Raw genomic sequence first — 57,199 nt, 5'->3', positions numbered from 1 at the left:
GATGCAAACGCTAATTGACGGAAAGGAGGCGTGGCACGATAAAATCACTACATTGAACATCTGAATTTGATCTGACAGTCACTTCCGTCAAATCGGGTGTCTGTCAGATCGGGTCGCGACTACTACACCTAAGGCGAGTCCGCCCTGGCTGGTCTGTTTCAGGACGGGTTAGCGGCGATAAAAAAGCCGGGTCGCCCCGGCTTTTTTATCAATTTGTGACATGCAGTTCGTCCATGCACTGCAGTTCGTCAACGCACTAGAACGCAGGCTTGACCTCTGCCGCGTTGTAACGCTCCACACCTTCGATGATCTCTTTGCGCGCTTCTTCCAGACCGCCCCAGCCATTGATCTTGACCCACTTACCCTTGTCCAGATCCTTATAGTGTTCGAAAAAGTGCGCGATCATGTTAAGGCGCCATTCGGACACGTCCTGATAGGTTTTCAGGTGTCCGTACAGGCCACACACCTTGGGCACCGGTACAGCCAGCACCTTGGCGTCCAGACCGGCTTCATCTTCCATCAGCATCACGCCCAGCGGGCGGCAACGCACCACCACGCCTGGCAACAGGGGCACTGGGGTGAGCACCAGCACATCGACCGGGTCGCCATCGTCTGACAAGGTGTGCGGAATATAACCGTAGTTGGTGGGATACTGCATGGAAGTACCCATGAAGCGGTCAACAAAAATGGCACCGCTGTCCTTGTCTACTTCATATTTGACGGGATCACCCTGCATGGGGATCTCGATGATGACATTGAAGTCGTCAGGCAGCGAATTACCGGAAGAAACCAGATTGAGAGACATAGGGCGTAGCGTTCCAAAAAGTCAAAGATTATACGTGATTAGGTGAGGGCCTTATAGGTCAAGGTATCCTGGTCATAGTTGAGCATGGCGCCGTTCATGATGTCGAAATACCAGCCGTGCAATTTGATTTTGCCGCTGTCGAGACGCGACTTGATCCACGGGAAGGTGCGCAGGTTATCCAGCGACACGATGATGGCCGCCATTTCACACTGACACAGCTTGTCGGCCGCACTGAGATGGGGGAAATCTGCATTCACACGCTGCTCGGCGCGTCTGGCCATGTTGACCCAGGGGGTGATGAATTCACCCGGCAGACCTTCCGGGATGCCTTCGAACAGAGCCTTGATGCCACCGCATTGACGGTGACCGAGCACCACGATGTGCTCCACGCCTAGCGCGCACACCCCGAACTCCAGCGCGGCACTGACGCCGTGATATCCGCCGCCCTGCTCATAAGGGGGCACCAGGTTGGCTACGTTGCGCACCACGAACAGGTCGCCGGGTTTGCAATCCATGACGATGGCGGGATCGACGCGGGAGTCGGAGCAGGCGATCACCAGCGTGCTGGGTTTCTGCCCCTGACTCAGTTCAGCGAACAGCTGCTGCTCGTCGGCGATGAAATAGTTAGCGTGGAAACGACGGTAACCGTCGATGAGTTTTTCAAATTCTGTCATGTTGTTCTCTTTTTACTTGCTCGCGACAGATGATGATCACCTGTGATGGAATAAGCTTCAGTGCCAGATAAATCAGGCCCGGCACGATCAGCACCTCGTCCAGTTGCCCGATCACCGGGATGAAATCCGGGATCAGATCAAATGGTAATAACACATAGCCTATGGCCAGCCACAACAACAGGCGCGCCAGCCAGGGCGTTTGCGGGTGTTTGAGCACCCGCTGATACACACGCAGCTCGAATTTGAGCTGCTGTGCGATCTGCTTTAGCGCCTGTTTCAGCGGAAGGTTTTCCCGGTCAACCTGAAATAAGCCTCCCGGTATTTGTCGCCGGTCTTGCTGGCCACTTCATCCGGCAAGGCCGGGCCGGGAGGGGTCTTGTTCCAACCGGTGGATTCCAGCCAGTCCCGCACATACTGCTTGTCATAGCTGGGCGGGTTCTTGCCCGGCACGTACTGGTCTGCAGGCCAGAAGCGCGACGAATCCGGCGTCAGCGCTTCGTCGATCAGATACAACTGGCCGGCTTCATCCAGGCCGAATTCGAACTTGGTGTCAGCGATGATGATGCCACGCGTGAGCGCGTAAGCTGCCGCTTCGCTATACAGCTGGATACTCACCTGCGCCACTTTTTCGGCCAGCTCTTTGCCCAGCAGCTCTGCGGCACGGTCCAGCGTGATGTTCTCGTCATGGTCGCCCACGGCCGCCTTGCTGGATGGGGTGAAGAGTGGCTGCGGCAACTTGGCCGCTTCCTGCAGGCCGGCTGGCAAAGGGATGCCACATACCGTGCCGCTGGCCTTGTATTCCTTCCAGCCGGAACCGACCAGATAGCCACGCACGATGGCCTCGATCGGCAAGGGCTTGAGCTTTTTCACCAGCAGGGCGCGTGGTCCGAGCTGGGCTTTTTCAACCGGGTCGCTGACCACGCTCATGGGGTCGGCACCGGTCAAGTGGTTGGGGATGACATGGCCGAGCTTGTCGAACCAGAAATTGGCGATCTGCGTGAGGATGGCGCCCTTGTCCGGGATGGGCGTAGGCAATACCACATCGAACGCAGACAAGCGGTCCGTGGCGATCAGCAACATGGTGTTGGCGTCCACATCGTACAGGTCGCGCACCTTGCCACGGTGCAGCAGGCGCAAACTGGAGATGCTGCTTTGCAATAAAGGCGGGTTCACCGTAAATCCTCGAATTGAGTCAAGCTGGATTATACAACGGTGCAGCCATGTGCCAAAAACCGCGCATGCGCAGCAGCACGGTCATCAGTACACGTCCAGCAGTACACATAGTGCAAACACGTGCATCAGCGCACGCTGGCCATCAGCTCGCCGCTGCGGTAACGCAAGGCCATCGCATCGGTGCTGAGTGGCTGGATGCGCGCTGCCATGCCAGCCGAGCCGAAGGCTTCGTAACGTGCCTGGCAGATAGCCCGCATGGCGCTCACACCCGCCTGCAGGAATTTGCGTGGGTCGATCTCACGCGTGTTGCCCGGGGCCTGCATGAAGCGGCGCACCGCGCCGGTGAAGGCCATGCGCAGGTCGGTGTCGATGTTGACCTTGCGCACGCCATGGCGGATGCCTTCCACGATCTCGTCCACGGGCACGCCCCAGGTCGGCGGCAGGTCGCCACCATGCGCATTGATGATGTCGCGCCATTCCTGCGGCACCGAAGATGAGCCATGCATGACCAGATGCGTGTTCGGAATGCGCGCGTGGATGGCTTTGACGCGGTCTATGGACAAAATCTCGCCGGTAGGCGGGCGTGAGAACTTGTAGGCCCCGTGCGAAGTACCGATGGCGATGGCCAGTGCGTCCACCTGGGTTTGACGCACGAATTCGGCCGCCTCGTCCGGGTCGGTGAGCAACTGGCTGTGATCCAGCTTGCCTTCGGCACCATGACCGTCTTCCTTGCCTGCCAGCCGCGATTCCAGCGAACCCAGCACGCCGATCTCGCCTTCCACCGACACCCCCACCGCATGCGCCACCTCCACCACCCTGGCGGTCACCGCCACGTTGTAGTCGAAATCCGACGGGGTTTTCATGTCTTCGCGCAGCGAACCGTCCATCATCACACTGGTGAAACCGGAGCGGATCGCCTGCATGCAGATGGCCGGGCTGGCGCCATGGTCCTGATGCATGACGATGGGAATGTGCGGGTAGGCTTCCACCGCCGCCGCAACCAGATGGCGCAGGAAGGCTTCGCCCGCATAGTTACGCGCACCCACCGAGCCCTGCATGATGACCGGGCTGTTGCAGGCGTCAGCCGCCTGCAGGATGGCGTGCATCTGCTCCATATTGCTGACGTTGAAGGCTGGCACGCCATAGCCATGCTCGGCAGCGTGGTCCAGCAGTTGCCGCAAGGAGATCAGTGCCATAAGGTACTCCAACTCATCGCGTGCTCCGGCTCATAGCGTGCTCCAGTTCATGGGGTGCGGCCTTCCTGCCAGGCATGCTCACGCACGCGCACGATCTTCATGGTGTTGGTACCGCCCGCACGTCCGATAGGCTCGCCAAAGGTAAGCAGCACCAGATCGCCCTCCTGCACCACGCCGTTACGCAGCAACACCTGTTCCATCTCCAGCAACAGGTCATCGCGGTCCTTGCCAGCCTGATAGATGGGGAACGGATGTACACCACGGTAAAGGGTGAGTTTGCGGCGCGCGGTTTTTTCTGGTGACAGTGCGTAGATCGGCACCGAGGTATCGGCACGCGACAGCAACTGCGCGGCCGTGCCGGACTGTGTCAATGCGGCGATGGCCTTCACCTGCAAATGCTTGGCGGTGTACACGGCCGCCATGGCGATGGCTTCGTCGTTGCGCTGGAATTCAGGGTTGGCCTGATACGGCAAACGTTGTGCGTCGTATTCTTTCTCGGCCTCGATGCAGATCCTGTGCATGGCCGCAACGGTCTCCAGCGGATACTGCCCTACCGCGCTCTCTGCTGACAGCATCACCGCATCCGTGCCATCCAGCACCGCATTGGCCACATCCGACACCTCGGCGCGCGTCGGGATCGGGCTGCTGATCATGGATTCCATCATCTGCGTGGCGGTGATCACCACCTTGTTCTGCGCACGTGCCATGCGGATCATGCGTTTCTGCAGGCCGGGCACGGCGGCCTCGCCGACTTCCACGCCCAGGTCGCCACGCGCCACCATGATCACATCCGAGGCTTCGATGATCTCTTCCAGCGCGTCGATAGCTTCGGCGCGCTCGATCTTGGCCACGATGCTGGCCGTGCCGCCCGCTTTCTCGACCAGCGCACGCGCTTCACGCACATCATTGCCGTCACGCGGGAACGACAAGGCGATGAAATCCGCCTCCAGCGCCACGGCCGTCTTGATGTCGTCTTTATCCTTTTCGGTCAGTGCAGCAGCGGCCAGCCCACCGCCCTTGCGGTTGATGCCTTTGTTGCTGGACAGCACACCACCGTTGTTGACCTTGCAATGCACTTCTGCGCCCTGCACCGACTGCACCGTCATGACGATACGGCCATCATCAAGTAACAGCACGGTGCCAGCCGCCACTTCCTGCGGCAGGGTCTTGTAGTCCAGCCCGACACGCTGCTGGTCACCCAGCTTGCATCGGGCATCCAGAATGAAAGGATCACCCGCGGCCAGCAGGATATTGCCATGCTCGAATTTACCGATGCGTATCTTGGGGCCCTGCAGGTCACACAGCACACCCACCGGGCGGCCAAGTTTAAGGGCGATGCTACGCACCAGCGCCGCACGCTGGATATGGTCTTGCGCGCTGCCATGCGAGAAATTGAGTCGCACCACATCCACACCGGCCATGATCATGCGGGCCAGCATCTCTTCGCTGCTGGAAGCAGGCCCCAGCGTGGCGACGATCTTGGTTTTACGTAAGGTCAATTTTATCCTTCAATACCTTCAAATCAACAGGTCATCCAGCCAGACCGGCATGACGGGATTGCCAGTCATTGCAGCACATATTGGCAACGCATATTCAAGCGGCGACAAAAGCACTTGCGACAACACTAGGGTCTCAATACTAGGGCCTCAACAGTATGGCCTCAATACTGGGCCTCAAACACAAAAGGGCTCTTGCGAGCCCTTTCATCATACAAGGTACTCAGGCTGTTACATCACCCTTGGGCGCGTTGCTCCAGAATCTCCACCGCAGGCAAGGTCTTGCCTTCGAGGAACTCCAGGAACGCACCCCCTGCGGTCGAGATATACGATACCTGATCGTAGATGTCGTACTTCTGGATCGCAGCGATGGTGTCGCCGCCACCTGCCAAGGTAAAGGCCTTGGTGTTGGCAATAGCTTCGGCAATCGTCTTGGTGCCCGCACCGAACTGGTCGAACTCGAACACACCGACCGGGCCGTTCCACACCACTGTCGCAGCGTTCATGATGATGTCTGCCAATTCCTGAGCAGATTTCGGGCCAATGTCGAAGATCATGTCATCTTCAGCCACGGCACCCGCGTCCTTCAGCACGGCAGGCTCGTTGGCATCGAATTTCTTGCCACACACCACGTCCACCGCGATCGGCACGGCTGCACCACGTTGGGACATCTTGCTCATCAGTGCCTGCGCCGTGGGCACCAGATCATTCTCGCACAGCGACTTGCCTACTTCATGGCCTGCCGCCTTGAGGAAAGTATTGGCGATGCCACCGCCCACCACCATCTGGTCCACTTTTTCGGCCAGGCTTTCCAGCACGGTCAGCTTGGTGGACACCTTGGACCCACCAACGATGGCCACCATGGGGCGGGCCGGGTTCAGCAAGGCCTTGGTCAGTGCATCCAGCTCGCCCACCAGCAGGATGCCGGCCGCCGCGATGGGCGCGAACTTGGCCACGCCATGCGTGGACGCTTCAGCACGGTGCGCAGTACCAAAGGCATCCATGACAAAGATATCGCACAGTTTCGCGTATTTTTGTGACGTTTCATCCAGGCTCTTTTTCTCGCCCTTGTTGAAACGGCAATTCTCCAGCAGCACCAGCTCGCCATCGGCGACCTCGAAACCGCCGTCCACCCAGTCCTTGACCAGGCGCACCGGCTTACCCAGCTTGGCCGCGATCACATCCGCGACCGGCTTCAGCGAGTTCTCTTCGGAATACACGCCCTCTTCCGGGCGGCCCAGGTGCGAGGTCACCATGACCTTGGCACCGGCATTCAAGGCAAACTCGATGGTCGGCATGGACGCGGTGATGCGTGCATCGGAGGTGACCTTGCCGTCACTGACCGGCACGTTCAGGTCGGCACGGATGAACACGCGCTTGCCCTTGAGATCCAGGTCGGTCATTTTGATTACAGCCATGATTTCTACTCCCAGTTTTTCTGTTATAGCTTAGGTCATACGCCTCAGCCCATGCCACTCAAATCATGTGACGAGGCGGATGCAGGACAAGGCGCGCAGCGCGCAGCGACCGAGACCTACCTATCAGGCAGGCGAGGAAGCGAGCACTGCGCAACGCCGTCATGCGCCGCCGCAGGCCATGATCAAGAAATATGTTGCACTAAGCGCATGAGATTACAGGTATAGCCATATTCGTTGTCATACCAGGCCACCACCTTCACAAAGGTCGGATCCAGCTGGATACCGGCATCGGCATCGAACACGGATGGGCAAGTCTCGCCACGGAAGTCAGTGGAAACCACCTTGTCGTTGGTGTAACCCAGCACGCCCTTCAGCGGGCCTTCGGAGGCCGCTTTCATGACCGCGCAGATCTGCTCGTAGCTGGTTTCTTTTTCAAGCTCCACGGTCAGATCCACCACCGATACGTCAGAAGTCGGAATGCGGAACGCCATGCCGGTCAGCTTCTTGTTCAGGGACGGGATCACCTTGCCCACGGCCTTGGCAGCACCGGTGGAAGACGGGATGATGTTTTCCAGAATGCCACGGCCGCCGCGCCAATCCTTGTTGGATGGGCCATCCACGGTCTTTTGCGTGGCAGTTGCCGCGTGCACCGTGGTCATCAGGCCACGTTTGATACCGAAGTTGTCATGCAGTACCTTGGCCACTGGCGCCAGGCCGTTGGTAGTGCAGGAAGCCGCCGACACGATGGCCTCGCCCTTGTAGGATTCGTGGTTGACGCCGTACACGAACATGGGCGTGTCATCCTTGGAGGGTGCCGATTGCACCACTTTTTTGGCACCTGCGTCGATGTGCTTCTGGCAGGTTTCTTCGGTCAGGAAAAAGCCGGTACATTCGATCACGATGTCCACACCCGCTTCATTCCATTTCAGATTGGCGGGGTCTTTCTCGGCAGTCAGGCGTATGGTCTTGCCATTCACCACCAGATGGTTGCCCTCTACGGCCACCTCACCCTTGAAGCGGCCATGCACGGAGTCGTGCTTGAGCATGTACGCCAGATAATCCGGTTCCAGCAGGTCGTTGATCGCGACCACTTCGATCTCGGGAAAATCCTTGACCGCTGCACGGAACACCATACGGCCGATACGACCGAACCCATTGATACCTACTTTGATTGCCATCATTTTTCCTTCAATTTGATACGATCAGTTTGCCATGACGCATTAACCACACCCTGCATCAAAACAGGCGCAACAAACAAATAAGGCACCCCGAAAGGTGCCTTATGTTGAGCTACGTCGTCAATACGTCAATTACAGCACGGACTTAACAGTATTCACTACGTTTTCTACCGTGAAACCGAAGTGCTTCAGCAGTACGCCGCCAGGAGCGGATTCACCGAAGGTTTCGATACCCACGACTGCACCTTCCAGACCAACATACTTGCGCCAGAAGTCAGGGTGCGCCGCTTCAACCGCGACACGCTTCACGCCTGGAGTCAGCACGCTGTCTTTGTAAGCCTGGTCTTGACGGTCGAATACGTTAGTGGATGGCATGGAAACCACGCGCACTTTGGTACCAGCCGCGTTCAACTCAGCCGCAGCTTGCACGGCCAGATCCAACTCGGAACCGTTGGCGATGATGATGACATCGGCTTTACCGTCCACGTCAGAGAACACATAACCACCCTTGCGAATCAGGTCAAAGTGTTTGCTGTCGTGTTTGATGCCTGGCACTGCCTGACGGCTCAATACCAAGCTGGTTGGGCCTTCAGTACGCTCTACTGCAGCAACCCACGCAACGGTGGTTTCTGTAGAGTCAGCTGGACGCCATACATCCATACGAGGGATATAGCGCAGACCTGAAGTGTTTTCTACTGGTTGGTGAGTAGGACCGTCTTCACCCTGGCCGATGGAGTCATGGGTCAATACGTAAACGACGCGTTGATGCATCAACGCAGACATACGCATGCCGTTCTTCATGTAGTCAGAGAACATGTGGAAAGTACCGCCGTATGGCAACAAACCACCGTGCAATGCCATACCGTTCATGATCGCCGCCATACCGAACTCACGTACACCGTAAGAGATATAGTTGCCTGGCTCTTTACCACTGACGTGTTTGAACTCTTTAGCCGCTGTCAGGTTAGAACCTGTCAAGTCAGCAGAGCCGCCCAGGAACTCTGGCAAGATTGGAGCCAAGGCTGTAATTGCTTTTTGTGAAGCTTGACGAGTAGCCAGTTTTTCAGCTTTTTCGTTCGTTTCAGCGATGATTGCGTCAGTCAATGCTTTCCAGTTAGCTGGCAGTTCACCGGCCATGCGGCGCTTGAATTCAGCGGCTTCTGCAGGGAATGCAGCAGCGTAAGCAGCGAACTTGGCGTTCCAGGCCGCTTCAGCAGCAGCGCCCTTGGCCTTGGCGTCCCAACCAGCGTAAACGTCGGCAGGGATCACGAATGGCTCATGCGGCCAGCCGATAGCGGCACGCGTGGCGGCAACTTCAGCGTCACCCAGTGCGGAACCGTGGCAGTCATGGCTGCCGGACTTGTTCGGGGAGCCCTTGCCGATGATGGTCTTGCAGCAGATCAGGGATGGCTTGTCGGTGACCTTCTTGGCAGCGTCCACAGCGGCCTGGATCGCAGCGGCATCGTGACCGTCTACAGACTGAACGTGCCAGCCGTAGGATTCGAAACGACCAGCGGTGTCATCGGTGTACCAGCCTTCGATATGGCCGTCGATGGAAATGCCGTTGTCATCCCAGAATGCCACCAGCTTGCCCAGACCCCAGGTACCGGCCAGTGCACAGGCTTCGTGAGAAACGCCTTCCATCATGCAGCCGTCGCCCAGGAACACGTAGGTGTAGTGGTCAACGATGTCGTGGCCTGGCTTGTTGAACTGGTCAGCCAGCAGTTTTTCTGCCATGGCGAAACCGACGCCGTTGGCGATACCCTGGCCCAGAGGACCGGTGGTGGTTTCTACGCCTGGCGCGTAGTGGTATTCAGGGTGACCTGCACACTTGGAATGCAATTGACGGAAGGTCTTGATGTCGTCGATGCTGACGTCATAGCCGGTCAGGTGCAGCAGGGAGTAGATCAGCATGGAACCGTGGCCGTTGGACAGCACGAAACGGTCGCGGTTGGACCAGTTCGGGTTGGTCGGGTTGTGGCTCAGGTTGTGGTTCCATACTACTTCAGCGATTTCGGCCATGCCCATAGGCGCGCCTGGGTGGCCGGAATTGGCCTTCTGCACGGCATCCATCGACAGCGCGCGGATGGCATTGCACAGATCATTACGAGTTGCCATTTGAATCTCCCATTCTCATCAAACCGTGGTTGTAAAAAAGGCCGCCCCCGATGAGATTCGGAGCAGCGATCCTTTGAATTTCCTGGAATTCCCCTGTATGACAGACTTGCCAAGGCGGCTTGTTTACGACGATGTGCTGTCGCCAAGCGGCTTATTATTTTTGTTCACGCTTGATGCACGCACTTAATACTTATTTGCTAATCAGGGTTATACCCGAATTATTGCCCAGAAGCCGATTTTCGGCAACTGCAAGCCTGCGTTGCCCTAGCAAGCAGTAGATCAACCAGCCGCATCTTCCAGCCATTTGATCGAGCATCCGATGGAGGCGATCTGCTCGCGCGGCCCCTGTCCGGTTTCCGCCACCAGCTTCATGGCCTGGAACAGGTCACGCGAACTTGGCGCCGGGTTCAGCTCGCGACGCGCATCATCAAAACGGCCACGGTACTGCAACTCGAAACCAGCATTGAAGCCGAAGAAGTCCGGCGTGCACACCGCGCCATAGGCCTTGGCCACCTCTTGCGTGTCATCGATGAGGTAAGGAAAAGGGAAGCCATACTCACTGGCGATCCGCTTCATGTTGTCGTAGGAATCGTCCGGGTAATTGACCGTATCGTTGGAGGAGATCGCCACGGCATGGATACCAAGCGAGCGCAGCTCGCGGAAATCCGCCACCAGACGCTCGCGTATGGATTTCACATAAGGACAATGGTTGCAGATGAACATCACCACGGTACCGTTGGGGCCTGCCGCATCGGCCAGCGTCCATTGCCTGCCATCGACACCCAGCAAGTTGAAATCCGGGGCTTTCCAGCCAAAATCACAGACGGGAGGGTTGAGGCTTACCATCAGCAGAACTCCTTGATTTAGAATTGAGCTCTATTTTATCACCGACCGTCTGCAGACCCCATGTCACTGCCACGTTTTCATGTCCCGGAAAAACTCGCTCCCGGCAGCCAGCTGCGCCTGCCCGACAATGCCGCCACGCACGCCAGTCGCGCGCTGCGCATGCAGGTTGGCCATGAAGCCATTTTATTCAACGGCGACGGCAACGATTATCTGTGCACACTGACCAGCGTGGGCAAGCACGAGGTGAACGTCAAGATCAGCAGCGTGCTGGTCAATGAGCGTGAATCGCCTTTGCGCATCACCCTGGCGCAGGCCATCTCCACCGGTGACCGCATGGATTTCAGCATACAGAAATCGGTCGAGCTGGGCGTGACAGCGATCCAGCCCATCGCCAGCCAGCGCAGCATGGTCAAGCTTAGCGGCGAACGCGCCGAAAAACGCCGTGAACACTGGCAGAACGTGGTGATCTCCGCCTGCGAACAATCCGGCCGGGCCATCGTGCCCGAGGTCAGCGCACCACTGTCACTGAGTGACTGGCTGGTACGCAATACCGCTCCGCAATTGCGACTGACCCTGTCGCCCGTGGCGGAACAATGCCTGCATCAGCTCGCCAAACCGGAGACCGACATCTGCCTGCTGATCGGTGCCGAGGGCGGGCTCACGCAGGACGAGATCACGCTGGCCAGCCAGCATGGCTTCATTCCGGTACGTCTGGGGCAGCGCATCCTGCGCACGGAAACTGCGCCAATTGCAGCAATATCCGCAATACAAACCCTTTGGGGCGATTTTTCCGCCTGATTTTCAGCAAAAGTATTGCGCTTAACTATTATTTTCCAAATAATATGCGCTATATGCAAATTCAAGGTTTTTCCCCATGTCCATAGGCAACGCCCTGCGCAAACGGCGCAAAGCGCTAGACCTCACCCTGCAGGAACTGGCTGTACGTGTGGACGCCGACAGCGGCAACCTGTCGCGCATCGAACGTGGCACGCAAGGCGTGTCCGAAGCCATGCTGATGCGCTTGTGTGCCGCTCTGGACTGCACACCGGCCTACCTGTATGCGCAGACCGAAAGCGCCAGCGGTCTTTCTGCGTCCGCCAGCCCGCGCCTCAACCTGCTGCAGCCGCAGGAATTCGTGCGCTGGTTCCGCTCCGCAGCGCCTTATATCCACGCCTTCGGTGGCCGCACCTTTGTGATCGCTTTCGGTGGCGAGGTGGTCGATGACGGCCAGTTCGTGGCGCTGTCGCATGACCTCAACCTGCTGGCCAGCCTGGAAGTGCGGCTGGTGCTGGTGCATGGCGTGCGCCCGCAGATCGAGTCACGCCTGAAACGGGCGCACATCGAGACGCGGCTGGTGGACGGCCTGCGCGTCACCGACGACGATGCCATGCAGGCGGTGAAAGAAGCCAACGGCGCGGTGCGTGTGGAGATCGAAGCACTGCTGTCCATGGGGCTCATCAACTCGCCCATGGCGGGCGCGGATATCCGCGTCGCCAGCGGCAACTTCGTCACTGCCAAACCGCTGGGCGTGCGCAACGGCGTGGACCTGCAGCACACCGGCGAAGTCCGCAAAGTGGACGAGATCGGCATCCGCAAGCGCCTGGATGACGGCGAACTGGTGCTGCTGTCGCCACTGGGTTACTCCCCCACAGGCGAGGTGTTCAACCTGACACTGGAAGACGTGGCGGTGAGCGCCGCCATCGCGCTGGACGCGGACAAGCTGATCTTCCTCATGGATGCGCCCGGTGTGCATAACGCACGCGGCGAACTGCTGCGCGAGATGACCGCGCACAAGGCACGCAATCTGTTGCGCAATATCGATGACAAGACCGGCGCCGACCAAACACCGCAGAACTTCAGCGAAGACGAGGGCTATTACCTGCCGGCCGCCGTGCGCGCCTGTGATGGTGGCGTGGCACGCACGCATCTGATCAGCCGCCATGTGGATGGCGCCATCGTGCAGGAACTGTTCACGCACGACGGCATCGGCACCATGATCACCGAAGAGCCACTGGAAACCATGCGGCAGGCCGAGATCGGCGACGTGGGCGGCATCCTGCAACTGATAGAACCCATGGAAGCCGAGGGCATTCTGGTGCGGCGCGGACGCGAGCGGCTGGAGATGGAGATCAGCCACTTTTTCGTGATGGAGCATGATGGCGTCATCATCGCTTGTGCCGCGCTGTACCCGTTCCCGGACGACCGCAAGGCCGAGCTGGCCTGCGTGGCCGTGCATCGCAACTTCCGGCGCGGCGGCCGTGGTGACCGGCTGCTCAAATACAGCGAAGAACAGGCGCGCGAACGCGGCATCCGTGCCTTGTTCGTGCTCACCACACGCACTGAACACTGGTTCCTGGAACGCGGCTTTGTAGAAACCGATGTGAATGAACTGCCCCCGGCCAAACAGCAGCTGTATAACTTCCAGCGCCGCTCCAAGGTGTTCGTGAAAAAGATCTGACCAGCCTGAACAGGCGGGCAGTTCAGGCTGGTTGGGATGGCCCTGGCGCTAGCGCAAGTTGCACGAAAAAGGGGTTAGCCACTGTGCACGCCTTGAAATCCTGCCGCCCGGCCTCATGTTGATATCCGTGATCTGACACAGGCTGGCGTTGCCGGCGCGTGCATATCCTCTCTCTCCTCGTATCGCGGCCTTTGATGTGCACGTTTCCATCAGCACATCTGGGTCGCTCTTTTTTTGCCTGTGGCCATGTCGCTGCATGCCAGTGTCTTGCACACCATGACGCGGCAAGCCACCCACCACTCAGCGAATAAAGTTGATCATCAGAACAGGCCGACCACATGGCCTGCCGCGTCGATATCGATGCGCGTCGCACACGGCACTTTGGGCAGGCCGGGCATGGTCATGATGTCGTCGCATACCATCACGATGAACTCGGCCCCGGCACAGAGCCGCACTTCGCGTATGGTCACGCGGTGGCCACTGGGGGCACCACGCAGCGCAGCATCGGTGGAAAACGAATACTGGGTCTTGGCCACACACACCGGGTAATGCCCATAACCATCCTGCTGCAGCTTGTCGATCTGCTCGCGGATGCGGCGTGCCGCAAAGATATCCGCTGCGCCGTAGATGCGTGTGGCCAGCTTGTGCATCTTTTCCCACAGCGTGTCCGCGTCTTCGTAGGCGAACCTTAGCGGCGTGGGTGCTGCCTCGGTCAGGCGCACCACTTCTTCTGCCAGCGCCGCCGCCCCGGCCCCGCCTTTGGCCCAGTGCTCGGCCAGCACCACACGCACGCCCAGCGCGGCCATCTGCTCGGCCAGCAAGGCCAGTTCGGCGTCCGTGTCCTGAGTAAAGCGGTTGATGGCCACCACGCAAGGCAGGCCGAAGGTCTGCTGCAGGTTGTGCACATGACGTTGCAGATTGGCGATGCCCGCCAGCAAGGCAGGCAGGTTGAGCTGTGCCAGCGCGGTCAGGTCCACTCCACCATGGTATTTGAGCGCGCGCACGGTCGCCACGATGACGGCAGCAGCAGGCCGCAAGCCGGATTTACGGCACTTGATGTCGATGAACTTCTCGGCCCCCAGGTCGGCGCCAAAACCGGCTTCGGTCACCACATAATCGGCCAGCTTGAGCGCCAGCCGCGTGGCGATCACGGAATTGCAGCCGTGTGCGATATTGGCGAAAGGCCCGCCATGGATGAGTGCTGGCGTGTGTTCCAGGGTCTGCACCAGATTGGGTTTGATGGCGTTCTTGAGCAGCACCGCCATGGCACCATGCGCCTGCAGAGCGCTTGCGGTGATGGCCTGCCCGGCAAAGCCGTAACCGATGACGATATGGCCGAGGCGCTGTTTGAGGTCAGCCAGATCGTCACACAGACACAGGATGGCCATCACCTCGGACGCCACTACGATATCGAAGCCATCCTCGCGCGCCTGACCGTTGACCTTGCCACCCAAGCCCACCACGATCTGGCGCAGCGCACGGTCGTTCATGTCCATCACCCGCTTCCAGCTGACCTGACGCGGGTCTATGCCGAGCGCGTTACCGTGATGGATATGGTTGTCTATCATGGCCGACAGCAGGTTGTGCGCCAGCGCGACAGCGGCGAAATCACCGGTGAAATGCAGGTTGATGTCTTCCATGGGCACCACCTGCGCGTAACCGCCGCCCGCCGCGCCGCCCTTCATGCCGAACACCGGCCCCAGCGCAGGCTCACGCAAGCACACCATGGCACGCTTGCCGATATGGTTGAGTGCATCGCCCAGCCCCACCGTGGTGGTGGTCTTACCCTCCCCGGCTGGTGTGGGGCTGATGGCGGTGACCAGGATCAGCCTGCCATCAGCGCGCGCCTGCAATTGCGGGTTGAGTGCGGGCTCGATCTTGGCCTTGTAGTGGCCGTAAGGCTCGACCGAGGCTTCGTTCAACCCCAGCGCCTGCGCGATCTGACTGACCTTGTTCAACTGCGCTTGCTGGGCGATGGCGATGTCGGACGGCATGGTCAGAATTCCCTGAGGGTGTACCGGTATTAGAACACTGGCCGCGAGGACGATTCAAGGTAAAATATTGTCATCAAATACCCTTATCATGGCAGCGCGGCGCGGTGCTTTTTGACGCCCTGCTGATGCTGTATCTTTTTAACTGCTTCATCCTTTTTGACCGCATGACCATAGCCTGGAACTCACCCTTATGCTGAACGAAACCACCGCCGTGCAAAAAGCGCAGACCCTGGCAGAAGCCCTGCCCTACATCAAGCGCTTCTTCGACAAGACCATCGTGATCAAATACGGCGGTAACGCCATGACCGATGAACACCTCAAGCAATGCTTCGCGCAGGACGTGGTGCTGCTCAAGCTGGTGGGCATGAACCCGGTGGTGGTGCATGGCGGCGGCCCGCAGATCAACGACATGCTGGACAAGCTGGGTAAAAAGGGCGTGTTCATCCAGGGCATGCGTGTCACCGATGAAGAGACCATGGACATCGTGGAAATGGTGCTGGGCGGCCACGTCAATAAAGAGATCGTCAACCTGATCAACCGCAACGGCGGCAAGGCGGTGGGCCTTACCGGGCAGGACGGCAACTTCATCCACGCCGAGAAACTGCTCATCGCCGACAAGGACCAGCCGGGTCAGATGATCGATATCGGCAGCGTGGGCGACATCACCGCCATCGACCCCAGCATCATCAACTTTCTGGACAGCGGCGACTTCATCCCGGTGATCGCGCCCATAGGCGTGGGCCCGCAAGGCGAGACTTACAACATCAACGCTGACGTGGTGGCTGGCAAGCTGGCCGAGATCCTCGGTGCAGAAAAGCTCATCCTGCTGACCAACACGCCAGGCGTGCTGGACAAAGCCGGCACCCTGCTCACCGGCCTCACCCCCAAGCAGATCGACGACCTGGTGGCGGACGGCACGCTGTCGGGCGGCATGCTGCCCAAGATCAGCTCGGCACTGGACGCGGCGCGCAGCGGTGTGAAATCCGTGCACATCATCGATGGCCGCGTGGAACACGCGCTGCTGCTGGAAGTGCTAACCGACGAAGGGGTGGGTACGCTGATCAAGGCCAAGTAACCCAGGCCACTCACTCGAGGCCAGGCAACTTTTACACGCCTGTTTGACGCTGCACCTGGCTTCGGCTGTTGCGAACAGGCGGAAAACTCATGGTCAAGGTGATAACGACAGCGCTAGCCCCGCACAGGAACCAGACCGATGACACGCACCTGGATCTTTGATCTGGATGACACACTGCACGACGCATCGGCCCACATCTTCCCGGTGATGAACCAGGCCATGACGCAATACATCATGGACCATCTGGAACTCAACGAGGAAGATGCCCATGCGCTGCGCCGCCATTACTGGCGCATCTACGGCGCCACCATGCGCGGGTTGACCCGGCATCACGGCATCAAGCCCGCGCATTTTCTGCATGTCACGCATCAATTTCCGGATCTGGAACAGATGGTGATCCGCAGTCAGCGCCTGCGGCACTGCATCCAGCGCCTGCCCGGACGTAAGGTAGTATTCACTAACGCGCCCATGCGGTATGCTTTGCGCGTATTGAAGCTGATGGGGATAGACGGCCTGTTCGATCAGGTATGCAGCGTGGAATCGACGCGTTTCCACCCCAAGCCTTCGTTGCGCGGCTTCAGTGCCGTGTTGCGGCGCATCAAGGCCAGGCCGGCCGATTGCGTGATGATGGAAGACAACGCGCAAGCGCTGATGACCGCCAAACGGCTGGGCATGAAAACCGTGCTGATCTCCAGGCGCTTATGTAAACCCAGCTTTGTGGACGCGCGCCTGCGCAGCGTGCTCAAGCTCAACCGAATCAAGCTATAACAAGGAACCCACCATGGCTGGTGAACGCAAACAACAGATCCTCGAGATCCTCGCCAAGATGCTGGAAGCCCCCAAGCACGAGAAGATCACCACGGCCGCACTGGCCGCCAGGCTGGAGGTCAGCGAAGCCGCGCTGTACCGGCATTTCGCCAGCAAGGCGCAGATGTTCGAAGGCCTGATCGAATTCATCGAGCTCAGCCTGTTCGGCCTGCTTAACAAGATCAGCAGCGAGGAAGAAGAAGGCTTGAAGCAGGTAAGGCGCATGCTCACCGTGATGCTGCTGTTCGCGGAAAAGAACCCGGGCATGACACGTGTGCTGATCGGCGACGCGCTGGTGAATGAAGACGACCGCCTGCAGGCGCGCATCAACCAATTGTATGACCGCGTGGAATCCACGCTCAAGCAAAGCCTGCGCATCGCCGAAGCGCAGACCGGCCGCACGTTGGAACCGGAAGCCCAGGCCAACCTGCTACTGTGTTTTGTGATCGGGCGCTGGCAGCAGTTCGCCAAGAGCGGCTTCAAACGTAAACCCATGGAATTCATGCAGCAGCAGCTCAGCATGCTGATCAACGGCTGAAACCTCAGCGTGCAAGCGTGGGCTAGTCAGTAAGCGCTCGCTTAATCGCTGCTACCCGTGCAGCAAACACGGCATCCTTGATCTGCGCCACGTCATCCAGTTGACGCGCGATCTGCCCTGCATCCACAGCCTGCGCGGCCTGTAGCACCGTCAACAGTCTGTCGGCCTGCGGGTAAGCCGCCTGTTCAAAGCCGGTACGGCCACGTGCATCACATACACAGGCTAGCAGCATGGCCTTGAAGCGCTCGGGCTGACGCAGCGCATCGGTGTCCTGCAACAAGCGCATCAGGGTATCGGCGCGCATCTCTTCGGCACGGTGTACCTTGCCATGGAAACGCGCCACGATGTAGGCGAGATCACGGCAGTCATTGGGAACACGCAAGCGCTCACATACGGTTTTGAGCAACTCGGCACTGCGCTCTTCATGGCCGATATGGCGTGGCAGCATATCGGCTGGTGTGGTGCCTTTACCCAGATCATGGGTCAGTGCAGCGAAACGCACAGGCAGGTTGTGCTGCTGGCTGGCGGCATAGTCGACCACCAGCATCACGTGCACGCCGGTATCCACCTCGGGGTGGTATTTTTCGGGCTGCGGCACACCCCATAGGCGGTCCAACTCAGGCAGGATGCGCTGCAAGGCACCGCAGGCCCGCAGCGCCTCGAACATGCGTGAAGGTTTGGCTTCCATCAGGCCTTTGGCGAGCTCCTGCCACACCCGCTCCGGCACCAGCGCATCCACTTCACCCGCCTGCACCATGTCATGCATCAGCTGCATGGTCTCGTCGGCCACGGTGAAATCATGGAAACGCGCCGCAAAACGCGCCGCGCGCAGGATGCGTACCGGGTCTTCACTGAAGGCCGGGCTGACGTGGCGCAGCACGCGCGCCTGCAGGTCACGCTGGCCGTTGAACGGGTCGATGAGCTGGCCATGTTCATCCTCGGCGATGGCATTCACCGTCAGGTCACGGCGGGCCAGGTCCTGCTCCAGCGTGACCTCGGGTGCGGCATGCACCTGAAAGCCTTTGTAGCCCTTGGCGGTCTTGCGCTCGGTGCGCGCCAGGGCATATTCCTGATGGGTGTGCGGGTGCAGGAATACCGGGAAATCCTTGCCTACCGGCCGGTAACCCAATGCCACCATCTGTTCAGGCGTGGCACCCACCACCACGTAGTCGACATCCTTGACCGGCAGGCCAAGCAGGGCGTCGCGGACAGCGCCACCGACGCGGTAGCTCTTCATCGCCCCGCTTTGCTGCGGAACTGCTGGTAGCTGGTCTGCAGGTTCTGATCCGACAGGTAGCCGGGCGCGACCACTTCCAGCGCAGTCGGCTGGAAGTCGAACACGGCAGGGAAAGGCCCGCTGCAGACGCTGTCCACCTGCATGGAAGCCAGGTTGTCACGCGTCATCAGTTTGACCGGCAGCTTTTCCATCGCCCAGGCTTGCAGGTAGGACAGCTTGTCGTTGAGGCCCAGGATGACGCGGCGCTTGTCCAGCACGAACATCACGAACTCGATCAACTGGCGCAGCGTATACACGCGTGGCCCGCCCAGTTCGTAGATCTGGCCATGGGTAGCCACATCGTCCAGACTGAGCAGGAAAGCCTGCGCCACATCTTCCACCCATACCGGCTGAAAGCGTGCATCCGGCTTGGCCAGCACCACGGCAGGCAACAAGCGGACCAGGTTGGCGAACAGGCTTAAAAAGCTGTCGCCGCGCCCGAAGATCACCGAGGGGCGGAAGACGGTGACCTGCAGATCCTGGGCAGCCAGCACCTGCGCCTCGCCAGCCGCTTTGGAACGCAGATAGGCACTGGGCGCGTCTGCACTGACCTGCAGCGCACTCATATGCAACAGACGCGGCACCTGCCGCGAGCGGCACAGGGCGACCAGACGGCTTGGCAATTCGGCATGCAGGGCATCGAAACCGCCGTCTGCCTGATCGTGCAGGACGCCGATCAGATTGATGACGGCATCGGCGCCACGCAGGATAGCGCCCAGCACCACATCATCACGGATGTCGCCCTCGAACACCTGTACATTCGGTAACAGGATCAGGTGCTTGGCACGCTCGCGTCTGCGACTCAGTACACGCACCGCATGCCCGGCAGCACTCAGCCTGTGTACGATGGCGCTGCCGACAAACCCCGAACCTCCCAATACCACCACGTGCTTCATGATCCCAACGACCCTTTGCTAAGTTTTTGCTATGGTTGTGCGCCGCAAGGCGCTGATTATTCTGCTGGTACGCTTTCCACGGCGGGCGCGTCGCCACCAGGTGCCAGCGCCTGATTCCAGCCCGGAATGACCCCCATGCGCTGTTTCAATGTAGGGGTGGCCGCACCCAGACGCTGTGCGTAAAACACCGAGTTTGCCATGACTTTTTTGACATAGTCACGTGTTTCCGTGAACGGGATGTTCTCGGCATAGATAGTGCCATCCAGCGGCTGTTCAGCCAGCCAGCGTTTGGGCCGTCCCGGCCCGGCATTGTAAGCCGCCGTCGCCATCACCGCATACCCGTCCATGCGGTCCATGGTGTAACGCAGATAATGGGTACCGAAGCGCAGATTAGTTTCCAGCTCGTTGATCATGGCAGGCTGAAAACTGTCGAAGCCAAGCCGTTTGGCGATCCATTTGGCTGTCGCCGGCATCACCTGCATCAGGCCGGAGGCACCGGCGCTGGATTTTGCCACTTGCACGAAGCGGCTCTCCTGACGGATGAGGCCGTAGATCCAGGCCACTTCCAGACCGTTCTCGCGTGCGTAGCTTTGCAGCGTCTCGCGATAAGGCGTGGGGTAACGCAGTGCGAAATCATGCGTGAGGCGGGTCTTTTCTGCGGTATTGATGGCCATGTCCAGCCAGCCCTGACGCGCAGCCACTTCGGCCGCCGCGATCAGTTGCTGGTCGCTGAAATCGCGTATCGCCCAGTTCCACTCCTGACGCGCCTCGGTGCGCATATCCAGACGCTGCAAGGCCATGGCGCGCTGTATGCCCGGCAACTGCAGCACCTGACGCACCTCTTGTTCCGGCGCTTTATAGGTGGCTGCCGGGGCACTCATGGTTTCGCCCAGCTCCTCCCTGGCCAGCAAGCCGTAATAGTTATGCTCATGTGACAACTCGACAAAGATGGCGTTGGCTGGGGCGATCTTCTGCTGCTCTTTGAGCGCGCGCGCGCGCCAGTAGCGCCAGCCCAGTTCGTTCTGCTGTGCATTGTCCATGCTGTCTATGGTGCGCTCCAGCAGCAGCCAGTCCTGTACGCGCATGGCGGCCCTGGCTTTCCAGGCCTGCTGTTCGGCATCCAGCGGCGTCTGGCCAGCCTGCTGATACCAGCTCAGCGCCAGGGGGTCGTGTTTGCGCGCGCCGTACATGGCAAGGCGCGCATAGGCATGGCGGGTGTCCGCTGAGTCCAGGGCTGTCAGCCGGTTGAGGCGGGACATGGCCTGCACCGTATCGACGCGCGCCAGACGGTCCAGTGCGAACAAGGCCAGCTCACGGTCGAAACGGTTTTTCAGGTTCAGGGATTTGTCGTCCAGCAGGCGCGAAGGGTTCTGGCTGGCCAGATTGAGACGCTTAAGGTTAGGCGCACCGGCCTGATCCAGCCGCTTCAGCACATGGCTGGCCAGCGCGATATTGTTTTCCTGCAGCGCCAGACGCACGCGTTGCCACAGATCGTCACTACTCAGCACGCCTTCCTGCTGCATGCGCGTGTATACCTGATTGCAGATCGCGGGTTGGTCCTTGGCGCTAAACCACAGGCTGCGTGCCTGCTGCAGCGCCTGCTGCCAACCGGCGCGCCCGGTCTCGGCTGCACCCAGCAAGGTGTAACACTGTATGGCCTGATCCTCGCGCTGGAATCTGGGCAGCTCGTTGAAATAAGTCGGCCAGTCTTCGTATTTGCCTATGGATTTCAACCATTCGCCGCGCAGGCGGTCAGCGAATGGGAAGTCCGCATACTGGTCGAGAAAAGCATGTACCCGGCTGTTATCAAGGTTCTGCAGTTGCAGCAGCGTGAGCCAGTAATCCGCATAGGGAGCCAGCAGGTGGTTCTCCGCCTGCAGTACACGCAACTGCTCGGCCAGCAGGCGGGCATCCTGCTTTTTATAGGCTGCTCTGGCTTGTTCGAACAGGGCATCGTCGGCCCTGGCCTCCTGGCTGGCCGCAGTACCTGCGCTGATCAGCAGCAACCCTATCCACACCCATGCCAACTTCATTGTCCTGCCTCACACTAAGCTGCACTTAAATGACCACCCGCCCTGACCGAGATGACAGACGGCTATTGTTTCAAAACGTTGGTCTGCGCTTTACTGATGCAGCACGACCAATAAAGAATGACTAATACAGAATGATGCGCCCTAAAGCGAACAGCACACCACCGATCAGCAGCAGCACGGCACTGAATTTGACCAGCTGCCAGGAAAAGCGCAGGTAGCGGCGATCACCACTGAGCAGATAGACACCGATACTCACCGTGACGGCGACCAGCGCGATGACCAGAACAAGACGGAATACCAACATGCTCTGTATCCCCTGATGGTCAGGCGTAGTTCAACGCCGGTGCAGACAGGATAGGGTTACGGAACGCGGCTGGAGCTTGAGCCGCATCGTCAAAGCTGATGTATTCCCAGGCCGTCGGGTCGGCCAGCAGGTCACGCAACAACTGATTGTTCATGGCATGCCCGGATTTATAGGCACTGTAGGCACCGATCAGCGGGTGGCCCAACACATACAGATCGCCGATGGCATCCAGCATCTTGTGCTTGGCGAACTCATCGCTGTAGCGCAGACCGTCACCATTCAGCACCCGGTATTCATCCAGCACGATGGCGTTATCCAGACTGCCGCCACGGGCCAGCCCATTGGAGCGCAGGTATTCCACCTCGTGCATGAAACCAAAGGTGCGCGCACGGCTGATCTCTTTGATGTAGTTGTCATCGGCAAAGTCGATGGTGACATGCTTGCCGCTGTGCTCGAACACCGGATGGTTGAAATCGATGACGAAGTCGAGCTTGAAGCCGAAGTGGGGGTCGAAACGCACCCACTTGTCGCCGTCATGCACTTCGATGCTCTTCTTGATGCGGACGAAACGTTTGGCTGCAGGCTGCTCGATGATGCCGGCTGACTGCAGCAGGAATACGAATGGACCGGCACTGCCGTCCACGATGGGCACTTCGGACGCATCCAGGTCGATCTGGGCGTTATCCACGCCCAGACCGGCCAATGCGGACATCAAATGCTCGACCGTGGCCACGCGCGCACCGTTGGCTTCCAGCGCGGAACATAGCCGTGTGTCGTTGACCAGATGAGGCGCCACCCTGAATGCCGGCATGTCGGGCAGATCGACTCGCCGGAACACAATGCCAGTGTCGGCCGCCGCTGGACGCAAGGTCAAGGTTACCTTGTCGCCACTGTGCAGACCCACACCGGTGGTGCTGATCGCCTGTTTCAATGTTCTCTGTTTGAGCACATGCTTCCTCATCTGATGCATGGCCACGGCACTGGCCGTGGCCACTATCTTTTACCTTGCGGCGTTAACTGTCGGGCCTTACTTAACTGGCCATGATCCTTGGACAGGCCTGCTGTTTCTACGTGCGCCAAACATCATTGCTAACCATCACTGACATTCATCGCACGCTTACCAGCACTCCCCGTTCAACAGCGCTGATTGAGGCGGCGCTGTCTGGGCTTGTGTTTACGACCCCGGTCCAAGACCCGATTTCTGCATGACCCTGTCAAAAACACAGCACCCTGTCAAAAATCCCTATCAAAAATCATAGCATAGTTACTTGGTGACCATGCCGCAGTGGGTCGCGGCCTAGTCCGCCTGGCGACGCAGGAAAGCCGGGATGTCGAACTCTTCCACACCGGACATCTTCATCGCTTCCACCGTAGCACGGCGCCCGGAGCTGAACACCAGCGGCACTTCGTCGTCGGTCGCAGCCGCACCCGAATACACAGGCTGGTTGGTAGTACCGTCACGCACCTGGGTCATCACGCGCAGCTCAGGCTTCTGGCTACGACGCGCAACCGCACCGTTCAGGCCGGTGGCCACCATGGTCACACGCAGACCATCGCCCATGGATTCGTCGATGACGTTACCCACGATGACGGTGGCATCTTCTGCCGTGAATGCCTTGATGGTGTTCATCACTTCATGGAACTCACGCATCTTGAACGAGCTGCTGGCGGTGATGTTGACCAGTACGCCACGCGCATTGGCGAGGTTCACGTCTTCCAGCAATGGGCTGGCAACAGCCTGTTCAGCCGCGATACGTGCACGCTCGGAACCATTGGCGATGGCAGAACCCATCATGGCCATGCCCATCTCCGACATCACGGTGCGTACGTCGGCAAAGTCGACGTTGACCAGACCAGGGCAATTGATGATCTCGGCAATGCCGGACACCGCGTTGTGCAGCACATCGTTGGCCGCGCGGAACGCTTCCAGGAAGGGCACATCATCGCCCAGTACCTGCATCAGCTTTTCGTTAGGGATAACGATCAGAGAGTCCACATGCTTGGAAAGTTCTTCCAGGCCTTCTTGTGCCACTTTGGTGCGCTTGCCTTCGAACGCGAATGGCTTGGTCACCACCGCCACGGTCAGGATGCCCATTTCCTTGGCCACTTCCGCGATGATGGGCGCAGCACCGGTACCGGTACCGCCGCCCATGCCTGCCGCGATGAACAGCATGTCGGCGCCGTCGATGATCTCGGCGATGCGGTCACGGTCTTCCATGGCAGCCTGACGGCCGATGTCAGGACGGGCCCCTGCGCCCAGCCCCTTGGTGATGTCGGTGCCGATCTGCAGAATGTGCTTGGCCTGACTCTTCTTCAGTGCCTGCATGTCGGTGTTGGCGCAAATGAACTCAACGCCGCCGACTGACTTCTCGATCATGTGGGCGACGGCATTACCACCGCAACCGCCGACACCGATCACCTTGATCACAGCTTCCTGTGTGTTGTTTTCCATAATTTCAAACATGTGATGCCTCCTTGTTTTCTGCCATTAATCCAGATGCTTTAACAGCATCCCTCTGCCCGATTGACTGCCTACTGCGTTTGCCTTGCCTGTACTGCTCAACTAACAATTACTGCGCGATGACGACTAAATATCTGCTGCTAAAAATTGCCCTGGAACCAGCTCTTCATCCGTTCCAGCACGCGTGCCAGTGAATTCGATTGCAGGTGCCCCTGGATATGCCGCTCCACCTGCTGCTTGCCCATCAGCACCAGGCCGACACCGGTGGCGTAGCGCGGGTTGCTGACCACTTCGGACAGGCCGCCCACATAACGCGGCATGCCCAGACGCACCGGCATGTGGAAGATCTCTTCGCCCAGCTCCACCATGCCGCGCATCATCGAAGAACCGCCGGTGATGACGATGCCGGAGGCGATCATGTCTTCCATGCCGCTGCGGCGCAGCTCGTTGAGTACGAATTCATAGAGCTCGACCACACGCGGCTCGATCACCTCGGCCAGCGTCTGCAATGACAGCTGGCGCGGCTCACGGCCATCCACACCTGGCACTTCCACCACTTCGCGCTGTGCCGCCAGCTGGCGCAAGGCACAGCCGTGCTTGATCTTGATGTCTTCCGCCGCCGGGGTAGGCGTGCGGAACGCCACGGCCACGTCGTTGGTGATCTGGTCACCGGCGATGGGCACCACCGCGGTATGCCGGATGGCCCCCTGCTTGAACACGGCGATATCCGTGGTGCCGCCGCCTATGTCCACCAGGCAAACGCCCAGCTCTTTTTCATCTTCGGTCAGCACCGCCGCACTGGACGCCAGCGGCTGCAGGATCAGGTCGCTGACCTCGATGCCGCAACGCTTGATGCACTTGACGATGTTCTGTGCCGCCGAGACCGCGCCGGTGACGATATGCACCTTCACTTCCAGCTTCATGCCGCTCATGCTGATCGGCTCGCGCACGTCTTCCTGACCGTCGATGATGAATTCCTGGGTGAGGATGTGCAGGATCTGCTGGTCGGACGGCAGCGCGATGGCGCGTGCGGTGTCGATCACGCGGTCCACATCGGCCTGGGTCACTTCGGCATCCTTGATGCGCACCATGCCGTGCGAATTGAGGCTCTTCACGTGGCTGCCTGCGATGCCCGTGAACACGGTGCTGATCTTGCAATCCGCCATCAATTCGGCTTCTTCCAGCGCACGCTGGATGGACTGCATGGTGGAGTCGATATTGACCACCACGCCTTTTTTCAGGCCGCGCGACACGTGCTGGCCCAGACCGATCACCTTGAGCGAGCCATCCAGCTGCAGCTCGGCGACCACGGCCACGATCTTCGATGTGCCGATGTCCAGCCCCACGATCAAATTACTGTCTTCTCTGGTCCTGCTCATACATTCTCCAAGATGCGAACCACGGCCTTACACCGCGTTCGACTGCTGTTTCGACGGCACGGACTTGCGTGCATCGCTGGCCGGCTTGCGCACGGCGAATCCATTGCTGTAACGGAGATCGGCATACTTCAAACGTACGCCGGGCAAGGTGCTCTGATACACCTGGGTAAAGCGTTGCAAACGCTGCACCGTCTCGTCGCGCCCCAGTTCGATCTGCAAACCGTCTTCCGTGATCACTTGCCAGGCCTGACGCGGCGTCAGCGTCACACTGGCGATCTTCATGGCCGCTTTATCCAGCACGGCCTGATATTGCTGATAGCGCGTGGCCAACTGCGGCACGGCACTGCTGGCACCGTAGAACACCGGCAGGTCCTTGCCCGAGGCGGCGTTGAACAACTCGCCATGCGTATTCACCAGCGCCAGGTTGCCCCAGCGCCCCAGTTCGCGATGCTCCTCGACACGCACTTCCAGCTTGTCCGGCCAGCGCCTGCGCACGCTCACATCACGCGCCCAGGGCAGCTTGCGGAAGGCATCTCGCGCGCCGCGCAGATCCATGGTGAAGAAATTGCCGCGCAGATGCCGCTGGGCGATCAGCGCCACCTGCTCACGCGTCACATGCTGCAACTCGCCATCGACCTCGACCAGTCGCAGCGGGAACACCGGCAGCCGCAACACCCATTGCGCTGCGCTGTAGCACAGCATCAGCGCCGCCAGGGCATACAGCACGTTGGCGAGGGGATTGAGGATTTCAGGCCTATCCCACATGGGTGTCTCCGCCATCGCCTGCTGCGCGGGCGAACTGCTGCGTCACGTCCTCGCTCACGGCTCGTCTATCCACTCGATATGCCTTACCGCTCACTGCGGGGTTCCTTGCATTTCACCCTGCTCGCTACGGTGATGGCTGGAGACACTAGCCAGCTCCAGTATCCGCAGCACCAGCGCATCAAAATCGATACCGGCCGCCTTGGCGCCCATGGGCACCAGGCTGTGGTCTGTCATGCCGGGCGAGGTATTCACTTCCAGGAAGTAATGCTGGCCTGCTTCGTCCATGAGGAAATCCACGCGACCCCAACCACGCCCGCCTATGGTGCGGAAGGCCTGCATGGCCTCGGCCTGGATAGCGGCTTCCTGCTCAGCATTCAGGCCGCACGGGCACAGGTACTGCGTGTCGTCACGCAGGTATTTGGCTTCGTAGTCATAGAATTCGTTGGCAGGCACGATGCGGATGATGGGCAGCACCTGATCGCCCAGAATCCCCACCGTGTACTCACCTCCACCCACGAACTGTTCGGCGATCACCAGCGGATCGGCCTCGGCAGCGAGGCGATAGGCGGCGGGCAGCTCACCCGCCTGCTTGACCTTGCTGATGCCGATGCTGGAGCCTTCATTGGCGGGTTTTACGAACAGCGGCAGCCCCAGGCTGCGCTCGATGGCGGCAAAGTCACTGTCGGCCGTAACCAGTTCGAACGCTGGCGTGACCACGCCCGCCGCACGCCACAGCAACTTGGTGCGCCATTTGTCCATGCCCACGCTGGAGGCCATCACGCCGCTGCCAGTGTAGGGGATGCCCATCAGTTCCAGCGCCCCCTGCATGGTGCCGTCTTCACCATAACGGCCATGCAATGCGATGAACACGCGGTCGTAGCCTTGCAGATCGTGCAATGGCCGCTCAGCCGGATCAAAGGCGTGCGCATCCACGCCGCTGCGTTGCAGCGAGGCCAGTACCGCAGCACCACTCTTGAGCGATACCGCACGCTCGCCCGAACGTCCGCCCATCAATACCGCGACTTTTCCAAAATGTTGACTCATCCCGCTTCACCTATCACGCGTACTTCCTGTTGCAAATCCACACTGAATCTCTGTTTCACCGTGTCACGCATCAGCGCGATCAACTGTTCGATATCCGCTGCCGTCGCATCGCCCAGATTGACGATGAAGTTGGCATGTTTTTCCGACACCTGCGCGCCACCTATGGTGTGCCCCTTGAGGCCGCTGGCTTCCACCAGCCGTGCAGCGAAGTCGCCAGGCGGATTGCGGAAGGTGGAACCTGCATTCGGCAGGTTCAATGGCTGTGTGGCCAGCCGTCTGGCCAATAAGGACTTGATCTTCTGCTCGGCCTCACTGGCCTCGCCCACAGGCAAGCTGAACCAGGCCGCCACGAACCAGCCCTGCAGCGGCTGACCATCCGCCATCTCCACATGACGATAGCTGGCCGCAAACGCCTCATACGCCAGCGTATGCAGTGCGCCGCGGTGGTCGATGAGCTGCGCGCGCGCCACGATGGGCCAGGTCTCGCCACCATGGCAGCCCGCATTCATGGCCAATGCACCGCCTACCGTGCCCGGGATCCCCGCCATGAACTCCGCACCATGCCGATGCTGGCGTGCGGTGAAGCGCGCCAGCTTGGCGCAGGTGACACCGGCTTCGGCATACACCATCTCGCCTTCCATGCGCAGCTCGGCCAGCACGTTATGCATGACCACCACCGTGCCACGCACGCCACCGTCCCGCACCAGCAGGTTGGAACCCAGGCCGATGAAATGCACGGGCTCCTGCTCTGGCAGGCGCTGCAGGAAGGCCTGCAGATCTGCCAGGTCCGCCGGGATATACAAACGCTCGGCCGGACCACCCACACGCCAGCTGGTATAGCGCGCCAGCGGTTCGTGGCTGATCAAGGTGCCTTGTGTTGATTGCAGTGCCATCAACTTGCCACCGCCTGTTCGCGGGTCCTGCTGGCAACCTGACCGATGGAACCGGCCCCCATGACGATGACCACATCGCCATCGCGCGCCACGTCCAGGATCGCTGCCGGCAATTCGGCCGGTGTTTCAATGAACAAAGGTTCCACCTTGCCAGCCACGCGCACCGCACGCACCAGCGCCCGGCCATCTGCCGCCACGATGGGGGATTCGCCAGCCGGGTACACCTCGGTCAGCAGCAGGGCATCGGTACCGGACAGCACACGCACAAAATCTTCGAAACAATCGCGGGTGCGGGTGTAGCGGTGCGGCTGAAACGCCATCACCAGCCTGCGCTCCGGGAAGGCCCCACGCGCCGCAGCGATCACCGCCTGCATCTCGACCGGGTGATGGCCGTAGTCATCGATGAGGGTGAAATGGCCACCGTTCCTGGCAGGCACTTCGCCATAGCGCTCGAAACGACGTCCCACACCCTTGAATTCCTTGAGCGCCTTGATGATGGCGGCATCCGGTACGTTGAGCTCACTGGCCACCGCGATCGCAGCCAGCGCATTCAGCACGTAATGGTTGCCGGGCAGATTCAGCGTCACGTCGAACTCCGTGGTCACGCCATTGATGCGCTGCACGGTGAAATGCATGGTGCCGTGGTCGGCGCGCACGTTCTTGGCACGGATGCGGGCGTCCTCGGAGAAGCCATACGGCATCACCGGTTTGGTCACGCTGGGCAGGATGGCACGCACGTTCGGGTCATCGATGCACAACACGGCCATGCCCCAGAACGGCAACTGCTGCAGGAACTCGACAAAAGCGCCTTTGAGCTTCTCGAAATCATGGCCGTAGGTGTCCATGTGGTCGGCGTCGATATTGGTGACCACCGCCATCACCGGCGTCAGGTGCAGGAAGGACGCGTCGGATTCATCGGCCTCGGCCACGATGAACTCACCGGTCCCCAGCCGCGCATTGGTACTGGCCGCTTCCAGACGGCCGCCGATCACAAAGGTCGGGTCCATGCCCGCTTCGGCCAGAATGCTGGCGATCAGGCTGGTGGTGGTGGTCTTGCCATGCGTACCGGCGACGGCGATGCCCTGACGGAAACGCATCAACTCGGCCAGCATGATGGCGCGTGGCACCACCGGGATATTGCGGCCACGTGCCGCCATCACTTCGGGGTTGCTCTCGTTGACAGCCGAGGACACCACCACCACGTCGGCGGCCTGCATGTGCTCGGCGGCGTGCCCCTGGAACACGCGCGCTCCCAATGACTGCAGGCGGCGCGTCACGCTGTTATCGGCCAGATCGGAACCGCTGACCTGAAAGCCCAGGTTGACCAGCACCTCGGCGATGCCACTCATGCCGGAACCGCCGATGCCGACGAAATGCACGTTTTTAACCTTGTGTTTCATGGCAGCGCGATCTCCTCAAGTTGGTCGGCGATGGCGGAGGTGGCATTGGGGCGCCCCAGATGCCGCGCCTGTTGTGCCATCTGCAGCAGATGCGGGCGGCGCAAGGCGCGCAACTGCACAGCCAGCGATTCTGCTGTCAGTGCTTGTTGCGGAAGGTGCAACGCAGCGCCCTGCTCTGCCAACCAGCGCGCGTTGTCCTGTTGATGCGAGGTGGTCGAGACCAGCAAGGGCACCAGCACACTGGCCACACCGGCCACGGTGATCTCGCTGATGGTGATGGCACCGGCGCGGCACACCAGCACGTCCGCCGCCGCATACTCGGCGGCCATGTCCTCGATGAAGCTACGCACGTCTGCCGTAACGCCTGCTGCCGTATAAGCGGCACGCAGTTGCTGGATATGGCGCTCACCAGCCTGATGCACCACCTGTGGACGCTCGGCTTCCGGCATCAGCGCCAGTGCCTGTGGCACCAGTTCGTTCAGCACTTGCGCACCCAGACTGCCGCCCACCACCAGCAAGCGTAGCGCACCCTGTCTGGCGCCATAACGATGCTCGGGGGCGATGATGTCCACGATCTCGGTGCGCACCGGATTACCGGTGACACGCAATTTGTCTGCACCCACTTCTTGCGTGTTCGTTTGGAAGCCGAACAGGACACGCTGGGCCGCCGATAGCAAGGCGCGGTTCGACATCAGCAAACGGGCATCTGCATTCACCAGCGCCAGCGGCAGCTGGCAGGCACGCGCCGCCCAACCGCCGGGCACGGTCACATAGCCCCCCATACCAAGCACCACGGCGGGCTTGAGCTTGCGCATCAAGCGCCAGCTCTGCCAGGTGGCCAGCACCAGCTTGAACACACCGGCCAGACTGTGCTGCCAGCCCTTGCCACGCAGACCGGAGAAATTGAGCCGGGTCATGCGGATACCCTTGGCCGGCACCAGCCGGTTCTCCATGCCATGCGTGGTGCCCAGCCAATGCACCTGCCAGCCGCGCGCCTGCATCTCGGCTGCAACGGCCAGCCCCGGCATGACGTGTCCACCGGTACCGGCTGCCATGATGAGCAGGGTCTTGCTCATGCGAGCACCTCTGGCAGTGGTGACGGCACAGATAAATTCCCGTTATGCCATGCCGATTGTTTGGTTACTTTATTTTGGACGAGCAAAATAAAGTAACGCGCTGTCGGGCGCGCCCCGACCACGACGTGCAGCATCATGCGTGCCGCCTCCGAACGACTGGCAAGAAGGCCTGCATTAGCGTGTCGGCGTCCGCCAGCATTCGCTTTACTCGCAGCTTCGCAGGCTCGGTAGCTCATGCCTGCCGCCCCATTTAGCGAGGAGGTTTTGGCTACGGCCGCTGCGCTTAACCTGCTACGCAGCTTAGCCTGCGCCGAAACCGCCGGCTGCAGGCCCTGTTTGAAACCGCGCGCTATTTGCATTCTGGTCATGCTGGCAGCCCTTTTTGCAGACGACGATTCTCCCAATCAATCCGCAGCAGGATGGCGAGTGCCATGCAATTGGCGAGGATGCCGCTGCCGCCATACGACAGCAGGGGCAAGGTCAGGCCCTTGGTCGGCAGGATGCCCATGTTCACGCCCATGTTGATGATGCTCTGCACGCCCAGCCAGATGGCGATGCCTTGCGCCAGCAGCGCCGAAAAATAACGTTCCAGCTTGATGGATTCCTTGGCGATACCGAACGCACGCGTGACCAGCCAGGCGAACATCGCCACCACGGCCAGTACGCCGATGAAACCGAGTTCTTCTGCCGTGACGGCAAGGATGAAGTCGGTGTGCGCTTCCGGCAGGTACAGCAGCTTTTCGACACTGGCGCCCAGCCCCACGCCGAACCATTCACCGCGCCCGAACGCAATGAGCGCGTGCGATAGCTGATAGCCCTTGCCGTAGGGGTCTGCCCAGGGGTCCATGAAGCCGATGATGCGCTGCAAGCGGTAGGGTGAACTCCAGATCAGCGCAACGAAGCCGACTACCAGCAGGATGAACAGGCCGATGAAGATGCGGATGTTGATGCCGCCCAGCCACAGGATACTCATGGCGATGGCGGTGATGACGGCAAACGCACCGAAATCCGGCTCTGACAGCAGCAGCATGCCCACCAGGAACATCACCAGCAGCATGGGGAAGAAGCCTTTGCTGAAGCTGTCCATCACCGAAGCTTTACGCAAGGTGTAATCCGCCACGTAGATAGTGGCGAACAGCTTCATCAGTTCGGACGGCTGCAGGGTCACCACCACCAGCGAGATCCAGCGGCGACTGCCGTTCACCTCACGACCTATGCCGGGGATCAGCACCAGCACCAGCAACACCAAACCGACCATGAACAGGAAGGGCGCCATGTTCTGCCACCACTGCGTGGGCACCTGGAAGGTCACCGCCGCGACCGCCAGGCTGATCACCAGATACATGGCATGGCGGATAACGAAGTAGCTGGCCTGATGACCAGTGGCTTTGTCCGCTTCGGCCAGCGCGATGGAGGAGGAATACACCATCACCAGCCCCAGGCCCAGCAGCAGCAGGATCACCCACAGCAGACCTTCGTCGTAGCTGGCTGCCACCACCTGATCACGGTTATTGAGGAAGCTCATCATGCCGCCGACTCCTGTCCGGCCGACTTGAGTGCATGCACCGCGTCGGCGAACACTTCGGCACGGTGCAGATAGTTGCGGAACATGTCGAAACTGGCGCAAGCGGGCGACAGCAGCACGGCATCGCCGTGCTGGGCAGCGGCACTGGCGATCTGCACCGCGGATGGAAGGTCGCTGGCTGGCAACAAGGGCACGCCCGTGTCCTGCAGCACCGCAGCGAGGTGTGGCGCATCGCGCCCGATCAGCACCACGGCACGCGCATTGGCGGCCACCGGCGCGCGCAGCGGCGAGAAGTCCTGGCCTTTGCCATCGCCACCGGCGATCAGCACCACCTTGTTGGGGAAGCCGGACAAGGCGGCGCAAGTGGCACCTACATTGGTGCCTTTGGAGTCGTCGTAGAAACTGACACCATTCACTTCGGCCAGCCACTGCACGCGGTGCGGCAGCCCGGCAAAATCACGCAGCGCCTGCAGCAAGGGTGCCCAGGGCAAGCCTAGGCTGCGGCACAGCGCCAGCGCAGCGAGGGCGTTGGCGGCATTGTGCAACCCGGCGATGCGCAGTGCGCTCAATGGCAACAGCGCTTCTTCACCCTGAGCCAGCCAATCGACACCATGGCGCTGGATCAAGCCAAAATCGCTGCTTTGTGTGGGGGCACCCAGACCAAAACATACCACCTGACGACCAGGCAGGGTCATGCCCAGGCTCCAGGCATCGTCACGATTGAGCACCTGCACGCCAAGGCTGTCGGCATCAGCGAACACATGCGCCTTGGCGGCAGCATAATCGGCCATGCCGCTGTAGCGGTCCATGTGGTCTTCACTAAGATTCAGCACCGTCGCGGCATCTGCATTCAAGGAGCGCGTGGTTTCCAGCTGAAAGCTGGACAGCTCCAGCACATAGACGTCGACCTGCGCTTGCTGGTCGTCCAGCACATCCAGCACCGGCAGGCCGATGTTGCCAGCCACCACGGTGTTGAGCCCGGCGGCCTTGCACATCTCGCCCACCAGCGTGGTCACCGTGCTCTTGCCATTGGCACCGGTGATGGCGATCAGCTTGCTGCCCGCAGGGCGGTACTGCGCGAACAGTTCCACATCGCCCACCACCGCGATGCCACGGGCCATGGCGGCCTGCACTTCAGGCTCTGCCAGCGGCACCCCAGGGCTGATCACCACCAGGTCTGCGCCTGCAAACGTGGCTGGCTGCAAAGCACCGACCGACACCGTGATGCCGGGGAACTCGGCCTGCACCTGGGCCAGATTAGGCGGCACCTGGCGTGTATCGGCGACAGACAGGCGCGCGCCCTGGCGTTTCAGCCAGCGCAATGCCGACAGGCCGGTATCACCCAGCCCCAGCACCAGCACCTGTTTGTCTTTAATGCTCAGCTTCATACAATCCGTGAAACATGAAATGTGAAACGTGAAATGTAAAAACCGGATGGTTCTACGTTTCACCTTTCACTTTTCACCTTTCACACGTCCCCTTTGCAGATTTCACGTTTCTCTTGATCTCGACTATCTCAACTTCAAGGTAGAAAGCCCGACCAGCACCAGCATCATGGTGATGATCCAGAAGCGCACCACGACTTGCGTTTCCTTCCAGCCTTTTTGCTCGTAGTGGTGGTGCAGTGGCGCCATCAGGAAGATGCGTTTGCCGGTGCCATAGCGCGCTTTGGTGTATTTGAAGTAACTCACCTGCGCCGCGACCGACAGGGTTTCCACCACGAACACGCCGCCCATCACGAACAGCACGATCTCCTGACGCACGATCACCGCCACCACGCCCAGTGCAGCACCCAGTGCCAGCGCGCCCACGTCGCCCATGAACACCTCGGCCGGGTAGGCGTTGAACCACAAAAAGCCCAGGCCAGCCCCGACCATGGCCGCACAGAACACGGCCAGCTCACCGGCACCCGGCACATACGGCATGCCCAGATATTTGGAGAAGTACAGATGACCCGCCACGTAGGCAAAGATGGCCAATGCGCCGGACACCATCACGGTGGGCATGATGGCCAGGCCGTCCAGGCCATCGGTCAGATTGACCGCGTTGCTGCTGCCAACGATGACGAAGTAAGTAAGCACGATGAAGCTGACCGCGCCCAAGGGCAGGATCAGGTTCTTGAAGAAGGGCACGATGAGCTGCGTCTCGGTAGGCGAGGTGGCGGTGCTGAACAGGTAGATCGCCACCCCCAGCCCGATCAGCGATTGCCAGAAGTACTTGGCCTTGGCCGACAAGCCTTTGGGGTTGCGATGCACCACTTTGCGCCAGTCGTCCACCCAGCCGATGATGCCAAAGCCCAGCGTGGTGACCAGCACCACCCACACGAAGCGGTTGCTGAGGTCCGCCCATAACAGCGTGGCGATGGCGATGGACACCAGGATCAGCGCGCCGCCCATGGTGGGGGTGCCCGCCTTGACCAGATGGGTTTGCGGACCGTCGTCACGCACCGACTGACCAACCTTGTAGTGGGTGAGTTTGCGGATCAACACCGGGCCGACCGCGAACGAGATCAGTAGCCCCGTCAAGGTGGCCATCACCGCGCGCAGCGTGATGTAGTTGAACACATTGAATGCACGGATATCATGCGACAGCCATTGTGCGAGCTCGAGTAACATCAGTGCACCTCCCCTTGTTGCGCCTTGTTATGTTGTGTAGTGAGCGCTTCCACCACGCGCTCCATGCGCATGAAGCGCGAGCCCTTGATCAGCACCGTGGTCTGTTCATCCAGCTCGTTTTGTAGCGCGGCCGTCAGGCTGTCCAGCTGTGCATGGTGCTGCGCGCCCGCACCGAAGCCAGCCACCATGTGCTGACTCAGCTCGCCCAGCGCATGCAGCTGATGGATGCCGGCATCGCGCGCATAGCGGCCGATCTCGGTGTGCAGGCTGGCCGCCGTCTCTCCCAGCTCGCCCATGTCACCCAGCACCAGCACACGCTTGCCAGCCCGGCTGGCCAGCACATCGATAGCCGCTTTCATGGAGGCAGGATTGGCGTTGTAGGTGTCATCGATGAGCTGCGCGCCGTGCAGGCCCGGCTTGTGTTGCAGACGGCCACGCACCCCGGCGAAGGCTTCCAGACCGGCAAGGATCGCTGTCAAGGGCACGCCCACTGCCAGGGCAGCGGCCGTCGCGGCCAAGGCATTACGCACATTGTGCACACCGGGCACGCCTAGCCGGACCGTCAACGAACCTTGTGGCGTGCTGATCTGAATCTGGCTGGAATCAGCATCAAGCTGATAGCGGGCGCTCACATCTGCCTTCCCGTCCAGCCCGAAACTGAGCTGGGCATGCGCGGCCGCCAGTTGTTGCCACAACGGCGCATACACGTCGTCCAGATTGATGATGGCCACACCCTCTGCCGACAGGCCGCCGAAGATCTCGCCCTTGGCCTCGGCGATGGCTTGTACCGACCCCAAGCCGCCCAGATGCGCAGGCGTGGCATTGTTGACCAGCGCCACCGCAGGCCGGGCCAGACGGCTCAGATAATCGATCTCGCCGCGATGGTTCATACCCATCTCGATGACGGCATAGCGGTGCGTGCTGCGCAGACCCAGCAGCGTCAATGGCATGCCGATGTCATTGTTGAGATTGCCACGCGTGGCCAGCACGGCCTCGTCATCACCGCAGACGGCGCGCAGGATGCTGGCCAGCATCTCCTTGACGGTGGTTTTGCCGTTGCTGCCAGTGATGGCCACCAGTGGGATAGTGAATTGCTTACGCCAGTGACTGGCCAGCTTGCCCAGCGCGAGGCGCGTATCGTCCACCAGCAGCAGTGGGGTTTGTCCGGGCACAGCGGCTGCGACCAGCGCAGCTGCAGCACCTTGTGCCAGCGCGGTTTCCACGAAACGATGGCCGTCGAATTTTTCGCCACGCAGGGCGACGAACAGCTGTTGAGGCTGTATGGCGCGGCTGTCCGTACCCACACTGAGGAATGCCACATCCTCGCCGATGAGTTGGCCACCCGTGGCCAGTGCGGCTTCGCTCAGCGACATCATTTCGGGCGACGCCATTCCTGGAGAGATGATGCCGGACAACTTGATGCGATCACCGCTCATGTGCGCTCCCCCAAGGCCAGACGCACCACAGCGGCATCGCTAAATGGATAGCGTACGCCTGCGATCTCCTGATAATCCTCATGCCCCTTGCCTGCCACCAGCACCGTATCGCCAGCCACGGCCATGGCGATGGCGGCATGGATGGCGGCGGCACGCTCCGGCTCGATCACCGCTTCTTTGCCTTGCAGGCCGGGCAGTGCATCGGCAATGATGGCGTCGGGCGCTTCATCACGCGGGTTGTCCGAGGTGAGCACCACACGGTCGGCAAGGCGGCTGGCGACTTCCGCCATCAGGCTGCGTTTGCCACGGTCGCGGTTACCACCGCAGCCGAATACGCAGATCAGCTGACCAGTAGTCTGGATACGCAAGGTGTTCAACACGTTATCCAGCGCATCTGGCGTATGGGCATAATCCACCACCACCAGCGGCTGTGCGCCGCCGCCGTATCGCTGCATGCGGCCAGGCACCGCCTGCACCTGGCCCAGCACCTCGGCCGCCGCATCCAGCTCCACGCCGGACACCAGCAAGGTAGCCAGTACGGCCAGCAGATTGCTGGCATTGAAACGCCCCAGCAGCGCGGCTTGCAGTTGCGCATGCCCATACGGCGTGTCCACATCCAGCAGCATGCCCTGCTCACTCAGTTGCAGCCTGCTGCCACGCACTTCACCCTGTTGCAAGCCATAGCCCAGCACGGCATGTCCAGCCGCACGGAGTTCGCGATACAAACTGGCACCAAAGGCATCATCAACATTGAGCACGCGCTTGGTCAGACCGGGCCAGTCGAACAGCTTGCGCTTGGCGGCGGCATACGCCGCCATGTCGCCGTGATAGTCCAGATGGTCGCGCGTAAGGTTGGTCAGCACCGCGACATCGAAATGCACGCCGTTGACACGGCCTTGATCGAGGCCGTGCGAGGACACCTCCATGGCCACGCCATGCGCGCCGCGCGCCAGATAATCCGCCAGCATGCCGTGCAGCAGGATGGGGTCAGGCGTGGTGTTGATGGCAGCTTCCAGCGCCCCCGGAAAGCCGTTGCCCAGCGTACCGACCACGGCGGTGGGGTGACCGAGTGCGCTCATCGCCTGCGCCAGCCAGTGACTGCACGAGGTTTTGCCGTTGGTCCCGGTGACGCCCACCATATGCAGCTGCGTGGAAGGCTGCTGGTAGAAGGCATCGGCCAACTGGCCAGCCTGCGCGCGCAGATCGCGCACGGCAAAGCCGGGCAGGCCTTTACCCAGCCCGGTATCAGCATCGGCTTCTTCCCACAGCACGGCGCTGGCGCCCTGACGCAGGGCTGCTTCGATATAGCGTCTGCCGTCCACATGCTCCCCCGGGTAGGCCAGGAACAGGCTGCCCGGACGTACCTGACGGCTGTCAGCGGTGATGCCCCGGATGTTCAGGCCGAGTGCACGCAGTCTGTCGAGTGGCGTACTCACACCATCTCCTTCACTTCGACAGCCTGTTCAGGCGGGATCACGATGTTGTTGTTGGGCGCATCCTGTGGAATGCCGAGCAGGCGCAGCGCTGGTGCCATCACACCGCTGAATACCGGCGCCGCCACCGCACCACCGTAATGCTGGCCATTGCTGGGGTCGTCTATCATCACCGCCATAATCAGGCGGGGATTGGAAGCTGGCGCCATCCCGACAAAAGAGGATACATAGCGCTTGCCCTCGTAACCCTCCGCCCCCAGTTTGTGTGCGGTACCGGTCTTGCCAGCCACTCGATAGCCGGCGATCTGCGCCTTGGGCGCGGTGCCTCCGGCCTGCACGGCCATCTCCATCATGCTGAGCACACTGGACGTGGTCCTTGCCGTGAAGATCTGCTGACCCAGCGCTGGCTGCTTGAGCTTGACCAGCGACACCGGCAGCAACTCACCCTGATTGGCGAACACGGTGTACGCACGTGCCAATTGCAACAGGGTCAGGCTGATGCCATAGCCATAGGACATGGTGGCCTGCTCGATCGGGCGCCAGCTCTTGTAGGCGCGCAGCTTGCCACTGGCCTCCCCTGGAAAGCCGATGTTGGTCGGGCGCCCCAGGCCAAGCTGGTTGAACACCCCCCACAGATGCTGCGGCTGCATGGACAGCCCCATCTTGGCGGCGCCCACATTGGAGGATTTCTGGATGACTTCAGCCACCGAAATCAGTCCTTGCGGATGCACGTCACGGATGGTGGCACGCCCCACCTTGAAGAAGCCGGGGGCGGTTTCGATCTGCGTGTCGGCACGGTAAGTGCCCAGGTCCAGCGCGGCGGCGGCCGTGAATGGCTTCAACGTGGAACCTGGCTCGAAGATATCCACCACGGCACGGTTACGTGCACGGCCTTCCAGCTTGACCGGATTGTTGGGGTTGTAGGTGGGCACATTAACCATGGCCAGCACTTCGCCGGTCTTTGCATCCAGCACCACCGCCGCACCGGCCTTGGCCTTGTGCGCCTTGACCGCGGCGAGCAGCTCACGATAAGCCAGATACTGGATCTTGGAATCGATGGACAACACCAGATCGCGCCCGTCCTGCGGCACCTTGACGGCCTCCAGGTCATCGACGATACGGCCTTGCCTGTCCTTGATGACGCGGCGGCTGCCGGCCTTGCCGGACAACCAGTCCTGCTGGGCCAGCTCGAAGCCTTCCTTGCCGTCACCATCCACACCGGTGAAGCCCACCAGATGCGCAGCCACTTCCGCGGCCGGGTAATAACGGCGGTATTCACGCTGCATGAAAATACCCGGGATGCCCAGCCCCATCACCTGATTGGCCAAGGCAGGCGACACACGGCGCTTGAGGTAGGCGAACTCGCGCTGCTGATTGCTGAGCTTTTTCTGGATATCGGCAGATTTGAGGTCCAGCAGGCCCGCCAGTTGTTGCAATTGCCTGGGGGTCATCTGCACATCGGACGGATTAGCCCAGATCGATTCCACCGGGGTGCTGATCGCCAGCGGGCTGCCGTGGCGGTCGGTGATCATGCCGCGGTGTGCAGGCAACACCAGCGGACGGCTGTAACGCGCGTCGCCTTCCTTTTGCAAAAAGACTTTGTGGGTACTTTGCAGATACACACTGCGCCCCAGCAGCACGGCGAACCCCATCAGCACCACCACCAGCAGCACGCGCCTGCGCCAGGCCGGCAGTCTGACCACTTCATGCTGTGCCATGCGCATCATGGCTGCACCCCTGTAGTAGCCGGCACCACCTGGATGCTGTGGTTATCGGGCACGCGCATCTTCAAAGCCTGATTGGCGATCTGCTCGATGCGGGCATGCGTGGCCCAGGTGTTCTGTTCCAGCTGCAACTGACCCCACTCCACCTCGTACTGGCGGGCGGCTTGCTGCTGTTGCTCCAGCTCGAAGTAATGTTTGCGCGCCTGATGCTGACCCGCCACCGTGGCCAGCGATAACATGATCAGTACACCAAACAGCATCAGGTTGAACTGGGTCATCACGCCACCTCCGTGCGCTCGGCGACGCGCATCACCGCACTGCGCGAACGTGGATTGCGGCGCACTTCATCCGCGCCCGGCTTGATGGCACGGCCGATGGCACGCAAACGTGGCTGAGGCAACTCGGCGGCACGCACCGGGAAACGCGACGGCAAGGCATCACGGTCCTGCTCATCACGGATGAAATGCTTGACGGTGCGATCCTCCAGCGAATGGAAGCTGATCACCGCCAGACGCCCGCCAGGCGCCAGACTGGTCAGGCACTGCGGTAGCACTAGCGCAAGTTGGTCAAGTTCCTGATTGATGAAAATCCGTAGAGCTTGAAAGGTACGCGTCGCTGGGTCCTGCCCAGGCTCAGCCTTGCGAACCGCCCCGGCGACGACTTTGGCAAGCTGGCCGGTTGTGGTGACAGCGCCGCCAGCCGTGCGTACCGCAACAAGCGCCCTTGCAATCTGCCGAGCAAACCGTTCTTCACCATAATCTTTGATCACCTGTGTTAATTGCTGTTCGGAAACTTCTGCGAGGAATTCTGCGGCCGTCTGGCCGCGACTTTGGTCCATGCGCATATCCAGCGGCGCATCGAATCGGAAACTGAAGCCGCGCGCGGCTTCGTCTATCTGCGGGGAAGAGATGCCGAGATCAAGCAGGATGCCGTCAGCGGCTGGCCAGCCTTGTGCGGCCAGCACATCGCTGAGCGCCGAGAACGGGCTGTGCACGATTTGAAAACGCGGGTCTGCTATCCCAGCCGCAGCCTCGACAGCCGCCAGGTCGCGGTCCATGGCCAGCAACCGGCCACCTGCAGACAAGCGCTCCAGGATGCGACGGCTATGCCCGCCACGACCAAAGGTGGCGTCTACATAACGACCATCGGGTTTGATTGCCAACGCGTCCACTGCTTCATCCAGTAACACCGTGACATGCTGAGCGCTGCCGCTCACAGCGAGAATCCATCCAGTTCAGCAGGAAGATCCACCGGCTCGTCGCCGATCAGCTTGTCCATATGCTGGCGCAAGGCATCCGGGTTCCACAACTCGAAGTGCGAGCCCTGTCCCACCAGCATCACCTGCTTGTCCAGTGCGGCAAAGTCACGCAGCACCGGCGACACCAACAGACGGCCAGCCGCATCCAGGTTGATGTCTTCGGCATGACCGACCAGCAAACGCTGCAAGGCACTGGATTGACGATCGAAGCTGGACAGCGACATCAGCTTGGCCTGGATAGGCTCCCAGGCAGGCTGCGGATATAACAACAGGCAGCGGTGCGGGTGCGCGGTCAACACCAATTGGCCGGCACTTTGCGTGAACAGCGCATCACGGTGCCTGGCAGGTATGACCAGCCTGCCTTTGGCATCCAGATTCAGTGATGTTGCACCGCGAAACATGCGCTCGTTTTATCCCTTAATGACACTAGCCAAGTTGGGAAGCTGCAGCCGAATCGACATTTCAATTCAACACAATTTCCCACAATTTCCCACTGCTAGCCACTATAGATAAAAAAAATGAGCCCGGCAAGCTCTTTTTGATGATTTTTCCTTTACAGGACAATGACTTAGCGGATTTTGTTAATTAATAATTTGTCGTTAGAAAATAACAAGATAGCCCTGCAAGTGAAAGTGCTTTATGAGAACAAGCAAGGATGTGCTTGATCGTGGTGACCGGGCAGCAACCCGCTGCCAAAAAGATGAATATCAGTAAACCTCATGGAGAAAACCAGCGAGAAAATTGTGAAGAACCCGGAAAACAGAATGAGGAAATATCAGCAAGCATCCGGAGATACCCCGCCAGAAGATGGATATCTGATCAAGAGATAAGCCTGAGAAATATCTGGCGAAGATGATCATAAAGAAAGAAGCTGGCCGGTAAGCCGGGTTCTGTGCCTCGCATCACTGCGAGCGACAGTCATTCCTCTAGGCGCACAATTGCTCATGCACTCAAGCAACCTACCCGCTGGCAGCGCGAGCCACGCCTTATCACCGAAGTGAAATGCCAGCCTATTTGGTCTTGCTCCGGATGGAGGTTACCGCGTTTCACATCCATCGCAGCGAACTGCGATTTACTCGTCTCTGTGGCCCTGTTCCTCGCCTCACGGCGTACGGCCGTTAGCCGTCATCCCGCTCTATGGAGCCCGGACTTTCCTCTCCCCGATCACTCGGGCAGCGACTGTCTGGCCAGCTTCGGGATGGATTTTAACACGAAGCAGGTGCCCAGCCCTGCGCCGCCAGTGCAGCACCTAGCCCATGCAGGCAGGCGGCCACGTTCTGCGGCGTGGCGCTGCCACCCATGAGCCCGATACGTAAAGTCTTACCGGCAAGCACGCCCAGGCCGGCACCGATCTCGATGCCATGCTGCGACAACAGGTCATGGCGTAGACGCGCTTCATCCACGCTATCCGGCACCAGTACGGTATTGAGTTGCGGCAAACGCGCGGCAGACGCCACCAGCAAGTGCAAGCCCAGCCGCTCCAATCCGGCCACCAACTGCTCATGACAGGCCTGATGACGCTGCCAGCTCGCCTGCAAGCCTTCTTCCGCCAGCATGCGCAAGGCCTCATGCAGCCCATACAAGGCATTGATGGGCGCAGTATGGTGATAGGTGCGCTTGACGCCACTGACACCGTCACCCCAATAACTCAGGATGAGGTTAATGTCCATGAACCAGCTCTGCACCGGCTGTTTGCGCTGACGGATGCGCTCGACGGCCGCCGCACTGAATGTCACCGGCGACAGGCCGGGCGTGCAGGACAAGCCCTTCTGGCTGGCCGAGTAGACAGCATCCAGCTGCCAGTCGTCCACATACAAGGGGATAGAACCCAAGGAAGTGACGGTATCGCAGATCACCAGCGCGCCCTGGCGGTGGGCGACTTCCGCCAGCACGCGCGCATCCGACCGTACCCCAGTCGAAGTCTCGGCATGCACGAAAGCCACCACGCGGGTATCGGCATTGGCCCGCAAGGTCAGCTCCAGCTGCTGCGCATCCACCGGCTTGCCCCACTCGGTTTCCAGCAGCACTAGCTCGCCGCCACAGCGGCGTACGATCTCGGCCATACGCGCGCCGAACACGCCATTGCTGCAAACAATCACCTTGTCGCCAGGCTCAATCAGGTTAACGAAACAGGTTTCCATGCCTATCATGCCGGGCGCGGACAAGGCGAAGGTCAGCGCATTGTCGGTCTGGAACGCATAGCGCAACAACGCTTTAAGCTGTTCGAGCATGTCCGAAAAGTCTGGATCCAGATGCCCGATGGTAGGCCGCGCCATGGCGGCCAGCACACGCGGGTGTACATCCGACGGGCCAGGCCCGAGCAGGATGCGGCGCGGCGGCGCAAATGCAGGCAAGGACGGCGCAGGCATCATGCCGCTTGCAATTTCCAGGCGATGGTCTGACCGGCACGCAGCGGCACCAGCGTTTCAGCGCCCAGTGCGATCTCGTCCGGCACGCTCCAGGTTTCGCGCTTCAAGCTCACCTGGCTGGTATTGCGCGGCAAGCCATAAAAATCCGGCCCATGGAAACTGGCGAAGGCTTCCAGCTTGTCCAGCGCGCCTGCCGCCTCGAAGGCTTCCGCATAGAACTCGATCGCCGCATGCGCGGTATACATGCCCGCACACCCACACGCCGCTTCCTTGGCATGCTTGGCGTGTGGCGCGCTGTCCGTGCCCAGGAAGAATTTGGCGCTGCCGGAGGTGGCCGCAGCCAGCAAAGCCAGCCGGTGCTCTTCACGCTTCAACACCGGCAAACAGTAATGATGCGGACGTATACCGCCCGCGAACATGGCATTGCGGTTCATGAGCAGATGGTGGGCGGTGATGGTGGCCGCGACATTGGTGGGCGCGGCGGCGACGAATTCGGCCGCGTCACGCGTCGTGATGTGCTCGAACACCACCTTGAGGCCAGGGTGACGTTGCAGCAAGGGACGCATATGACGGTCTATGAACACCTTTTCGCGGTCGAACACGTCCACATCGGCATCGGTGACCTCGGCATGCACCAGCAGTGGCAGTCCACATTGCTCCATGGCGGCCAGGGCGGGCGCGCACTTTTCCAGACTGGTCACGCCGGAATCGGAATTGGTGGTGGCCCCCGCCGGATAGAGCTTGACGCCATGAACTGCGCCACTGGCCTTGGCCAGCAGGATCTCCTCAGCACGCATGTTATCGGTGAGATACAAGGTCATGAGCGGTTCGAACACCATACCAGCTGGCAGAGCGGCGAGAATACGTTCACGATAAGCTAGCGCCAGTGCCGTGGTGGTCACCGGCGGACGCAGATTGGGCATGACGATGGCACGCGCGAACTGGCGCGCGGTATCCGGCAGCACGGATTGCAAGGCGGCACCGTCCCGCAGGTGCAGGTGCCAGTCATCGGGACGAGTAAAAGTCAGGGTGGTCATGTGGAAGCTTTTAAAGTGAGGGCAAGTTCATACAGCGCATTCTTTTTTGCGCCCGAGATATCAGCAGCCAATTTCACTGCCTGCTTGAGCGGCAGTTCGGCCAGCAGCAAGTTTAATACACGCCGGGCGTTTTCATCGACTGCCTCTGCCTCGCGCGGTGCCGGTGGCTCCACCAGCAGCACGAATTCACCGCGCTGCTGGTTGCTATCGGCCTTGAGCCAGGCCAGCGCTTCGTCCAGCCGGCAGCGATGTATGGTTTCGAACGTCTTGGTGAGCTCGCGCGCCAGGATCAGGTGCCGCTCATCACCTAGCACCGCCTGCAGATCAGCCACACATTCCAAGATGCGATGTGGCGCTTCGTAGAACACCAGCGTCGCTTCCAGGCCGCGCAAAGCCTCCAGTTGACGGCAGCGCTGCGCATGACTGGCTGGCAAAAACCCATGGAACAGGAAACCGCCACTGGCGATACCCGCTGCCGATAGCGCCGTCACCACTGCGCTGGCGCCCGGGATAGGCACCACACGTACCCCGGCCTGACGCGCCTGCTGCACCACCACAGCACCCGGATCACTGATCGCCGGTGTACCGGCATCACTGACCAGGGCGATCGACTCACCTGCGAGCAGTCGCTGCAGCAGCGATTCAGCCGCCGCCTGTTCGTTATGCTGATGCACGGCCAGCAACTTTTTCTGGATGGCAAAATGCGTCAGCAGGCCTGCGCTATGCCGCGTGTCCTCAGCCGCGATGGCATCCACACTGCGCAACACCTCCAGAGCGCGCAGGCTGATGTCCTGCAGGTTCCCAATCGGAGTGGCCACCACATATAATGTACCGATATGATTCAATTACAGTTATCCCTATTATCAAATATCGGCTTGATTGCCAGCATGGCCTTCAGCCTGCTCCTGCCAGCACACACAGCTGTCGCGGATGAGGCCGCAGAAACTCAATTCTCCCAAGGCATGGCCTGCCTGCGCGTCCACAATAGTGAATGCGCGCAACTGGCGTTGCAACGCATCAACAGCCAGTCCCTCTATGCCGATCTACTGGCGGGCAATATCGCTGCCAGCACTGGCGACACCGACAGTGTCCTGTCGCTGCTACTGCCTTTGCAGAACGATGCGGGCTTGCGCGGAGAAGCCAGAGCTAGCCTGCACCAGAGCCTGGGTATCGCGTATGCGGCCCAGCAACAGCCGCTGAAAGCGCTGGAACAATATACCTTATCTGAAGCCGCATTATCCGAACCTGCCGCGATCGCGGCACAGCAACAACGCACCGGGCGCCTGCTTGCTTCGCTGAGCCGGGAAGATCTCATGCAGATGAGCAGTGACGCCACCGACAAGGTGATGCAGGGCTGGATAGCCCTGGCGCTCACCATCAGCGACATAGAAAGCGGGGACTCGGTCAATACGCGCCTGCAACAGTGGCGTGCGCATCACCGCGAACATCCGGCACAGCCCGAATATGCCTTCGGCATCGTTGCGGTGGCAGAGACCACCGAAACCGCCATCCCCTCGGCGATCGATCTTGAAGGCAGCGCAGCCCATCAAGGAGATGAAGCTGACCAGGAAACGGCTGGCCAGCAGAGCGCCAGCATGGAGAGTGCCGGCCAGCTTAGCGGCCTTGCATTGACCCGGGAGCTGGACCAACGCCATCTTGCCGCGTCGACCGGCCTGGATGGCGACATCGCGCTGCTGCTGCCTTACGAAACCGAAGGCTACACCGCCGTCGCCGATGCCATCGAGCGCGGCTTCATCGCGGCTCACAGCCAGGCCCACGGCCTGGGCAAAGTCAGAACCTATGCCACCAGCGGCGATGTGCTGGAGATCAGGCCTATCTACCAGCAGGCGCTCAAGGAGGGTGCTTCCCTGGTGGTGGGGCCGGTCACGCGCGACGAAGTGGCCGTCTTGCAAGGCGATGCGCATCCTGTCCTGACACTGGGCCTGAACCAGAATGTAGCGGCAGCACCACCGCTTTTCCACAGCTATGGATTATCGATCCATAGCGAGGTCACGCAACTGGTGCGCATGGCGCGCGATGCCGGCATGCAAAGTGCTACCATCATCGCCAGCAACAGCCCGCTTGCACAGCGCATCAGCACAAGCTTCAAGGATCAATGGCTGGCACAGGGCGGTGAAGTGCGCGACACCATCGTCGTGGATACTGACAGCACGACCTCTGCCTTGATCCCGCAAGGCAGTGCGGCTGGTGATCTTTACCTGATCGCGGGCGATGAGCAGCATGCACGTGCCGTGCGTCCATTGATGGACAGGGCCACGCCTACGTTTGCCTTGTCACATAGCTTCAGCGGCATACTGCAGGACCCGCTGGATGCAGAGCTGATCGGCATCCGCTTCGTGGATATCCCCTGGCTGCTCAATCCAAACAACCCGGCCTACCAGCCCTACAAAGCGGCAGCCGCCGAGCTGCCACCGGGCGAGATGCAACGCTGGTTCGCGCTGGGGGTGGACGCCTATCAATTATTGCTGGCACTGCAACAGCCCGAACGAACGCTGCTGTTACAGGGCCTGACCGGGCGCATCACGCGCAATCCGCAAGGCGAGCTGGAGCGCAACCTGGCCACCGGCACTTACACCAGCACGGGCGTCAGCGCAGAAACATTGCCGTGACCAGCACTGGCGCGCAAGCCGAAGCATTGGCAGCTGACTATCTGCAGCATCAGGGGCTGCGTTTGCTGGAACGCAATTTTCGTAGCCGCTATGGCGAGATCGATCTGATCATGCAGGACAGTCAGACACTGGTGTTCGTGGAAGTGCGTTTACGCCGTCATGCTGATTATGGCGGCGCACTGGCCAGCATCACGGCGGACAAACAACGTAAACTACGCATCACGGCAGACTATTACCTGCAAAGCCATGGCAATCAGCCTTGCCGCTTCGATGTGATCTTGATGTCGTCACTGGCAACCGGCGATATCGAATGGATATGCAATGCGTTCTAAGCTGTTGTCGGGATGATCTTGCCTGGCTATCGAATTCTGCTGCCGAACTCTGCTACCGAACTCTGCTACCGAACTCTGCTATGGACTCGCTGTATGGAACTTCACACACCGTTCACGACTCCATGCTAAGGTAACTGCACAAGTTCGATATGATGCAATCTGGCAATTTACGCCTTCAACTCACACCAACATGCCTGCATGGTAAACAATCAGATCCATGTCTATGCATTCGATGAATCTCGTAGCTAAATTCCGACACAACTGAACAGGAGCCCTTATGTCCACAACTTCCAGCACCATGCTTAAAGTCCTCGTATTGGCCACGCTGGCCACCCAACTGAATGCCTGCGTACCCGTGGTGGTAGGCGGGGCCGCCACGGCAGGCTCGGTTGCCATTGACCGCCGCAGCGCAGGCAATGTGGTGGATGACGAAGGCATCGAGCTGAAAGCCAACCATCAGATCAGCCAGGAAGTCGGCGATGCGGTACATGCCAACGTCACCAGCTTCAACCGTAATGTGTTGATCACCGGCGAAGCCTTTGATGAAAAGAGCCGTACCGCGCCAGAAGCCATCGTCAAGAGTTACCCCAACGTACGCCATGTGACCAATGAACTGGTTATCGCCCCCAAGACTTCGCTACAAACACGCAGTGCCGATGCCTATATCACTACCAAGGTAAAAGCCAGTTTCGTGAAAGAGAACCTGTTCAATGCCAATCACGTCAAAGTGGTGACTGAAAATGGTACGGTGTTCCTGATGGGCGTAGTGACGCAGAAAGAAGCGGATGATGCGGTTGAGATCGCCCGCAATATCAGCGGCGTCAACAAGGTCGTCAAGGTGTTCGAGTACGTCGAAGCCGTATCGAAATGATACAATCAACCAACATTAAATGACGCTTTGGATTGTATGACTACCACCGCCAGCAACGAAATCATCATCGAAGGCCTGACCCGCGCAGGCAAGCCGTTCCGCCCCAGCGACTGGGTGGACCGCATGTGCAGCACCTATGCCAGTTTCGGGGCAGATCGCAAGTTGCGCTACTCGCCTTACCTGAAGCCACGCGTGGTGAATGGCGTACGCTGCCTGGCGGTGGATCTGAAATTGCGTGATGTCAATCCGGAAGGTTTTCAACAGCTGATGCACTTTGCTGATGAGAACCAGCTCAATGTACTGGACGCCGAAGGCAACAGCATCCCGGTACCAGCCTGACACAGCCGCCAGGCCCTAGGGCTGGGCTGGCTTTGTATCGATCAGCTGTTCGATGTATTGCCGCGTGACCAGTCCGCGCCTGGTCTTTACCAGGCGGCCTGCCGGGTCATAGAGGTAAGTGGAAGGCAGCACTTCGGCGCTGCCGATCTGCGCGATGACCTCTGGCCTACCCTCTACGATGGGATAGGACATGAGCATGTCGTCCACATAACGGTTGACCTTGGCCATGTCGGAATAGTCCATCACCACCCCGATCAGCATCACATCCTTGCGCTTGTCGTATAAGGCGTTCAGATCCGGGATCTCTTCCAGACAGGGTGGGCACCAGGTGGCCCAGTAGTTCACCAGCACCCATTTACCGCGATAATCACTGAGCTTGTGTTGCTTGCCCTGCGTATCCGTGAGCTTGAATTCAGTGCCGGCGGTCGCCATATGCGCTTGCGACACCAGTTGAAAAGTAAGTAAAACCAATAGAACCATACGGGTAAACAAAGCGTCTATTCCTTTCAAAAATCACCATCAGGGTTGAAACCGGAACATGTCAGCAACCAGCATCATACGAAAACATGCTGCTGGCAACGCTTCACTTCGTAGCCAAATTTCGCTACGATAGCTATACGTTGTATTCCCACTCCCCCACAGAATTCATTTCACATAGAGGTTCACAATGAGCGAACACATCACGCACCTTAGCGATGCGGGCTTTGAACAGGAAGTGTTGCAATCGCAACTGCCGGTTCTGGTAGATTACTGGGCTGAATGGTGCGGCCCCTGCAAGATGATTGCACCTATCCTCGACGAGATCTCCAAAGAGTACGCTGGCCGCCTGAAAGTTGCCAAGCTGAATATCGACGAGAACCAGCAGACGCCTCCCAAGTATGGCATCCGCGGCATCCCCACCCTGATGCTGTTCAAGAATGGCAATGTGGAAGCCACCAAAGTAGGTGCTTTATCCAAGTCCCAACTCACGGCCTTCATTGACAGCAATATCTAAGCACGTTAGTCTGGAGCCTGATTCCCTGGCGCCCGAATCATTCGGGCAACGCAGTTTTGCAGTACCGCTCACCGTACTGCTAGAAATCAGGCTTTAATTTACACTCCCATTCCCCCGCACTTGTTCCTCCCCAGCGAGCTTCCTCTATGCATTTATCTGATCTGAAACACCTACCTGTTACTGAATTGGTCGAAATGGCGATCGCCAACGAGATCGAAAGCGCCAGCCGCATGCGCAAACAGGATCTGATCTTTGCTCTGCTGAAGAACAAGGCGAAGAAGGGTGACAGCATCTTTGGCGATGGCACGCTGGAAGTGTTGCAGGACGGGTTCGGCTTCCTGCGCTCACCAGACAGCTCCTACCTGGCCGGGCCAGATGATATCTATGTGTCACCCTCGCAGATCCGTCGCTTCAACCTGCATACCGGCGACAGCATCCAGGGCGAGATCCGCACCCCCAAGGATGGCGAACGCTATTTCGCGCTGGTCAAAGTCGACAGCGTCAACGGCGAGCCACCCGAGAACACCAAACACAAGATCCTGTTCGAGAACCTGACCCCGCTGTTCCCTACCGTGCCGCTCAAGCTGGAGCGTGACATACGTGGCGAAGAGAACATCACCGGTCGCGTCATCGACATGATCGCCCCCATAGGCAAGGGCCAGCGCGGCCTGCTGGTCGCCAGCCCGAAGAGCGGCAAGACAGTGATGATGCAACATATCGCGCATGCCATCACCTCCAACCACCCGGACGTGGTGCTGATCGTGCTGCTGATCGACGAACGTCCGGAAGAAGTCACGGAAATGACCCGCTCGGTCAAGGGTGAAGTGGTCGCTTCCACCTTCGATGAGCCTGCCACCCGCCATGTACAAGTGGCTGAAATGGTGCTGGAAAAAGCCAAGCGTCTGGTCGAACACAAAAAAGACGTGGTGATCCTGCTGGACTCCATCACCCGTCTGGCACGCGCCTACAATACCGTGGTGCCGGCTTCCGGCAAGGTACTGACCGGCGGCGTGGACGCCAACGCGCTGCAACGCCCCAAGCGCTTCTTCGGTGCGGCACGCAACATCGAAGAAGGCGGCTCACTGACCATCATCGCCACCGCACTGGTCGATACCGGCTCGCGCATGGATGACGTGATCTATGAAGAATTCAAGGGCACTGGCAACATGGAGATCCATCTGGATCGCCGCATGGCCGAGAAACGCCAATACCCCGCCATCAACGTCAATAAGTCCGGCACACGCCGTGAAGAATTGTTGATCGAGAAGGACATCCTGCAAAAGATCTGGGTACTGCGCAAACTGCTGTATCCGATGGACGACCTCGAAGCGATGGAATTCCTGCTGGACAAGCTGAAGGCCACCAAGAACAACGGCGACTTCTTCGACTCCATGCGCCGCGGCTAAGTAAAGCGTTCGAGGTCCGGGACTCAACCGGGTCGCACCTACCGCCTATGGCGGCAGGCACTGCTTTCCCTTTTGAGCCCCCACCCCTCAGCGATGGAATTCCTGCTGGACAAGCTGAAGGCCACCAAGAACAACAGCGACTTCTTCGATTCCATGCGCCGCGGCTAAGTAAGGCGCTCGAGGTCCGGGACTCAACCGGGTCGCACCTACCGCCTATGGCGGCAGGGGCAATTGATCTCGATACCCATAATCAAAGAAGACTAGGTTGATTATTTTTTGATTTTCACTGATAATCTCGCCCTTGGCGAAAAAGCTTATTGAAAGAGACACTCGTATGAAGGCCGATACACATCCGAATTACCCCGAAGTCAGCGTAAGCTGCAGCTGCGGTAACAAGTTCAAGACCCGTTCCACGTCTGGCCGCGACTTCTCTATCGAAGTCTGCTCGCAATGCCATCCGTTCTACACGGGCAAGCAAAAGATCCTCGACACCGCAGGTCGTGTTGAGAAGTTCCGTCAAAAGTACGGCATGTAATCACGCATTGCATGGTAAAAAGGCAGCCTAGGCTGCCTTTTTGTTTTATCGGCCAGGCAATCTAACTCTTGGCCAATCGAACTCTTGGTCGCGCAACATCCCCGATAGTTTTCAACGGCAATATTCGTCTATCATTCCCCTATGGCATTTGAACTGGAACATGACTGGCAAGGCAATCTTGCCACACCCCGCGCGCGCATCGGAGAGAATGCCAAGACCCGCTTGCTGATCCTGCTGTGCACGTTGTGGGTTTGCATCGGCTTGTTCGGCCATCAACCATGGAAGCCGGACGAGTCCCACAGCATCAGCATCGTGAAGGACATGCTCAACGGTGGTTCGCTGATCGCGCCTGTCGCCGTCGGCGAAACCGGTGTACACGAGCCGCCCCTGTTCCACCTCACCGCGGCGGCCAGTGCGGCGCTGCTGTCCCCCCTCCTGCCCATGCACGACGGCGCGCGTGTCGCGACCGGCGTGTGGATGGCATTAACGCTATTGTTGATCGGCATGACCGGGCGCGAACTGTGGGGTACAGGTGGGGGCAGGCTCACCACCTTTGTGTTCATCAGCTCGATCGGACTGGTGATCGCCGCCCACACCTTGATGCCCCAACTGGCCGCTCTCACTGGCAGTGCCATGGGGCTGTATGCGCTGGCATTGAGCCGTAGGCGTCCCTATCGCGCCAGCGTGCTGCTGGGTAGCGCGATCAGCATCAGCTTCTTGAGCACCGGTATACTCTCCGCATTGATTCTGGTCAGCGCGATGCTGAGCATGCCCCTGCTGTTCAAGGCCTGGCGGGGAAAGCCCTACCTCACCGCGATCACGCTGGGCAGCCTGATCGCACTGCCACTCGTGCTGGCATGGCCAGCACTGCTGTTGGCAGACAACCCAGCCTTGATGTATGGCTGGTGGCATCACAGCATCAGCCAGTTCGGCCAACAGCAGCATGCTTATTTTTTAAAAACCCTGGGTTGGTATGCCTGGCCGGCCCTCCCCATCGCCGCATGGGGGCTGTGGCATTTCCGCCGCGAATTACTCACTAACCCGCGCTTTCAGTTGCTGCTCGTGTTCTTCAGCGCCTGTCTGCTTTGGCTGGGCTATGCTGGCGAAGACCGGGGCAGCGACACACTACCGCTATTACTACCATTGGCGTTGCTCGCGGGCGGCAGCATCGAAACCTTGAAGCGCGGCGCCTCAGGCCTGCTCAACTGGTTTGGCTTGATGTTGTTTGGCAGCATGGGCTTGTTGATCTGGTTAGGCTGGTACGCGATGGTGCTTGGTGCCCCCGCAAAACTCCAGGAACGCATGCAGTTCCTGTCTGGCGTGACCACCCCGGAGCTGAGCTGGTGGGGCTTGCTGGCTGGCGGCCTGGCCACGCTGGTCTGGCTGCTGGTCGTGATCAAGGCCAGGCGCTCCAACCGCACGGCAGTCACCGATTGGGCCGTGGGCATGACCATCGTCTGGACACTGCTGATGACACTGTGGCTACCGTGGATCGATTCAGCCAGAAGCTATCAGTCGGTGATGCTGGGCATAGGCCACGCGATCCAGTCCACTCCACGCTGCATCCTGCAAACCAGACTGGGCACGCCACAAAAAGCCTTGCTCGACTACTACACAGATCTGCGCACCGTCAGCAGCGGAGAAGACTGCGATTTCCACTTGATCCAGGACGAGCGTGGCAAAGCCAAGGTCTGGCCAGACAACCGCTGGCAGCTGATCTGGGAAGGAAAACGCGCAGCTGAGCGCCGCGAAAGCTTTCGCCTGTATCAACGCCTGCCTGGCTGAAGCGATCCTGGGCTTGAGGCCGAGCGCCCGGCCGCGCTCAGCGTATCTTGCGACAGACAAATCAGCCCGATGTGCCCAAGCCGCTGGCATACAGGATTGTATACACCCGGTTAAACGCTTAGAATCGAAACTCCAAGGCGCTTCATCAAGCCACCATTATCAGGGCCCTCATGTCAGGCAGTGACCGTCCCACACTCGTCGACCGTTATGGTCGCACCGTAGATTACATCCGGCTTTCGATCACCGATCGCTGCGACTTCCGCTGTGTGTACTGCATGGCAGAGGAGATGACGTTTCTGCCACGCAATGAGGTGCTGAGCCTGGAAGAATGCGCGCGCCTGGTGCGTGTGTTTGTTGCTCTGGGCGTAGGCAAGGTGCGCATCACTGGCGGCGAGCCATTGGTACGAAAAAACGCCTTGTGGCTGTTCAACACCATAGGCAAGCTGGACGGGCTGCGTGAGCTGGTGCTGACCACCAATGGCTCGCAGCTCGAACAGCAGGCTGCCGGGCTGCGTGAAGCGGGGGTCAAGCGCATCAACATCAGCCTGGACAGCCTGGACCCGGAACGCTTCCGCCGCATCACACGCGTGGGTGACCTGGACAAGGTGCTGCGCGGTATCCAGGCTGCCAAACTGGCTGGCTTCCAGAACATCAAACTGAATACCGTGCTGATGCGTGGCATCAATGACGACGAGGCGCTGCCGCTGCTCAAGTTCGCCATAGAAGAAGGCCTGGACATCGCCTACATCGAAGAGATGCCCCTGGGTGCCGTGGATCATGAACGTGATAGCACCTGCGTCAGCAACGCCGACACCCTCAAGCTACTGCAAGCCCACTACCCGCTGGTCGCCAGCACCGAAACCACAGGGGGGCCAGCGCGCTACTGGCGTGTGGCGGGCACGCAGACCAGAATAGGCATGATCTCGCCGCACAGCCATAACTTCTGCGAAGCCTGCAACCGCGTACGCATCACCTGCAAGGGCGAGTTGTTCCTGTGCCTGGGTCAGGACAGCAAAGTGGACCTGATGCCTCTGCTGCGCGAGCACCCGGAAGACGATGCGCCGCTGATCGCCGCCATCGTGGGTTCCATGCAGATCAAACCCAAAGGTCATGATTTCGATCTCAAGCGGGCCACACCCGCCGTGGTGCGCTTCATGTCCGTCACCGGTGGCTGATACGCAATCCATCACCGCACCAGCACCATCCACATGAACACCCCAGCCCACTCCCACCCCATCAGCGGCCTGATCCTGGCTGGCGGATTGGCACGCCGCATGGGCGGCCTGGACAAAGGTCTGGCAGATTACCGGGCACGTCCCATGATCGTCAGCGTACTGGAGCGCCTGCGCCCACAAGTCAGCGAAGTGCTGATCAACGCCAATCGTCATCAAACCCAATATGCGGCATTCGGCCACCCTGTCATCAGCGACCACATCACCGACTTTGCCGGCCCGCTGGCCGGGATAGCCGCCGGCATGCGCGCCAGCCGGCATGCCCTGCTGCTATGCGTACCATGCGATGCGCCGCTGTTAGCTGCAGACCTGGCGCCGCGACTGCTGGCTGCACTACTGGAAACTGACGCAGAGATCGCCGTTGCCAGCAGTGCCGGGCAAACACAACCGGTGTTCTGCCTGTGTCGCACTCAATTGTTGCCGGGACTGCAGCAATTTCTGCAGCAAGGTGGTCGCAAAGTGGATCACTGGCAGAACAGCATCAAGTGCGTACACGTGCGCTTTGACGATGCCTCTGCCTTCTGCAACATCAACACACTGGATGAACTGGAGGCGCTCGCAGCCAGTGACACATACCGGGCCGAAACAGGATCGTCGCCATGAGTGCCCCAGCTCAAGTGCCCCGACTGCTTGGCATATGCGCCTATGGTAGCGGGGCAGGAAAAACCACCCTGCTCACCCAGCTGATCCCCTTGCTGATCGCTGAAGGCTTGCGCGTCTCGGTGATCAAACACGCCCATCATCGTTTCGATATCGATCACCCGGGCAAGGACAGTTACCGCCTGCGCGAAGCCGGCGCAGTGCAGACACTGATAGGCTCCCGGCATCGCTGGGCACTGATGACCGAGCTGTCCCGCATCCCCAGCCTGCAGGCCGAGGAACCCAGCCTGCAAGTGCTGGTGTCGCAGCTGGACGCACGCTATACCGACCTGGTACTGGTAGAAGGCTTCAGGCACGAAGCCTTGGCCAAGATCGAGATCCACCGCCCTGCCCTGAATATGCCGCTACTGTCAGCACAAGATCCAGACATCATCGCCATCGCCAGCGATGGCCAGCTAGATAGCAGCTTGCCTGTGCTGGATCTGAATAACCCGGTCACGGTTGCACGCTTCATTCTGAACTGGATGAATGCAGCAAACGGACTTATGCCGCAAACTTAGTTGAGTCGAGCCCCCCATGTCGAGCAAACCCATCACCGAACTGATTCACAATGCCAGCTGCCTGGATGATTACGACCCGAACTCCATGCCGGTGGCGCAGGCACGCCGTGTCATTCGCGACTACCTTAGCCCGGTCACTGGCATAGAATCCCTGGCACTGCGTGCTGCGCTGGGGCGTGTACTGGCCGCCGATATCCTGTCACCACACAATGTGCCGAACCATGACAATTCGGCCATGGACGGCTATGCATTCAATGCCGACGATCTGCAGGGGGAGTCGGTAACGCGCTTGCACATCACGGGTACCGCCTTTGCCGGAACGCCATACACCGGCAAGCTGGCACCCGGCCAGTGCGTGCGCATCATGACCGGGGCCATGCTGCCGGCAGGTAGCGACACCGTGGTGGTGCAGGAGCGCGTACAGATAGAAGGTGATCACATCGCGTTTCAGCAAAGCCTGAAACGCGGCATGAACACACGCCTCGCCGGGGAAGATCTCAAACAAGGCCAGGTGGTACTCGCTGCCGGTCATCTGCTGCGCCCGGCAGATCTTGGTGTGCTGGCCTCATTAGGGCTGGGGGAAGTGCGCGTCTGGCGCAAATTGCGCGCGGCCTTCTTCTCCACTGGCGACGAGCTGGCCAGCATAGGCCAGCCCCTGGCCAGCGGACAGGTCTACGACAGCAACCGTTACACCCTATATGGCATGCTGATGCGTCTGGGTGTAGAAGTGATCGACATGGGGGTGGTCCCTGATGACCCGGCCTTGCTGGAGCAGACCTTGCTGGATGCCTCGGCCTGTGCCGATGTGATCCTGACCAGCGGCGGCGTGTCGGTAGGCGAAGCAGATCATATCAAGGCACTGCTGGCCAAACTGGGCCAGGTCGTGTTCTGGAAGATCGCGATGAAACCCGGTCGCCCGCTGGCTTATGGCAAAGTAGGTCAAGCACATTACTTCGGTTTGCCCGGCAACCCGGTTGCCGTGATGGTGACCTTTTATCAGTTCGTACGCGAAGCCATGCTGGTGCTGATGGGGCAAGCTGACCCGGCTCCCTTGCCGCTCTTGCAAGCAGTATGCATAGACCCGATACGCAAGCTGAAAGGCCGCACCGAGTTCCAGCGCGGCATCCTATTCACAGACCAGGATGGCAGCTGGAAAGTACGCACCACTGGCGGCCAGGGTTCGGGCATGTTGAGCTCGATGTCGCTAGCCAATTG

Annotated in this window: 54 protein-coding genes and 1 other RNA gene (1 of these 55 running past the window's edge); 17 read left to right on the top strand and 38 right to left on the bottom strand. The window is 59.9% G+C overall.

What is annotated here, in order from left to right:
• Window positions 1–256: 256 nt before the first annotated feature.
• The 10 genes from ppa to ED236_RS12155 all read right to left on the bottom strand — a co-directional run bounded on the left by ppa (window position 257) and on the right by ED236_RS12155 (window position 10,904).
• Window positions 257–805 (bottom strand): inorganic diphosphatase, encoded by a 549-nt coding sequence (ppa, locus tag ED236_RS12200; RefSeq protein ID WP_123238261.1) that lies wholly within the window; start codon window positions 803–805, stop codon window positions 257–259.
• 38 nt (window positions 806–843) lie between these two features.
• Window positions 844–1,479, bottom strand: coding sequence for a carbonic anhydrase (locus tag ED236_RS12195; RefSeq protein WP_123238260.1), 636 nt, complete (start codon window positions 1,477–1,479; stop codon window positions 844–846).
• A complete protein-coding gene (locus ED236_RS12190; RefSeq protein ID WP_420820427.1) occupies window positions 1,466–1,708 on the bottom strand; it encodes a YkvA family protein in 243 nt (80 codons plus the stop codon). Before ED236_RS12190 ends, ED236_RS12195 begins: the two co-directional genes overlap by 14 nt.
• 47 nt (window positions 1,709–1,755) lie before the next feature.
• Window positions 1,756–2,652 carry a phosphoribosylaminoimidazolesuccinocarboxamide synthase gene (locus tag ED236_RS12185; RefSeq protein WP_123238258.1) on the bottom strand — a complete coding sequence of 299 codons (897 nt, stop codon included), beginning with the start codon at window positions 2,650–2,652 and terminating at the stop codon, window positions 1,756–1,758.
• Window positions 2,653–2,777: 125 nt separating this feature from the next.
• Window positions 2,778–3,848: a class II fructose-bisphosphate aldolase gene (fba, locus tag ED236_RS12180; RefSeq protein ID WP_123238257.1), complete on the bottom strand. Its 1,071-nt coding sequence runs from the start codon at window positions 3,846–3,848 to the stop codon at window positions 2,778–2,780.
• 47 nt (window positions 3,849–3,895) lie between these two features.
• Window positions 3,896–5,347, bottom strand: coding sequence for a pyruvate kinase (gene pyk, locus ED236_RS12175; RefSeq protein WP_123238256.1), 1,452 nt, complete (start codon window positions 5,345–5,347; stop codon window positions 3,896–3,898).
• 233 nt (window positions 5,348–5,580) lie between these two features.
• Window positions 5,581–6,762, bottom strand: a complete 1,182-nt coding sequence (locus ED236_RS12170; protein WP_123238255.1) for a phosphoglycerate kinase — start codon at window positions 6,760–6,762, stop codon at window positions 5,581–5,583.
• A 182-nt stretch (window positions 6,763–6,944) separates the two neighbouring features.
• Window positions 6,945–7,940 (bottom strand): type I glyceraldehyde-3-phosphate dehydrogenase, encoded by a 996-nt coding sequence (gene gap, locus ED236_RS12165; protein ID WP_123238274.1) that lies wholly within the window; start codon window positions 7,938–7,940, stop codon window positions 6,945–6,947.
• Window positions 7,941–8,072: 132 nt separating this feature from the next.
• Window positions 8,073–10,058 carry a transketolase gene (gene tkt, locus ED236_RS12160; RefSeq protein ID WP_123238254.1) on the bottom strand — a complete coding sequence of 662 codons (1,986 nt, stop codon included), beginning with the start codon at window positions 10,056–10,058 and terminating at the stop codon, window positions 8,073–8,075.
• A 279-nt stretch (window positions 10,059–10,337) separates the two neighbouring features.
• On the bottom strand, window positions 10,338–10,904 hold the full coding sequence (locus tag ED236_RS12155; RefSeq protein WP_123238253.1) for a thioredoxin family protein: 567 nt from the start codon (window positions 10,902–10,904) through the stop codon (window positions 10,338–10,340).
• 60 nt (window positions 10,905–10,964) lie between these two features.
• On the opposite strand from ED236_RS12155, the gene ED236_RS12150 reads away from it, so the two are divergent.
• Together ED236_RS12150 and argA are read left to right on the top strand one after the other, a co-directional pair.
• On the top strand, window positions 10,965–11,702 hold the full coding sequence (locus ED236_RS12150) for a 16S rRNA (uracil(1498)-N(3))-methyltransferase (protein ID WP_123238252.1): 738 nt from the start codon (window positions 10,965–10,967) through the stop codon (window positions 11,700–11,702).
• 76 nt (window positions 11,703–11,778) lie between these two features.
• Window positions 11,779–13,362: an amino-acid N-acetyltransferase gene (argA, locus tag ED236_RS12145; RefSeq protein ID WP_123238251.1), complete on the top strand. Its 1,584-nt coding sequence runs from the start codon at window positions 11,779–11,781 to the stop codon at window positions 13,360–13,362.
• 320 nt (window positions 13,363–13,682) lie between these two features.
• Here the strand turns inward: argA and ED236_RS12140 are convergent, their stop codons facing one another.
• Window positions 13,683–15,356 (bottom strand): formate--tetrahydrofolate ligase, encoded by a 1,674-nt coding sequence (locus ED236_RS12140; RefSeq protein WP_123238250.1) that lies wholly within the window; start codon window positions 15,354–15,356, stop codon window positions 13,683–13,685.
• 190 nt (window positions 15,357–15,546) lie between these two features.
• Between ED236_RS12140 and argB the strand changes: the two genes are divergently transcribed.
• The 3 genes from argB (at window position 15,547) to slmA (ending at window position 17,776) form a co-directional block, all read left to right on the top strand.
• Window positions 15,547–16,431: an acetylglutamate kinase gene (argB, locus tag ED236_RS12135; RefSeq protein WP_123238249.1), complete on the top strand. Its 885-nt coding sequence runs from the start codon at window positions 15,547–15,549 to the stop codon at window positions 16,429–16,431.
• A gap of 138 nt (window positions 16,432–16,569) precedes the next feature.
• A complete protein-coding gene (locus ED236_RS12130; RefSeq protein ID WP_123238248.1) occupies window positions 16,570–17,199 on the top strand; it encodes a pyrimidine 5'-nucleotidase in 630 nt (209 codons plus the stop codon).
• Between the two features lie 13 nt (window positions 17,200–17,212).
• The gene (gene slmA / locus ED236_RS12125; protein ID WP_123238247.1) at window positions 17,213–17,776 is read left to right on the top strand and encodes a nucleoid occlusion factor SlmA; all 564 of its coding nucleotides are present in this window, start codon (window positions 17,213–17,215) and stop codon (window positions 17,774–17,776) included.
• Window positions 17,777–17,798: 22 nt separating this feature from the next.
• Here slmA and ED236_RS12120 read toward each other — a convergent pair whose 3' ends face one another.
• From ED236_RS12120 to rsmI, 26 genes are all read right to left on the bottom strand, one after another.
• A complete protein-coding gene (locus ED236_RS12120) occupies window positions 17,799–19,013 on the bottom strand; it encodes a multifunctional CCA addition/repair protein (RefSeq protein ID WP_123238246.1) in 1,215 nt (404 codons plus the stop codon).
• Complete coding sequence (locus ED236_RS12115) at window positions 19,010–19,948, bottom strand: complex I NDUFA9 subunit family protein (protein ID WP_123238245.1); 939 nt, start codon at window positions 19,946–19,948, stop codon at window positions 19,010–19,012. Before ED236_RS12115 ends, ED236_RS12120 begins: the two co-directional genes overlap by 4 nt.
• 56 nt (window positions 19,949–20,004) lie before the next feature.
• Entirely contained in the window at window positions 20,005–21,981 is a 1,977-nt protein-coding gene (locus tag ED236_RS12110) for a lytic transglycosylase domain-containing protein (RefSeq protein WP_123238244.1), read from the bottom strand.
• A gap of 121 nt (window positions 21,982–22,102) precedes the next feature.
• On the bottom strand, window positions 22,103–22,285 hold the full coding sequence (locus ED236_RS12105; protein ID WP_123238243.1) for a hypothetical protein: 183 nt from the start codon (window positions 22,283–22,285) through the stop codon (window positions 22,103–22,105).
• 19 nt (window positions 22,286–22,304) lie between these two features.
• Window positions 22,305–23,234: a UDP-3-O-acyl-N-acetylglucosamine deacetylase gene (gene lpxC, locus ED236_RS12100; RefSeq protein WP_123238273.1), complete on the bottom strand. Its 930-nt coding sequence runs from the start codon at window positions 23,232–23,234 to the stop codon at window positions 22,305–22,307.
• Between the two features lie 348 nt (window positions 23,235–23,582).
• Window positions 23,583–24,749 carry a cell division protein FtsZ gene (gene ftsZ / locus ED236_RS12095; RefSeq protein ID WP_123238242.1) on the bottom strand — a complete coding sequence of 389 codons (1,167 nt, stop codon included), beginning with the start codon at window positions 24,747–24,749 and terminating at the stop codon, window positions 23,583–23,585.
• 137 nt (window positions 24,750–24,886) lie between these two features.
• A complete protein-coding gene (ftsA, locus tag ED236_RS12090) occupies window positions 24,887–26,125 on the bottom strand; it encodes a cell division protein FtsA (protein WP_123238241.1) in 1,239 nt (412 codons plus the stop codon).
• Window positions 26,126–26,152: 27 nt separating this feature from the next.
• Window positions 26,153–26,890, bottom strand: coding sequence for a cell division protein FtsQ/DivIB (locus ED236_RS12085; protein ID WP_123238272.1), 738 nt, complete (start codon window positions 26,888–26,890; stop codon window positions 26,153–26,155).
• A 90-nt stretch (window positions 26,891–26,980) separates the two neighbouring features.
• The gene (locus tag ED236_RS12080; protein WP_123238240.1) at window positions 26,981–27,934 is read right to left on the bottom strand and encodes a D-alanine--D-alanine ligase; all 954 of its coding nucleotides are present in this window, start codon (window positions 27,932–27,934) and stop codon (window positions 26,981–26,983) included.
• Window positions 27,931–28,827 carry a UDP-N-acetylmuramate dehydrogenase gene (gene murB, locus ED236_RS12075; protein ID WP_193726111.1) on the bottom strand — a complete coding sequence of 299 codons (897 nt, stop codon included), beginning with the start codon at window positions 28,825–28,827 and terminating at the stop codon, window positions 27,931–27,933. The genes ED236_RS12080 and murB overlap by 4 nt, the downstream gene beginning before the upstream one ends.
• Entirely contained in the window at window positions 28,827–30,227 is a 1,401-nt protein-coding gene (gene murC / locus ED236_RS12070) for a UDP-N-acetylmuramate--L-alanine ligase (protein WP_123238238.1), read from the bottom strand. Before murC ends, murB begins: the two co-directional genes overlap by 1 nt.
• The gene (gene murG / locus ED236_RS12065; protein ID WP_123238237.1) at window positions 30,224–31,303 is read right to left on the bottom strand and encodes an undecaprenyldiphospho-muramoylpentapeptide beta-N-acetylglucosaminyltransferase; all 1,080 of its coding nucleotides are present in this window, start codon (window positions 31,301–31,303) and stop codon (window positions 30,224–30,226) included. Before murG ends, murC begins: the two co-directional genes overlap by 4 nt.
• A complete protein-coding gene (locus ED236_RS12525) occupies window positions 31,300–31,440 on the bottom strand; it encodes a hypothetical protein (RefSeq protein ID WP_162299628.1) in 141 nt (46 codons plus the stop codon). Before ED236_RS12525 ends, murG begins: the two co-directional genes overlap by 4 nt.
• Window positions 31,441–31,667: 227 nt before the next feature.
• On the bottom strand, window positions 31,668–32,831 hold the full coding sequence (gene ftsW / locus ED236_RS12055) for a putative lipid II flippase FtsW (protein WP_123238235.1): 1,164 nt from the start codon (window positions 32,829–32,831) through the stop codon (window positions 31,668–31,670).
• Window positions 32,828–34,216 (bottom strand): UDP-N-acetylmuramoyl-L-alanine--D-glutamate ligase, encoded by a 1,389-nt coding sequence (murD, locus tag ED236_RS12050; protein ID WP_123238234.1) that lies wholly within the window; start codon window positions 34,214–34,216, stop codon window positions 32,828–32,830. The genes ftsW and murD overlap by 4 nt, the downstream gene beginning before the upstream one ends.
• Before the next feature lie 123 nt (window positions 34,217–34,339).
• Complete coding sequence (mraY, locus tag ED236_RS12045) at window positions 34,340–35,443, bottom strand: phospho-N-acetylmuramoyl-pentapeptide-transferase (protein WP_123238233.1); 1,104 nt, start codon at window positions 35,441–35,443, stop codon at window positions 34,340–34,342.
• Window positions 35,443–36,879, bottom strand: coding sequence for a UDP-N-acetylmuramoyl-tripeptide--D-alanyl-D-alanine ligase (locus tag ED236_RS12040; protein WP_338053183.1), 1,437 nt, complete (start codon window positions 36,877–36,879; stop codon window positions 35,443–35,445). Before ED236_RS12040 ends, mraY begins: the two co-directional genes overlap by 1 nt.
• Entirely contained in the window at window positions 36,876–38,315 is a 1,440-nt protein-coding gene (locus tag ED236_RS12035; protein ID WP_240032139.1) for a UDP-N-acetylmuramoyl-L-alanyl-D-glutamate--2,6-diaminopimelate ligase, read from the bottom strand. Before ED236_RS12035 ends, ED236_RS12040 begins: the two co-directional genes overlap by 4 nt.
• Window positions 38,312–40,030 (bottom strand): peptidoglycan D,D-transpeptidase FtsI family protein, encoded by a 1,719-nt coding sequence (locus ED236_RS12030; RefSeq protein ID WP_123238270.1) that lies wholly within the window; start codon window positions 40,028–40,030, stop codon window positions 38,312–38,314. The genes ED236_RS12035 and ED236_RS12030 overlap by 4 nt, the downstream gene beginning before the upstream one ends.
• Before the next feature lie 5 nt (window positions 40,031–40,035).
• The gene (gene ftsL, locus ED236_RS12025) at window positions 40,036–40,314 is read right to left on the bottom strand and encodes a cell division protein FtsL (protein WP_123238231.1); all 279 of its coding nucleotides are present in this window, start codon (window positions 40,312–40,314) and stop codon (window positions 40,036–40,038) included.
• Complete coding sequence (rsmH, locus tag ED236_RS12020; RefSeq protein WP_123238230.1) at window positions 40,314–41,252, bottom strand: 16S rRNA (cytosine(1402)-N(4))-methyltransferase RsmH; 939 nt, start codon at window positions 41,250–41,252, stop codon at window positions 40,314–40,316. Before rsmH ends, ftsL begins: the two co-directional genes overlap by 1 nt.
• Window positions 41,249–41,695: a division/cell wall cluster transcriptional repressor MraZ gene (gene mraZ / locus ED236_RS12015; protein ID WP_123238229.1), complete on the bottom strand. Its 447-nt coding sequence runs from the start codon at window positions 41,693–41,695 to the stop codon at window positions 41,249–41,251. The genes rsmH and mraZ overlap by 4 nt, the downstream gene beginning before the upstream one ends.
• A gap of 462 nt (window positions 41,696–42,157) precedes the next feature.
• Window positions 42,158–42,489, bottom strand: an RNA gene (gene rnpB, locus ED236_RS12010) — RNase P RNA component class A.
• A 10-nt stretch (window positions 42,490–42,499) separates the two neighbouring features.
• On the bottom strand, window positions 42,500–43,663 hold the full coding sequence (locus ED236_RS12005; protein ID WP_123238269.1) for a pyridoxal-phosphate-dependent aminotransferase family protein: 1,164 nt from the start codon (window positions 43,661–43,663) through the stop codon (window positions 42,500–42,502).
• Complete coding sequence (gene pyrC, locus ED236_RS12000; protein WP_123238228.1) at window positions 43,663–44,700, bottom strand: dihydroorotase; 1,038 nt, start codon at window positions 44,698–44,700, stop codon at window positions 43,663–43,665. Before pyrC ends, ED236_RS12005 begins: the two co-directional genes overlap by 1 nt.
• Entirely contained in the window at window positions 44,697–45,545 is an 849-nt protein-coding gene (gene rsmI, locus ED236_RS11995) for a 16S rRNA (cytidine(1402)-2'-O)-methyltransferase (protein ID WP_123238227.1), read from the bottom strand. Before rsmI ends, pyrC begins: the two co-directional genes overlap by 4 nt.
• Before the next feature lie 42 nt (window positions 45,546–45,587).
• On the opposite strand from rsmI, the gene ED236_RS11990 reads away from it, so the two are divergent.
• The 4 genes from ED236_RS11990 (at window position 45,588) to ED236_RS11975 (ending at window position 48,872) form a co-directional block, all read left to right on the top strand.
• Window positions 45,588–47,330: a penicillin-binding protein activator gene (locus tag ED236_RS11990; RefSeq protein WP_162299627.1), complete on the top strand. Its 1,743-nt coding sequence runs from the start codon at window positions 45,588–45,590 to the stop codon at window positions 47,328–47,330.
• Window positions 47,327–47,662: a YraN family protein gene (locus ED236_RS11985; RefSeq protein WP_123238225.1), complete on the top strand. Its 336-nt coding sequence runs from the start codon at window positions 47,327–47,329 to the stop codon at window positions 47,660–47,662. The genes ED236_RS11990 and ED236_RS11985 overlap by 4 nt, the downstream gene beginning before the upstream one ends.
• Window positions 47,663–47,939: 277 nt before the next feature.
• A complete protein-coding gene (locus ED236_RS11980; protein WP_123238224.1) occupies window positions 47,940–48,533 on the top strand; it encodes a BON domain-containing protein in 594 nt (197 codons plus the stop codon).
• A 36-nt stretch (window positions 48,534–48,569) separates the two neighbouring features.
• Entirely contained in the window at window positions 48,570–48,872 is a 303-nt protein-coding gene (locus ED236_RS11975; RefSeq protein ID WP_123238223.1) for a DUF3579 domain-containing protein, read from the top strand.
• A gap of 15 nt (window positions 48,873–48,887) precedes the next feature.
• Here the strand turns inward: ED236_RS11975 and ED236_RS11970 are convergent, their stop codons facing one another.
• The gene (locus ED236_RS11970; RefSeq protein ID WP_240032138.1) at window positions 48,888–49,304 is read right to left on the bottom strand and encodes a TlpA family protein disulfide reductase; all 417 of its coding nucleotides are present in this window, start codon (window positions 49,302–49,304) and stop codon (window positions 48,888–48,890) included.
• Between the two features lie 235 nt (window positions 49,305–49,539).
• On the opposite strand from ED236_RS11970, the gene trxA reads away from it, so the two are divergent.
• The 8 genes from trxA to moeA form a co-directional block, all read left to right on the top strand.
• Window positions 49,540–49,866, top strand: a complete 327-nt coding sequence (gene trxA, locus ED236_RS11965) for a thioredoxin TrxA (protein WP_123238221.1) — start codon at window positions 49,540–49,542, stop codon at window positions 49,864–49,866.
• A 146-nt stretch (window positions 49,867–50,012) separates the two neighbouring features.
• Window positions 50,013–51,272, top strand: coding sequence for a transcription termination factor Rho (gene rho / locus ED236_RS11960; protein WP_123238220.1), 1,260 nt, complete (start codon window positions 50,013–50,015; stop codon window positions 51,270–51,272).
• 334 nt (window positions 51,273–51,606) lie between these two features.
• Window positions 51,607–51,807, top strand: coding sequence for a 50S ribosomal protein L31 (gene rpmE / locus ED236_RS11955; protein WP_123238219.1), 201 nt, complete (start codon window positions 51,607–51,609; stop codon window positions 51,805–51,807).
• A gap of 141 nt (window positions 51,808–51,948) precedes the next feature.
• Window positions 51,949–53,592, top strand: a complete 1,644-nt coding sequence (locus ED236_RS11950) for an ArnT family glycosyltransferase (RefSeq protein ID WP_123238218.1) — start codon at window positions 51,949–51,951, stop codon at window positions 53,590–53,592.
• A gap of 170 nt (window positions 53,593–53,762) precedes the next feature.
• On the top strand, window positions 53,763–54,767 hold the full coding sequence (gene moaA / locus ED236_RS11945; protein ID WP_123238217.1) for a GTP 3',8-cyclase MoaA: 1,005 nt from the start codon (window positions 53,763–53,765) through the stop codon (window positions 54,765–54,767).
• Window positions 54,768–54,800: 33 nt separating this feature from the next.
• Window positions 54,801–55,427 (top strand): molybdenum cofactor guanylyltransferase MobA, encoded by a 627-nt coding sequence (gene mobA / locus ED236_RS11940; RefSeq protein WP_123238216.1) that lies wholly within the window; start codon window positions 54,801–54,803, stop codon window positions 55,425–55,427.
• Window positions 55,424–55,984, top strand: a complete 561-nt coding sequence (mobB, locus tag ED236_RS11935; RefSeq protein WP_193726110.1) for a molybdopterin-guanine dinucleotide biosynthesis protein B — start codon at window positions 55,424–55,426, stop codon at window positions 55,982–55,984. Before mobA ends, mobB begins: the two co-directional genes overlap by 4 nt.
• 16 nt (window positions 55,985–56,000) lie before the next feature.
• A protein-coding gene (gene moeA, locus ED236_RS11930; protein WP_123238214.1) for a molybdopterin molybdotransferase MoeA crosses the window boundary here: on the top strand, window positions 56,001–57,199 show its 5' portion. Its footprint extends 82 nt past the window's final position; only the first 1,199 of its 1,281 coding nucleotides appear in the window; it begins with the start codon at window positions 56,001–56,003; its stop codon lies off the right edge, out of view.

Source organism: Pseudomethylobacillus aquaticus (assembly GCF_003730115.1).
GTDB classification, from domain to species: Bacteria; Pseudomonadota; Gammaproteobacteria; order Burkholderiales; family Methylophilaceae; genus Pseudomethylobacillus; species Pseudomethylobacillus aquaticus.
Note: the sequence above shows the minus strand (reverse complement) of the source record. Positions and strands in the feature narration are given on the sequence as shown.

Bases quoted from the DNA above. Each gene is read 5' to 3' on its own strand.
- mobA (WP_123238216.1), top strand. From the start codon at position 54,801: ATGAACACCCCAGCCCACTCCCACCCCATCAGCGGCCTGATCCTGGCT.
- ED236_RS12005 (WP_123238269.1), bottom strand. From the start codon at position 43,663: ATGCCTGCGCCGTCCTTGCCTGCATTTGCGCCGCCGCGCCGCATCCTG.
- ED236_RS11990 (WP_162299627.1), top strand. From the start codon at position 45,588: ATGGCCTTCAGCCTGCTCCTGCCAGCACACACAGCTGTCGCGGATGAG.
- ED236_RS12155 (WP_123238253.1), bottom strand. From the start codon at position 10,904: ATGGTAAGCCTCAACCCTCCCGTCTGTGATTTTGGCTGGAAAGCCCCG.
- ED236_RS12080 (WP_123238240.1), bottom strand. From the start codon at position 27,934: ATGAGTCAACATTTTGGAAAAGTCGCGGTATTGATGGGCGGACGTTCG.
- ED236_RS12110 (WP_123238244.1), bottom strand. From the start codon at position 21,981: ATGAAGTTGGCATGGGTGTGGATAGGGTTGCTGCTGATCAGCGCAGGT.
- gap (WP_123238274.1), bottom strand. From the start codon at position 7,940: ATGGCAATCAAAGTAGGTATCAATGGGTTCGGTCGTATCGGCCGTATG.
- rpmE (WP_123238219.1), top strand. From the start codon at position 51,607: ATGAAGGCCGATACACATCCGAATTACCCCGAAGTCAGCGTAAGCTGC.
- ftsZ (WP_123238242.1), bottom strand. From the start codon at position 24,749: ATGTTTGAAATTATGGAAAACAACACACAGGAAGCTGTGATCAAGGTG.
- ED236_RS12525 (WP_162299628.1), bottom strand. From the start codon at position 31,440: ATGATGCTGCACGTCGTGGTCGGGGCGCGCCCGACAGCGCGTTACTTT.
- mobB (WP_193726110.1), top strand. From the start codon at position 55,424: ATGAGTGCCCCAGCTCAAGTGCCCCGACTGCTTGGCATATGCGCCTAT.
- fba (WP_123238257.1), bottom strand. From the start codon at position 3,848: ATGGCACTGATCTCCTTGCGGCAACTGCTGGACCACGCTGCCGAGCAT.
- ED236_RS11980 (WP_123238224.1), top strand. From the start codon at position 47,940: ATGTCCACAACTTCCAGCACCATGCTTAAAGTCCTCGTATTGGCCACG.
- ED236_RS12150 (WP_123238252.1), top strand. From the start codon at position 10,965: ATGTCACTGCCACGTTTTCATGTCCCGGAAAAACTCGCTCCCGGCAGC.
- pyrC (WP_123238228.1), bottom strand. From the start codon at position 44,700: ATGACCACCCTGACTTTTACTCGTCCCGATGACTGGCACCTGCACCTG.
- ppa (WP_123238261.1), bottom strand. From the start codon at position 805: ATGTCTCTCAATCTGGTTTCTTCCGGTAATTCGCTGCCTGACGACTTC.
- ED236_RS12040 (WP_338053183.1), bottom strand. From the start codon at position 36,879: ATGAGCGGTGATCGCATCAAGTTGTCCGGCATCATCTCTCCAGGAATG.
- ED236_RS12195 (WP_123238260.1), bottom strand. From the start codon at position 1,479: ATGACAGAATTTGAAAAACTCATCGACGGTTACCGTCGTTTCCACGCT.
- ED236_RS12140 (WP_123238250.1), bottom strand. From the start codon at position 15,356: ATGCCGTCCGACATCGCCATCGCCCAGCAAGCGCAGTTGAACAAGGTC.
- murC (WP_123238238.1), bottom strand. From the start codon at position 30,227: ATGAAACACAAGGTTAAAAACGTGCATTTCGTCGGCATCGGCGGTTCC.
- argB (WP_123238249.1), top strand. From the start codon at position 15,547: ATGCTGAACGAAACCACCGCCGTGCAAAAAGCGCAGACCCTGGCAGAA.
- ED236_RS12130 (WP_123238248.1), top strand. From the start codon at position 16,570: ATGACACGCACCTGGATCTTTGATCTGGATGACACACTGCACGACGCA.
- ED236_RS12085 (WP_123238272.1), bottom strand. From the start codon at position 26,890: ATGTGGGATAGGCCTGAAATCCTCAATCCCCTCGCCAACGTGCTGTAT.
- moaA (WP_123238217.1), top strand. From the start codon at position 53,763: ATGTCAGGCAGTGACCGTCCCACACTCGTCGACCGTTATGGTCGCACC.
- ED236_RS12120 (WP_123238246.1), bottom strand. From the start codon at position 19,013: ATGAAGAGCTACCGCGTCGGTGGCGCTGTCCGCGACGCCCTGCTTGGC.
- tkt (WP_123238254.1), bottom strand. From the start codon at position 10,058: ATGGCAACTCGTAATGATCTGTGCAATGCCATCCGCGCGCTGTCGATG.
- rho (WP_123238220.1), top strand. From the start codon at position 50,013: ATGCATTTATCTGATCTGAAACACCTACCTGTTACTGAATTGGTCGAA.
- ftsL (WP_123238231.1), bottom strand. From the start codon at position 40,314: ATGACCCAGTTCAACCTGATGCTGTTTGGTGTACTGATCATGTTATCG.
- ED236_RS12030 (WP_123238270.1), bottom strand. From the start codon at position 40,030: ATGGCACAGCATGAAGTGGTCAGACTGCCGGCCTGGCGCAGGCGCGTG.
- murG (WP_123238237.1), bottom strand. From the start codon at position 31,303: ATGAGCAAGACCCTGCTCATCATGGCAGCCGGTACCGGTGGACACGTC.
- murB (WP_193726111.1), bottom strand. From the start codon at position 28,827: ATGGCACTGCAATCAACACAAGGCACCTTGATCAGCCACGAACCGCTG.
- mraY (WP_123238233.1), bottom strand. From the start codon at position 35,443: ATGTTACTCGAGCTCGCACAATGGCTGTCGCATGATATCCGTGCATTC.
- trxA (WP_123238221.1), top strand. From the start codon at position 49,540: ATGAGCGAACACATCACGCACCTTAGCGATGCGGGCTTTGAACAGGAA.
- ED236_RS12115 (WP_123238245.1), bottom strand. From the start codon at position 19,948: ATGAAGCACGTGGTGGTATTGGGAGGTTCGGGGTTTGTCGGCAGCGCC.
- ftsA (WP_123238241.1), bottom strand. From the start codon at position 26,125: ATGAGCAGGACCAGAGAAGACAGTAATTTGATCGTGGGGCTGGACATC.
- ED236_RS12105 (WP_123238243.1), bottom strand. From the start codon at position 22,285: ATGTTGGTATTCCGTCTTGTTCTGGTCATCGCGCTGGTCGCCGTCACG.
- ftsW (WP_123238235.1), bottom strand. From the start codon at position 32,831: ATGATGAGCTTCCTCAATAACCGTGATCAGGTGGTGGCAGCCAGCTAC.
- argA (WP_123238251.1), top strand. From the start codon at position 11,779: ATGTCCATAGGCAACGCCCTGCGCAAACGGCGCAAAGCGCTAGACCTC.
- slmA (WP_123238247.1), top strand. From the start codon at position 17,213: ATGGCTGGTGAACGCAAACAACAGATCCTCGAGATCCTCGCCAAGATG.
- ED236_RS12170 (WP_123238255.1), bottom strand. From the start codon at position 6,762: ATGGCTGTAATCAAAATGACCGACCTGGATCTCAAGGGCAAGCGCGTG.
- mraZ (WP_123238229.1), bottom strand. From the start codon at position 41,695: ATGTTTCGCGGTGCAACATCACTGAATCTGGATGCCAAAGGCAGGCTG.
- murD (WP_123238234.1), bottom strand. From the start codon at position 34,216: ATGAAGCTGAGCATTAAAGACAAACAGGTGCTGGTGCTGGGGCTGGGT.
- ED236_RS11950 (WP_123238218.1), top strand. From the start codon at position 51,949: ATGGCATTTGAACTGGAACATGACTGGCAAGGCAATCTTGCCACACCC.
- ED236_RS11970 (WP_240032138.1), bottom strand. From the start codon at position 49,304: ATGGCGACCGCCGGCACTGAATTCAAGCTCACGGATACGCAGGGCAAG.
- ED236_RS11975 (WP_123238223.1), top strand. From the start codon at position 48,570: ATGACTACCACCGCCAGCAACGAAATCATCATCGAAGGCCTGACCCGC.